We start from the raw sequence: 56,083 nt of genomic DNA, 5'->3' as shown, positions 1-56,083 counted from the left end.
CTGGTTGAGGGTGCCGGTCTTGAGCATGACATGCTGCTGGAAGGTCGCCGAGCCACGACGCAGGAAACGCATCACGCCGTTGGCCGGCGACTGAAGGGCTGCGACGAAGCTGGGGAAGAGCGCCGGCCGGCGATACATGCTCTCCAGCAGGGTGGTGATGCCCGCCGCCGAGGTGCGGTTCTCCGGGGTCAGGCCGCTGCCGCTGCGCAGTGTCACGGGGCCGTGATCGGGAAGCCCGGCCACGAAGGCCTCCAGCGCCTCGCCGGCCTGTTCAAGGCCGGCTTGAGGGAGTTCCACCAGGTTCAACGCCAGTTGGTCGGCCATGAAGTTGTTGGAGTGATTGAGGGTCCGCAGCAGCAGCTCTTGCAGCGGCTCGCTCTCCACGTAGGCCAGGGTACGGGCCTCGGCCGGCGGCTGGGAGGCGGCCACGCCGACACCGTCACTCACGCCAATGCCGGCCTGCTCCAGCATCGCCCGCAGGGTGGCGGCGCTCTGGCGCGCCGGGTCGGAACTGGCCCGGTAGATGGTGCGGGGTCGGGCATTGGTGGAGATCTGCCCGCTCACCACCATGGCATCGCCGCTGTCGCGAAGCACGCGCTCGGCATTGAGCCGGGTGCCACTGTCATCGGGCTTGGTCTCGACGCTGTTTTCGATCCCGACGATCGGCATCTGGCTATCGCAGTTGGTGATGCGGGCGGGCTCGCCGGCCATGGCGGCGGGGGCCACGCTGACGCACCAGCTGCCGTGGTTCACCCCCGCCGAAGAGAGCAGTGCACTGTAGGCATTGGCCACCCGGGAACGGGCCTCACAGCGGTCCGTGGTGATGCACTCCACTGGGCCATAGCGCCACTGGCTGACCATCAGGCGTCCCTCGACCCGGCGTACGCCGGCCTGGTACAGCCGCTGCGTAAGCCGCCACAGGTCCTCGCTGGTCAGCATCGGGTCGCCTCCGCCGTCGAGCACCAGGTCGCCATGCAGCACCCCGTCCGCATCGGGCTCGGCCAGGCTCACCAAGCGGGTGGTGAACCTGTACTGAGGCCCCCAACGCTCAAGCGTCGCTGCCGCCACGTAGATCTTGGACACCGAAGCCGGCGACAGCTGGCGATCGGGCTCGAGGGTGCCCAGTGTCTCGCCGCTATTCAGCAGACGCGCCTCGGCACCGATCAGAAAGCCCTTGTCGGCCAATTCAGCCAGGCGCGTGAAGCCGCTCGCCTGGGCAAACAAGGGCAGCAGCGTCAGCAGGACACAGAGCAGCGAGTGACGGTGCATGGCACCTCCAGGAAGCATAAAAAACCCTCAGCTTAATGGGACGAAATGGAAGAGAACACCTGGATCACCACCACGCCGCCAACGATCATGGCGAGGCCCAGCAGTGCCGGAAGGTCTGGCTTCTCGCCGTAGACCAGGATACCCACCAGGGTAACCAGCACGATGCCGAGCCCCGCCCAGAAGGCGTAGGCGATGCCCACCGGCATGCTGCGCAGCACCAGGGCGAGCAGGTAGAAGGCCAGGCCATAGCCGACCACCACCGTGACGCTGGGCCACAGCCGGGTGAAACCTACCGAGGCCTTCAGCGCGCTGGTGGCGATCACTTCGGCAACGATGGCCAGGGCCAGGAACAGGTACACCATTACTCATCCGCCCCTACGTCAGGCAGGGCGTCGCCGGGCACCAATCCGGGATCGTGGGGGAGCTCGACCATCAATCGCCAGAGCGCCTGCCCGCTGGCATGGTACTTCTGCTCGAAGGGTGTCAGGCAGGCCTCATCCGGCACGAAGGGCTCCGCCGCGGCCGCCACTCCAGTGGCCTGGGTCACCGCCAGGGCGAACTCCTCCACATAGAGCCGCCAGTTGGAACGCAGCTCCAATCGGCCGCCCAGCGCCAGAATCACCGGCAGCACAGGGTGGCCCTGCCAGCGCATCTTCAAGTGGGCGGCCTTGGGATAGGGGTTGGGATAGAGCAGGTAGTGACGCACCGGTCGCCAGCCTTCGGCCAGGGCCAGGCGCCAGAAATCGACCAGGTCGGCACGCACCAGCAGGGCATTGTCCGGCAGCCGGCCGTGGTCGCGCGAGAGGCGGTCGGCGCTGCGATCGACGCCGATCACCGCGGCGGCCGGATACTGCTCGGCAAGGCGGCGGGTCGAGAGCCCCACGCCGCATCCGGCATCCAGGATCAACGGCACCCCACCAAGGGTATCCAGCCACTCCCGGGTCCAGGCGAAGGCCTCGAGGGTGTGCGCGGCGACTGGCTTGCGCAGTGGGTTCGCCAGAGCCCGCACCACGCGTCGGGCCAGGTCCTGATGGGGACCAGTCTGGCGGCTGACGATGGATCGCGAACGGGCAGTCATGGCAGCGGGCTCGGCGGAAACGGAGAGGGCAGGCATTCTACCAGCCTCACGCCCCTTGCGCAGGGGCGCCCGCATGACGCCACCACGGGCCGGGTGCTATGATCCATGGTCAGACAGCCACTAATTAATGCAGCCCCGATATCAACCGCACAACGAGGAACCCGGCTTGCCACACTTACCGGTGATCGTCGGCATGGGCGGCGTAAATCCCGCCGGCCGAACCTCGGGCCACCAGGCGTTTCGCCGTACCGTGCTTGACGCCCTGCCCGACGACGACCAGGACCGCACCCTGCTGGGCCTGGCGGCGATGATGCGCCTGGCCGACTGCCAGGAAGAGGGTGATTGGCATGACGCCGAGGGCCGGCCGCTGGACGCCGCCGTGATCGTCGAACAGACCCGTCAACAGGTGCTCGACCACACCCTGATCCGGCGCATCGAGGATCCCCGCTTCAACGAGGATGGCCTGCCGGCCAACCGCAAGGCGAGCCTCGCCCTGGACACGCCGCTGACCTTCCGCATCCGTCGCCGCCAGCTGCCCGACGACCTGCCCCCCACCTGGCAGGTCCGGGAGCTGGACCGCCAGAGCGTCGAGGTCACCGTTCCCGCCGGCAACATGGAGGTGATGCTGCCCGAGACGCGCCCGGCCCAGGTGCGCGCCGCCGGCCAGCTGCCCATGGGGTTCGACCCCAACCGGTTCTATCGCAGCGTGCACCATCCGCGCGGGCTCTCCATGACCGTCTTCGCCGCAAGCGATTGCCTGGGCGACAGCGGCCTCGAATGGGACGAACTGCGCGACCGTCTGGACCCCGACGAGGTCGCCGTCTATGCCGGCAACTCCATCGGCCAGCTCGACGACGAGGGCTGGGGTGGCCTGCTGAAGAGCTTCGTCTCCGGCAAGCGCGCCACCTCCAAGCAGATGCCGCTGGGCTACGGTCAGATGCCCGCCGACTTCATCAATGCCTATGTACTGGGCAGCGTGGGCGGCACCGGGGCGGCCCTGGGCGCCTGCGCCAGCTTTCTCTACAACCTGCGCCTGGGCGTGGACGACATCCGTGCCGGCCGCCGCAGGGTCGTGCTGGTGGGTACCGCCGATGCCCCGATCACGCCCGAGGTCATCGAGGGCTTCCGCACCATGGGAGCGCTAGCCGATGACGACGGCCTAAAGGCCCTGGATGCCCTGGAGCTGCTCACCGACGCCGACTACCAGCGTGCCTGCCGTCCCTTCGCCCGCAACTGTGGTTTCACCATGGGCGAATCCAGCCAGTTCATCATGCTGATGGACGACGCCTTGGCGCTGGAGACCGGTGCCGAGATCCTTGGCAGCGTGCCGGGCGTCTTCGTCAATGCCGATGGCTGGAAGCGTTCGATCTCCGCCCCCGGAATCGGCAACTACATCTCCCTGGCAAAGGCGGTTGCGCTGGTGCGCGACATGCTCGGCGATAAGGCACTGCGCGAGCGCACCTTCCTCCACGCCCATGGCACCAGCACGCCCAAGAACCGCATCACCGAATCTCATGTCTTCGACCAGGTGGCTCGGGCCAACGACATCACGTCGTGGCCGTTGGTGGCAGTGAAGGCCTACGTCGGTCACTCCCAGGGCAGTGCCGCCGGCGATCAATTAACCAGCGCCCTGGGCAGCTTCGCCCATGGGCTGCTACCGGGCATCTTCACCCTCGATGCAGTGGCAGACGATGTCCATGCCGAGCGCTTGAGACTGTTCCGCGATCCGCTGCCCTTCGTCGCGGATGCCGCCTTCATCAACGCCAAGGGCTTCGGTGGCAACAACGCCACGGGCGTGGTGCTCTCCCCGGCGGTGACCGAGCGACTGTTGGTGCAGCGCCATGGCGAAACCGCCGTGGCCGCCTGGCAGACACGCCGCGAGGCCACCCGGAGGGCCGCCGAGACCTATCATCGAGCCGCCGACCGTGGCCACTTCGAGGCTCGCTACCGCTTCGGCGAAGGTGTGCTGGAAGGACCCGAGCTCGATGTCGGCCGGGACGCCATCCGCATTCCCGGCTATGCCAGGGAGGTATCGCTGGCCGTGGACAACCCCTTCGGAAGACTCGACGAAGGAGAAGCATGATGAATACCGCCGTCTATCCCGGCACCTTCGACCCCGTCACCAACGGCCATCTCGACCTGATCGAGCGCGCCGCCCGGCTATTCGACAAGGTGGTGGTAGCCATTGCCACGAGTCCCGGCAAGGGGCCTGCCCTGGACATCGACACCCGCATCGCGTTGACCCGGGAGGTCGTGGCCGATATCGGCAATGTCGAGGTGGTCGGCTTCTCGGGGCTGATGACCGATTTCATGATCCAGCAGAAGGCACGCGTGCTGCTGCGCGGGCTGAGGGCGGTATCCGACTTCGAGTACGAGCTGCAGCTGGCCAACATGAACCGCGCGCAGATGCCGGAGCTGGAAACGGTCTTCCTGACCCCTGAGGTCGAGAACTCCTACATTTCCTCGACCCTGGTGCGTGAAATCGCCAAGCTTGGCGGCGATGTCTCGAAGCATGTGCATCCCAGGGTCGCCGAGATGCTGAAGAGCCATTACAATACCTGACCAGGAAACTCGGGATTAGTCTGCTCCCGGGACCACTTTCCGGCCAGCGACACCCGTGAGGTACCCCATGGCCCTGATGATCACCGACGAGTGCATCAACTGCGACGTCTGCGAACCAGAATGCCCCAACGGCGCCATCTCGCCGGGGGAAGAGATCTATGTCATCGACCCCGGCCTGTGCACCGAGTGCGTGGGTCACTACGATGAGCCACAGTGCCAGCAGGTCTGCCCGGTGGACTGCATTCCGCTGGACCCGACGCACAAGGAAAGCCGTGACGAGCTGATGGAGAAGTACCAGCTGATCACCGCGGCCTGAACCGCGCTCGACGCCGGCACCAGCAACGGCGCCCCTCATCAATGAGCGGGGCGCCATTTTCTGAAACCGACCTGAATGGCCCAGACATCTGATCGAAGGATTGGCTGTCGCCGATAGCCGGCTTTGCCCTACAGCTCGTCAGCGCGACGGCTCACCGTGCACCCCAGGCAGCGTCGGAAAGCCGCCTCGGCCGGCGTCTTGATTTGTTCTGAATAGTCATAGTCAGGACAACAACGGAGGAGACGAGGACTTCGAGATCGACCTCTTCTCCGCCAGCCTGGACTACCGCTTCTAGATCCTGGGGCATGCTCTCCAGCGGCCCCGCCAACCGGCGGGGCCGTTGCGTTTCCATGAGGGACACGCCAGCCTGCCCCGTTTCACCGCCAAGGACCCGCCGCGATGTCGTTCATGACCGCCTCCCGCGAAGGGACGCAACAGCGCATCCTCTCGCTGGCCTGGCCGATCATCCTTTCCAACATCACCGTGCCACTGCTCGGGCTGGTAGATACCGCCGTGGTCGGCCACCTGCCCGACTCGCGCTATCTCGCCGGGGTGACCCTGGGGGCGACACTGTTCAGCTTCCTCTACTGGGGCTTCGGCTTCCTGCGTATGGGCACCACCGGCCTCACCTCCCAGGCGGTGGGTCGCGAGGCGGACGGGGAAGTACGCAACCTGCTTGGCCAGTCGCTGCTGCTCGCCCTGGTGATCGGCCTGGGCTTGATTCTCGCCGGCGGCCCGCTGGTGACGCTGGGGCTATGGCTGCTCGACGGCAGCGAGGCGGCCACTCAGCTTGCCGCGGAGTACGCCCGCATCCGCCTGCTCTCGGCGCCGGCGGTGCTGGCCAACTACGCCATCCTCGGCTGGTTCCTCGGCCAGCAGAACTCGCGGGTGACGCTGGCCATCCTGGTGCTGACCAACGGCGTCAACATCGCCCTCGACCTGCTGTTCGTGTTGGGGCTAGGGATGACCAGCGACGGCGTGGCCTGGGCCACGGTGCTCGCGGACTACACGGCACTGGTTTTCGGTCTCTGGCTGGTGTCGCGCCAGCTCAGGTGGATTTCGGGGCGCTTCCTGCGTGAACGGCTGCTGCGCCTGGCCGCCTATGGCGAGCTTTTCCGGGTCAACGCCAACCTCTTCGTGCGCACTCTCGGCCTATTATTCGCCATGGCCTTTTTCACTTCCCGTGGCGCCGCCCAGGGCGATACCGTGCTGGCGGCCAATGCCGTACTGCTGCAGTTCATCATGCTGACCAGCTATGCTCTGGACGGCTTCGCCCATGCCGCCGAGGCGCTGGCCGGACGCGCCGTGGGCCGCCAGCGCTTCGACGAATTCGGCCAGATCGTCGCAAGCGCCGCCCGGTTCTCGCTGATCACGGCGGGGCTGGCCGCGCTGGCCTTCGCCCTGGGAGGCGAGCGGCTGATCGCACTGCTCACCGGCCTGCCGGAGGTGCGGGCTACCGCCGGGGACTACCTGCCGTGGATGGTCGTCATGCCACTGGTGGCGGTATGGAGCTACCTGTTCGACGGCGTCTTCATCGGGGCCACGGCGATCCGCGAGATGCGCAACAGCATTTATGCGGGGCTCGCGGTCTACCTGCCACTCTGGTGGTTGACCACACCCTTGGGCAACCATGGCCTGTGGCTGGCCTTCCTGGGCTTCGCCGTGGTGCGCTCGGGCGTGCTGGCGGCCTACTATCGGCACCATCGCCGTACCCGCTGGCGCCACTCCGCCTTAGCCGACGACTTTGACGACGTTTCCGGTGCCGGGTAGCGCAACCCTCTGAGGTTGCGCTATTTTCTTCCAGGAACGCCAAATTCGACAACAGGAGAAGGGAACCCCATGCTCAAGGCGCTATCGAGACCGGCCGTCAAGCTGGTCGAACGCTACCTGCCTGACCCTTACATCTTCGTGCTACTGCTGACGATCATTGCCGCCGCCGCGGCCATCGCGGTGGAGCGCCAGTCCCCGCTGGCGGTGATGCGTTTCTGGGGTGATGGCTTCTGGGGCCTGCTGACCTTCTCGATGCAGATGCTGCTGGTGCTGGTTACCGGCTATATGCTGGCCAGCTCCCCACCCGTCAAGCGCCTGCTGCAGAAGCTCGCCGGCCTGGCGAAGAACGCCGGCAGCGCCATCATCCTGGTCACCCTGGTGTCGCTGGTCGCCAGCTGGATCAACTGGGGCTTCGGTCTGGTGGTGGGAGCCTTGTTCGCAAAGGAGCTGGCTCGCCTGGTGCGCGTCGACTACCGCTTGCTGGTGGCCAGCGCCTATTCCGGCTTCATCGTCTGGCACGGTGGCCTGGCCGGTTCGATTCCGCTGACCATCGCCACCGACGGCCATTTCACCGCCGAGCAGATCGGCGTGATCGGTACCGGTGAAACCATCTTCTCTCTGTTCAACCTGGCCATCGTAGCTTGCCTGTTCATCTCCGTGCCGCTGGTCAACCGGCTGATGCTCCCCGACGAGAAAGACAGCGTCTATATCGACCCCTCATTGCTAGGTGACGATGAGGAAAGGCGCGTGCGCATCACCCGTCCCGCCGAGCGCCTGGAAAACAGCACGACCCTGGCCTGGCTGGTGGGCATCCCGGGGGTGCTCTTCCTGCTCGACCACTTCGTCTTCCGCGGCGGCGGCCTGAACCTCAACGTGGTCAACTTCCTGTTCCTGTCACTGGCCATCGTGCTGCACCGCACGCCGCGCAGCCTGCTCGAGAGCCTGCATGAAGCAATCAAGGGCGGCGCCGGCATCGTCATCCAGTTCCCCTTCTATGCCGGTATCATGGCGATCATGGTGCAGTCAGGCCTGGCCGAGAGCATGTCGGAAACGCTCATCTCCTTTGCCACCGAGACCACCCTGCCCTTCTGGTCCTTTATCAGCGCCGGCATCGTCAACATCTTCGTGCCCTCCGGTGGTGGCCAGTGGGCCGTGCAAGCCCCGGTGATGCTGCCTGCCGCCGAGGCCCTGGGTGTGGACATTCCCCGTGTGGCCATGGCCGTGGCCTGGGGTGACGCCTGGACCAACCTGCTGCAGCCCTTCTGGGCCCTGCCAGTGCTAGGTATCGCCGGCCTCAAGGCCAAGGACATCATGGGCTTCTGCCTGATCCAGCTGTTCATCACAGGCATCATCATTGCGGTGGGCCTGACCTGGTTCTGATCTCGCGGCCCCACATCGCGGCATCGAACGCCTTGCCTACCCTCACGGGGGCAAGGCGTTATGCTGTAGGAAACTTCAAGGGAGCATGAAGATGGATGACCAACCGCTGAGCGGCCAACACGAGCTATCGATGACCGTGCTGATGACCCCGGACATGGCCAATTTCAGTGGCAAGGTGCATGGCGGCGCCATCCTCAAGAAGCTCGACGAGGTGGCCTATGCCTGTGCCAGCCGCTATGCCGGCCATTACGTGGTGACGCTGTCCGTCGACCAGGTGCTGTTCAAGCAGCCGATCCATGTCGGCGAGCTGGTCACCTTCCTGGCCTGCGTCAACCATGTGGGCAGCTCTTCCATGGAAGTCGGCATCAAGGTGGTGGCCGAGGACATCCGCCAGAAGATGATCCGCCATACCAACAGCTGCTACCTGACCATGGTGGCCGTGGACGGCAACGGCAAGCCGGCGCGGGTGCCACCGCTGAAGCTGGAGACCAGGATCCAGAAACTGCGTTTCGAGAAGGCGGCCCTTCGCAAGAAGCTACGCAAGCAGGCCGAGGAAGAAGAACGTCGAACCCAGGCCGAGCACGGGGACCCCTGAGAAGAGGAGGGCGTCAACCACACTCAAGGGCGGTGATCCGGCCCCGTTCGTCAAGATGCACATTGAGGCGCTCGGCGCGGTAATCGAGGGTATGGGCCTCGCCGGGACGCATCACGCGCAGAGCCTCGGCTCCGCTTTCTTCACTCAGGGTCGCTCCCATCGCCGCATCGAATTCCCATCCCACCCGGTCCTGGAGCCGTGAGGCACCGCAGGCGTCATCGCCTTCGCTGACGCGAGGGGGCTCGGGCGCTGGGTCACGGAGAACCGCGGACTCGTTCGTGGCAGTGCAGGCAGTCATCAACATCAGGCCGACGGCGGTCAGCCAGGGCTTCCAGACGCTAAACATAGGAATCTTTTTCAGGCTATTGAGTGGGCGTCTCATCGAACAGCTGCAAGAACGAGCATGCCAGAAGGCATGCCCGTGTCAGACTCAACCGGTCAATTCAGCGCGATGACCGGGAACTCAGCTGGAGGCATCCTGCACGGCTTCGCCACCGCGCTCGATGTCTTCACCGGCACCGCGGATAGTATTGCAGCCGCTGAGCAGGGACAGGGTGAAAAGCGAAACCAATATAAGCGAAATCGTCCGTTTCATGATGGCGTCCTCGTTGCCGTTTTGCCGTTCCGGTGTGGAACACAAATATCACCTTTTTAATCTAGCAGGTTCTGCGAAAGTGCCCAACCATTCACCCCAGCAGCAGGCGCAGGATGATCGCCAGTATCACCGCAATGGTCAGCCACTTGACGACGAAGGCCCCGCGCGGGCTCATGTTGACCTTCACCGCCAGCCAGGCCCCCAGCATGCTGCCTGCCGCCAGCATCAGGCCATAGCTCCAGCGTACCTGATCGTTGGCCAGGAAGATGGCAAGGGCAGGAAGGGTATAAATCAGTACGATCAGCACCTTGAAGACGTTCACCTGAGCCAGGTCGATCTTCAGCATGCGATAGAGCACGACGATGAAGAGGATGCCCACCCCGACCTGGATGAAACCGCCGTAGAGGCCAATCGCGAACATCGCCATATAAACCGCCGGCGTGAGGCGCTCCGGAGTCAGCGCGCGGGTATCCAGGCGCGGCTGGGGAAGCAGCATCAGCACCGCCGAGCACGCCATCACCGTAATCAGGATCGCCTCGAAGATTGCATCCCCGGTCTGCAGGGCCAACCAGGCACCGAGCAGCGAACCCGCCACCGCCGGCACCGAGAGCCGCAGCGAGAGACCCACGTAGCGAGCACCAACACGGAAGAAGCTGGTCACCGCAGAGATGCTCTGCAGGACAATCGAGACCCGGTTGGTGCCATTGGCCGCCTGTGGCGGCAACCCCAGAAACATCAGCAGCGGTAGGGTCAGCATCGACCCCCCCGCGGAGAGCACGTTGATGAAGCCGGCCAGGGTCCCGATGGCCAGCAGGGCAAGCGCCTCGAGCAGCGTCATGACAGCGTCCGTTGTTTGCGGGTCAGAGGTAAGCCGCCCAGCATACCGGGGCAGACCTGCGGGGGGAATCTGCCCCGATAACAGATGGGTGTGCCATGATAGCGGACACAGGGACAGCCGACGCGAAAGGAGACCCGCGATGCCGGATTTCGAACCCGATGCCCGACTGGTAGATGACAGCTACCCGGTCACCGAACTGCCATTGTGCCAACTGCGACTGATGGACGACGCCCGCTTCCCCTGGCTGGTGCTGATACCGCGCCGCCTCGAGGTCAGCGAGGTGTTCCAGCTCGACGCTTCGGCGCAACAGCAGCTGTGGCGAGAGGCCACCACGATCGGCAAGGCCATGCTCGACGCTCTGGGCGGCGACAAGCTCAACATTGCCAGCCTCGGCAATGTCGTCGCCCAGTTGCATGTGCATGTCGTCGTACGGCGTCACGAGGACGCCGCCTGGCCGGCGCCGGTCTGGGGCCATGGTCAGGCCGAGGCCTACGACCTGGACCGCCTGGCCGACATGCGCGCCCGCATCCTGGCCCAGGTGGAAAGGCTGGAACTGACGTCTCCCCCGGGTTAGCCGCCGAATGGGGGAGGCGCCGCATCCGGCGCTGCCGTCGCGCTGCGAGGCGGCGGCTCTCCCAGCAGCGTGCTGCTGCTGGGAGAGCCGACACCGGTGAGAGTCAGGCAAATCCCCAACGCCAGTATGGCCAGTCCACCCGTCAGTGAGCCCCAACCCAACAGCCTCGCGAACCCATAGGAAGTGATCCGGGAAGCGAGTCGCCGCTCCGCCCACCCTCGTGCGAATACACTGGCCAGTGCCAGGGTCGAGACGGTCAGCGCAGTGCCCAGCGACATCACTACCACCGCCGCCACCCCGACCATGAAGTTGCCGAGCAGGGTAGCCGCTCCCAACAACAGCACGGCACCGCTGCAGGGGCGGATACCGATGGCCACCACCGTAGCCAGCGCCGTGCGCCAGTCCTCTGTGCGCTGAGGATCCACAAGGTGTCCCCCGCAGCAATCGTGAGCCTGATCGTGGGCGTGAAGATGGTGATGGGTATGCGCCTTGCCGGAAGCGGTTTCCGCCACGGCCGCGCTGGCGCGCAGCTGGCGGATGGCCCGCAGGCAGAGCCAGGCACCGAGCAGCGCCACCATGATAAAGCTCGCCTGCTCGACCCAGGCCACACTGCCCATGGCCTGACGGGTCAACCATCCCAGGCCATGCACCAGCAGCACCACCAGACTGATGGCCACCAGCCCCTGCAGCAGGGAGGCGGCACAGGAGAGCGCCAGCGCTCGTCGCCGTGCCCCTCCGTGGGAGACCAGGTAGGTGGTCAACACCGCCTTGCCATGGCCGGGGCCCGCGGCATGGAAGACGCCATAGCCGAAGCTGATGCCCAGCAGGGTCGTCCAGGTGGCCGGCGAGGGTGTTCCGGAGAGCCCCGTGATGGCCATGGTCAGAGCACGATGGAAGTCGCGTTGCCAGGCCATCAGCTGCAGGCTGATCCCTTGAAGACCGCCCTGAAAGACCAACTGCCAGACCAGCAAGGCAGTCAGCAGACCAGCAGCGAGCCACGCCAACCGAGTGAGTGTCAGCGGCATACCACCTCCCCGGTCTCGGCGAAGTGGCGTCCCAATCCCGTCTCTGCCGTGTCATCGACATCCAGCATGGCAGCCTCCAAGACTCGCTCGGGATCCGGCTCGGCTGCGAGGATGCGTGTCTCGCAAACGAGCTCGCCGCCCACCACCAGGGCGTCGTCGAGCGGTTCATTTCCATCCGCCTCGTGGACCACCTCGATATAGTAAGTGGGGTCGAACACCCTATAACTCAGGGTCTCTCCTTCAATGACCCTTGGTTCGGTGAGAGGCAGCAGGAAAACGAACTCAATCCGCCCGTCCCGTTCAAGAACGGTGTAGTTATCGACCTCACCGAGCCCGAGCCTCTCGTCCCCCAGCTGCAGTTCGGTAAAATAGCCCTGTGGCGACAGGTTGTCCCGTATCTCGCTGCCCAGCTGGTCGAGAGCGGCCTCCAGGCCGCCTCCGCCCTGTTCCCTTTCGAGCTCCTCGAGTACCACCAGGCTGTAGAAAGGGTCCAGGCGCCATGACTGCTGGAGCGCTTCCAACCGGCCTTGGTCATCGAGCACCAGGCGCATGCGCAGGTCGATCCAGCCGTGGGGGTGCGCCACGACCGGCAGCGGCAGAAGAGCACCCATGATGAGGGCGATCAGGAGAATCGGGCGCAGGAAACGGGCGGGTATCATGGATCGTCTTGTCATCATCATGGTGGGTCACCAGGGCGACAGGCTGAGCCGCGATTGCAGCTCGGTCAGCAGTGGGTCCAGCACGTTCGGCGGCAGTGGCCGTCCCCCGCGGGTGGCCGTGAAGCTGACCCGACTACCGCTCCCCTGGCCGGCCACGCGCAACGACACGCCGTAACCCGGCATCCGGCCCAGCACCGCCTCCAGGCGACCCAGGTCGCCGTCGGCATGGCGGATCACGTAGCCGCGCTCCATAAGCAGGCCCATGGCCTCTCGCAGGGTGGTTTCGGGCGTCGCCGCCAGGTGCAACTCGCGGGGCTCGGGCGGAGCCGGGGTGGCACAGCCGGCCAGCCAGGCGACCAGCAGGATGATAAGGGGGAGTCTCATCTCGGGGTCTCCCGGACCGATACGTCCTCGATGGCATCGCGCAGCTCTCGGCAGAAGGCGGCATCGCTGGCACTGCGTGATTCGCGCAGCTCGCCTCGCCAGTCGAAGAGGCGGATATCCCGGCTCACCTGCAGCTGCTGCTCACCCACCACCACCGAGACACGCTCGATGCGGGTCGCCTCCTCGGTCACCGGCCCGAAACCGACGCCGATGCCGAGCATCACCCCGGAGGCGACATGGCCACCGCTGCCGCCCAGCATGAAGCCGCCGAAGCGGGGCAGGCGCTCGAGGTCACGATCGGGATAGCGGGTCCTCCGGGCGCGCTCGGCACTGACCAGCCCCAGCGTCGAATCGGTGTGGCGCACCAGGAAGCCCTCCGCTTCGAGAGCCGTGACGGCCCGGGCCAGGCTATCGCCGGGTCTGACGGGCCAACGGCACTCGGCGGCCGGCGCAGTCTCTGCCACCGGCAGGGTCGTCGGTGTCACCTGGCAACCGGCCAGCACCACCGGCAGCAGCAACAGCAGCCATGCACGCATCGGAGAATCTCCGCGAAGGGTCAAGGGCAGTCTACTCTGGAGGCCGGCGGGGATGAAGCGCCTTGAAGAAGGCGCCCGACACCCACATGTCATGGAGATCGGCTATGGTGGCCATCGAAACCATTGACTTATCCGCCGCCGGCAGACCACGTACCCTATCAGCATCGCGATCAAGGAGACATTGCATGAGCGACACCAATACCATCGGCCTGCACGAAGCCAGCGCCAGCCAGCTCGCCGAGAAGCTCAACGAGCTACTGGCCAACTACCAGATCTTCTATATGAACGTGCGCGGCTACCACTGGAACGTGAAGGGCCGCCAGTTCTTCCAGCTACACGAGAAGTTCGAGGAGTTCTACACCGATCTGCTGACCAAGGTCGACGAGGTCGCCGAGCGCATTCTGACACTGGGCCATCAACCGGTACACGCCTACAGCGATTATGTAAAAATTGCCAGAATCCAGGAAGACAAGAACGTCCATGACGGGGAAGCCTGCGTGCGGGGCGTACTCGAGGGCTACCAGACCCTGATCGAGCTGCAGCGCGAGCTGCTCTCCCTGGCCTCGGATGCCGACGACGAGGGCACCGCTGCCCAGGCCGGCGACTATATCCGCGAGCAGGAGAAGACCGTGTGGATGCTGGGCGCCTACCTCGGCTGATCACCAGCTGTACAGCACCGCTGCACACGAAGCCGCCCACCGGGGCGGCTTCGTCGTTCCTTTTCCGGTCGAAAGGATCCGTCGAAGAGGCCGATTCAGTCGGTCCATGACTTAGGCGCCATTCGTCGCCTTGTCCTCCGGCTCGTCTTCACCCCCGGCGGCGCGCACCAGCCCCGTCGACAACGGCTTCTTCATGCGCACCCCCAGGCGCTGCAGCTCGGTGGCCTGGGCGATCAGGCTGCCCTGTCCGCTGGAGAGCCGCGCCATGGCCCGGCGATGACTGTCGCCGGCTCGATCCAGGTGGCGGCCGACCTCCTCGAGACTCTCGACGAAGCCGGAGAACTTGGCTAGCAGCTTCTCGGCTCGCTCACCGATCAGGCGTGCGTTCTCGTTCTGGCGCTCCAGGCTCCACAGGCCTGCCACGGTACGCAGGCTGGCCAGCAGGGTGGTCGGAGTGACCACCACCACCTGACGGTCGAAGGCCTCCTGAAAGAGCGTGGGATCGCGCTCGAAGGCGGCGGCGAAGGCCGGCTCCACCGGCACGAAGAGGAACACGAAGTCCGGCGAATTGAGCCCCGGGAGCGCCGGGTAGTCCTTGCCCGAGAGGCTGGCGACATGGCCGCGCAGCGACTGCAGGTGGGCCTTCATGGCCGTCTCGCGCTCGACCTCGTCCTCTGCGTTGACCACCCGGGTCCAGGCCACCAGCGATACCTTGGCATCGACGATCAAGTGGCGGTCGTCGGGCAGGTAGATCACCGCATCCGGGCGCTGGCGCCCCTGATCCCCCTGCAACGAGACCTCACGGCGGTACTCGATATCCCGGCGCAGACCGCTGCGCTCCAGCACGGTCTCGAGCATCAGTTCGCCCCAGTGGCCCTGCGCTTTCTGGTCCCCCTTTAGGGCTCGAGCGAGGCCCGCGGCCTCCTCGCCGAGGCGGGCATTGAGCCCGGCGAGCTGTTCGAGTTGGGCCTTGAGGGAGCCACTGTCTCGACTCTGCTGGCCATGCAGCTCCTCGACCCGGCGTCGGAACTGGTCGACCTGCTCGCGGAAGGGTCGCAGCAGGGTCTCCAGGCTATCGCGACTCTGCACCGAGAAAGCCTGCTGTCGCTCCTCGAAGATGCGCCCGGCAAGCTGTTGGAACTCCTCCTTGAGACGCTCTCGGGCCTCTTCCAGCAGGGCCAGCTGCTCACGGTGACGCAGGGCCATCTGCTCGCGCTCGGTCTCCAGCCGGGCGGCATGCTCGCGCCGCTCGGACAGCCGGTCGCGTGTATCGGCCAGCTCAGCCTCCACGTTCGCCAGGCGTTCGCGACTGCCATCCAGCTGCGCATCGCTGTGGGCCAGCTCCTGCTCCAGCCGACGTACCTGGGCCTCGCTCTCGGTGCGCTCCCGCTCGCGGACGAGGAGTCGTGCTTCAGCGGCGACCAGGCGCCTGCGCCAGGACAGCCCCGCCCAGGCCATCACCAGCAGCAGCACCGTCAGCCCCCCGGCTACCCAGGCAGGTATTGCCTCCTGCAGCAGTTCAGTCATCTTGGCCACTCCCGAACCATGCACCATGGTGACAACCGCGGCGGGTGCGGACACGCCGCTAGCCTCTTGCCAGGTCCTCGACCAGGGCGCGCAGCAGGTCCCAGAACTCCGCCACGGAATCCAGCTCCACCCGCTCGTCGGGGGAGTGGGCGCCGCGGATCAGCGGGCCGAAGGAGATCATGTCCAGCTGGGGGTACTTGCCGCCGAGGATGCCGCACTCGAGGCCGGCGTGGATCACCTTGACCTCGGGGTCATTGCCCAACCGTTCGCGATGAAGGCGGCAGAAGCGCGCCAGCAGCGGGCTATCCGGGTTCGGCGTCCAGCCCGGATAGGCATTCTCGACCCGGGTGCGCGCCCCGATCAGCTCGAACAGCGCCCGGAAGCGGTCGGCAAGCTCCGCGGCGGCGGTATCGTGCAGCGAGCGCACCAGGGCGCAGAGGTGAAAGCGCCCCTCTTCCAGGCTGACCACGCCCAGATTGTTGGAGGTCTCCACTACACCCAGCACCGCGATGCTCATGCGCTCGACGCCGCAGGGCGCCACGTGCAGGGCACGCACCAGCAGCTGGCTGGCCTGCTCGGTCAGCGCCTCAACCGGCCTGGTATCCAATGGCGTAAGCGTCAGAATAAGCCCCTCGTCGACTCCGGCCAGTTCGGCGCGCAGCTCGTCCTCCAGTGCTGCTACCCGCTCCTGGGCGGTCGCCCGCTGGTCGTCCGGCAGCGCCAGGGTGGCGAAAGCCTCCCGCGGCAGGGCATTGCGCAGGGTGCCGCCACGGTAGTCGACCAAACGCGCGCCGAAGGGCTCCAGCGCCCGCAGTGCCCGCACCAGCAACCGATTGGCGTTGCCGCGCCCCTTGTGGATATCGATGCCCGAATGCCCGCCGGAGAGTCCGGTCAGCGACAGCCGCAGCGCCTGCTCTTCCTGCACCAGGGGTGACCTGGGCAACTGCGCCTCGACGATGACGTCGGCCCCGCCGGCGCAGCCGATATAGACCTGGCCGCGATCCTCGGAATCCAGATTGAGCAGCAGGCGTCCCTCGAGCCAGCCTTCGGCCAGGTTGAGGGCCCCGCCCATGGAGGACTCCTCCTCCAGGGTGAAGAGCGCTTCCAGCGGACCGTGCACCAGAGTCTCGTCCTCGAGAAGCGCCAGCGCCGCTGCCACCCCGAGGCCGTTATCGGCGCCCAGGGTGGTATGGCGGGCATGGAGCCAGCCGTCGTCGCCTATCCGAGTCTCGATGGGATCTTGAGTGAAGTCGTGGGGATGGTCGGCATTGGCCTGAGCCACCATGTCCAGGTGGCCCTGCAGGATCACCCCCGGCGCCGACTCGAAACCGGAAGTGGCGGCCTTGCGGATGCGCAGGTTACCGAAGGCGTCGCGGTCATGGGCCAGCCCCAGGCCGTCGGCCCAGCCCTCAAGGATCGCTACCAGGGTGGCCTCGTGGCCGGAAGGGCGCGGCGTATTGCATAAGGTGCGAAAGTGTCGCCACAGGGGACGGGGGGAGAGCTGCTCGAGATGTGCATTCATGGCGGTTCTGTCTCGCGATTGACCCGGAAACTCTACCGGCCGGTCTCGCCCGAGGAAACCCCACGCTCGGTGCCGAGAAGGCCTGCCACGACCTCACGCAGCCAGGCCATCACGCCTCGCTTTCCCGATACGCCAAGGCGCGTCACTAGCCAGGCCGCCTCTCGCCCCTGGAAGGCCCAGGCGGCAAGCAGCGCCAGCGCCTCGTCCTGGCGGCCCGCCAGACTCGCCTCACCCGCACGACACCTCACCAGCGCCTGAATCGCCGGGCGAGCCAAGGCGGGCTGGCGATGACCAAAGGCCACGTCACCGAGGTCGCGGCGATCCTCATCGGCAAGGGGCGCGGCAGGTACCTCGGCGAGCAGGGCCACCACTACCGCCGGCTCCAGCTCGGACAGCTCGAAGGCCAGCAGTCCTGGCAGTTGACGGTGGAAACGTATCAGTAAGCGCTCGGCGAGCCGCTCTCCCCTCGGGCCAGTGGGCCGCACCACCATCAGCGCATGCTCGCCGGTGGCCGTCTCCCGAGTCAGCCCCAGTCGAACCGCCCGAAAGCCTGCTGCCTGCCAGAAAGACTGCAGCCCTGCCTCGGCGCCGAAGCTCGCCCCCAGCAGGTCGACGCCATCGTGACGGGCGCGAGCAACCTCGGCCTCGATCAGCCGCCGTCCCATCCCGTGGCGGCGCTGCTCGACCGGCACGGCGATGCGCAACACCCGCCGCAGATGGGCAGTCAGCGCCTCGCGCTCACCGGCGTGGGCGGCCAGAGACTGGGCCAGCAGATGGCCCCGCGGGCGCCGCTTGCCCCGCGCCACCTGCTCAGCGAGGTCAGCCTCGAAGCCTCCCTCGTCGCCGCTCACCACGACACCCTGCAGAGCCGGTCCGGCCTCGAGGTCGGTAAGCGCAACGCCCGGACCATCCAGCAGGTGACGCAGGTCGGCAGGCGTGGTTCGGTAGTGGGCCTGAACCAGCAGGCCGAAAAGCGCGCGCAGCCGCGGCTCGTCACGGGACAAAGCATCGCGGTCCAGGCGTCGAAGGGTCGGCTCTCCTCCGGCGTCAACGCAGGCCGTGGGCTCGGCATCCAGCATCAACAGGCGCGAGGTCAGGGCCTCCAGCGGGTCGCCCACGGCCCAGCGGATCGGTTCAGCCAGGTGGCACTCCCGCCAGTCGGGGGTCTGGCGCGCGAGCCGCTCGCGGAAGCGTAGCGCGAAACCACGCCCGGACCCCTCGTAGCCATGGATGGTGGTGGCAAAGGCGATGCGCGGAAACACCTCTAGCCACTGACCCAGCAGCGGCGCGGGGATCGCCGCCGCCTCGTCGACCAGCAGTAGCCGGCCGGGCCCGCCGACCTCGCCCTGCTCGGCCAGTGCATCGGGGGGCAGGAAAGCAACCCGCCCTTCTCCCGTCTCGAAGACATTGCCGCGCCGCTTTCCCGCGGGGCAAAGGGCCGCCAGGCGCTCGAAGAGCCCTGCCACGGCCGAAGGGCGGGGTGCCGTAACCAGGATCTCCATTTCCCCCGCCGCCAGCAGGCGCGCGCAGGCGATGCCCAGCGCCGCCGTCTTGCCGCGCCCGCGATCGGCGGTCAGCACCAGGGGCCGCCGGCGACGTAGCCGAGTAAGCCTTGCCACCGCCTCGGCCTGGTCGCGGCTCAGGCAGTCCGGGTCCTCGGTGCTAGGTGCCCTCTCTGGTGGCGGCATTTCGGGCAGGGACAGACCCAGCGGCACCTCCCCCGCCGTCCAGCGGATCACGCGCGCGTCGGCACGCAGCAGCCGAGCAAGCCGGGCCAGATAGCGAGCGCTGAGCTGCTCGGCTCGCCAGGGGTGCTCGGCCAGACGTCGGTAGTCGGCATCAGGGCGCGTGCCCCAGTCAGGCGGGGTCATCAGCACCAGCAGGCCACCGGCCCGCAATGTGCCGGACAGCGCACCGAAGGCCTCGGGATCGAAACCGCTCGCTGCGGAAACAGCATCGAGCACCACCAGGTCCTGTTCGCCACCCAGGCGCGTGCGAGCCTTCGAGGCCGGCAACCAGTTCGATGTTTCGATGCCCTCGCCAGGCTCGGCGGCGACCCACAGCGGCAACGACCAGGCATCTGCCTGCCACAGGGCCAGGGCCTCCCGACGGCAGGCATCGGAGGTACCGCTCAACCAGACCAGACCACGCCAGCGGTGTTGGCCCAGCCGGTGCCGGATATCCTGCAGGGAAGCGAAACGGTCGCGGGTCATTAAAGGCTCCTTCAGGATTTCAACTTTGGTCTAAGGGTGCGCGACCTTTCAACGCTGCCAGTCGTTCAGGCAGTGCAATTCGGATGCCATACAATCGTTTTATCTTGTTGATTAAAAAGAACTTATCCATTATTTTTCGAGGGCCGGGCAAGCCCTGGCCAGGAAGCCTGGGCGGCTACGAGCTCAGTCGAGTATGTCCGCTGCCTCATGCTAGCTTGTTTGCTGTTGCCGAGTTGCGCGGATGGTCAGACCCGCCCGTAGTGCAGGCGGCTACTCACCAGCACCCACGGCCGACTTCCATCGACTTCTCGACAAGTAGAACAACCCACGAAGGGAGCACCTCAATGAAGAAAATGACCAAATTCGCCCTCACCGGGCTGGCAGCGGGCGTTGCCCTCGCTGCCATGAGTTCGACCGCCCAGGCCCAGGAACAGTGGACCATGACCACCACCTGGCCGGACAACCTGGACCTGATCCAGATCGACCGCCACTGGGCAGAGCTGGTCAACAAGCTCGCCGGTGACGAGGTGCAGATCAACTTCCGTGCCGGCGGCACCCTGATGCCCGGCACCGAGGTCTTCGATGCCACCCAGACCGGCAGCATCGAGGCTGCCGGCGACTGGCCCGGCTACTGGGCGGGCTATAGCTCGGCCTTCTCGCCTCTGGCCACCACCACCAGCCTGTTCAACGGCGTCGACTACCTGAACTGGATCAACCAGTGGGGCGGCTTCGAGCTCTATCAGGAAGTCTACGGCCAGTACAACATGGTCTACCTGCCCTACGGCATCACGAACAACGAGTCCGGCTTCCGCGGCAATACGCCCATCGAGAGCATTGCCGACCTGGACGGCAAGCGCCTGCGTCTCTCCGGCCGAGACCAGGGACGCGTGCTCGAGCAGCTCGGTGGCTCCCAGGTCACCCTGGCCGGTGGCGAGATCTATCAGGCCATCGAGCGTGGCGTGGTCGACGGTGCCGAGTTCTCCACCCCGGGCGTGGATTACAAGGCCGGCTTCTCCGAAGTCGCCGACTACTGGTCCGTGCCGGGCTGGCACCAGTCCGCCAGCGTGTTCGGTGTGATGATCAACCAGGATGCCTGGGATGCTCTCTCCGAGGAGGCCCAGGAAAAACTGAAGATCGCGGCACAGGCCACCATGGCCTGGTCGCTGGCCTGGTCAGAGCGCGAGTCCACCGAGGGCACGGTGAAATTCCTCGAGGACGGCACCGAGATCAACCAGCTCTCCGAGGAGGATCTGGCCGAGATTCAGGAAATCACCAACCAGGTGATCGTCCAGGGCGCCTGCGAGGACCCGATGCACGCCAAGGTCTACCACTCCATGATCAGCTACCTGGAGCATTACGCCAACTGGCGGGATATTTCCGTTCCCTACAACATGAGCCGCGTCACCGACAACCTGCCTTCACTGGAAGAGATCGAAGCCTGCATGTAAGGCTTCGCCAGGGCCCTCCTCCCGGGAGGGCCTGCCGGCTGGCCAGCGGCTGATCGTCGCCGGCCGGCTTGACGTCATGTTCCCACTGATTCACGAGATCCCCGCTCATGAACGCCATTGCCAAGGCCATCGATGCCCTCAACGAGGCCTTCGGTCGTCTGATCGCCCCGCTGCTCGCCGTTATCACGCTGATCGTGATCTACGACATCGCCATGCGCTTCTTCATCGGCCGCCCCAGTGACTGGGCCTTCGATGTCACCAAGATGCTGTTCGGCGTCCACTTCATGCTGATGGCCGCCTACGGGCTGCGCCACCACGCCCACGTGGAGGTCGACGTCCTCAAGCGGTTGCTCTCGCGCCGCAAGCAGGCCGCCCTCGAAATCCTGGGCTACCTGGTCTTCTTCGTACCCTTCATCTGGATGCTGCTGACCCTGGGCTGGGACTTCTTCCAGCGCTCCTTCAGCCGCGGCGAAACCACTTACGGCATGGTTGCCGTCCCCGTCTACCCGGTGAAGGCGGTAATCGTCATCGCCGCCTTCCTGATCTTGCTGCAGGCCGTTGCCATCGTCATCCGGGCCATCCAGCAACTGCGCGAGGAGGAGGCCAAATGAGTGCCGAAATGCTCACCCTGTTCATGTTCGGCGGGCTGCTGGTCGGCCTGTTCATGGGCCATCCGCTGGCCTTCGTGCTGGGCGGTATGGCCGTTCTCGGGGCCTGGCTCGGCCCGGGTGCCAATACGCTGGGTATCCTGATCAACAACATCTACGGCAACGCCATGGACAACTACGTCCTGGTAGCCATCCCGCTGTTCATCCTGATGGCACGTTTTCTCAACGACTCGGGCGTCACCGAGAAGATGTTCGACACCATGCGCCTGCTGCTGGCCAACCTGCGCGGTGGCCTGGCACTGACCGTGGTGGTGGTCTCGGTGCTGCTGGCTGCCACCACCGGCATCGTCGGCGCTTCGATCGCGGTGATGGGCATGATCGCCCTGGTGCCGATGCTCAAGTACGGCTACAACAAGGAACTCAGCACCGGGGTGATCATGGCCAGCGGCTGCCTGGGCATCCTGATCCCGCCGAGCATCATGCTGATCCTGATGGCCAGCTACTCGCCGGTCTCGGTGGGCGCGCTGTTCGCCGGCGCCCTGGTGCCGGGCCTGATGCTCGGTGTGATGTATGCCCTCTATGTGCTGATCATCTGCCACGTCAAACCCTCATACGGCCCGAAAGTGCCGGCGGCAGAGCGCGCCGAGACAAGCACTGGTGAACTGCTGATGATGCTGGCCAAGTACGTGCTGCCGCCCATGTCGCTGATCCTCGGCGTGCTGGGCTCGCTGTTCACCGGCATCGCCACCGCCACCGAAGCTTCGGCGATCGGCGTGACCATCGCCTTCCTGCTGTTTCTGATCTTCGGCGACCGAAGGATCACCACCTGCTACCACACACTGATCGAAGCCAGCAAGACCACCACCATGGTGATGCTGGTGCTGGTCGGCGCCACCGCCTTTACCGGTGTCTTCTCCATCGGAGGCGGCATGCAGGTGATCCATGAGGTCGTCATGGCGATGCCGGGCGGGACGACCGGGGCGCTGATCCTGATGCTCTTCCTGGTGTTCATCTTGGGCATGTTCCTGGACTGGACAGGCATCGTGCTGCTGAGCTTCCCGATCATGCTGCCGATTGTCGAGAACATGGGCATCGACGTACTGTGGTTCGTGGTGATGGTCGCCGTGGTGCTGCAGACCTCCTTCCTCACCCCGCCCTTCGGCTATGCGCTCTTCTACCTCAAGGGGGTGGCACCACCTGGCGTTGAAATCGTCGACCTCTACAAGGCGGTGATTCCCTTCGTCGCCATTATCGTGCTGGCCTGCCTGCTGATGGCGTTCTTCCCATCGCTGATCCTTGGCCTGCCATCGATGCTGCTGGGGTAGTAAACGCGTAGCACCTGCCGCGGCAACACCAGGCGCCCGCCGCTCATCCAGCGGCGGGCGTCTTGCATCGGGACTTGACATGGATCACCGCCGACCGGCTGCAGAGCCTGACGGCAACTGATACCATTTGCAGCCGTTACGGCCTCGCATTCGCGTGTCCGAAACTCTGCCTTCGCAAGGAGTCCTCGCTTGTCACGATCCGCCCACAGCGGGCTGTCCGCCCTGTCGCGTCGACTCTCGCATCGCTTCACCCCCTGGACATTGCTGATCCTCGCCGTGGCCCTTGTCGTGGCAGTGCCGGTGCTGGCCGTACTGGCGCATATCGTCATGCCCACCGGTGGCGTGTGGCAGCACCTCGCCAGCACGGTACTGCCACGCTACCTGAGCAACACCCTGTTTCTGGTGGTCACGGTGGGCATCGGCACCCTGGTGATCGGTACCGGGACAGCCTGGTTGGTGGTGATGTGTCGCTTCCCGGGCAAGCGGCTCTTCGAGTGGGCCCTGCTGTTGCCGTTGGCCGTGCCCACCTATGTGATCGCCTATGCCTACACCGACTTCCTACAGGTTGCCGGGCCCCTGCAGTCCTGGCTGCGAGAGCTGTTCGGCTGGAGCTACGGCGACTACTACTTCCCCAGCGTCCGCTCCCTGGGTGGCGCGGCCACGCTGATCACCCTGGTGCTCTATCCGTACGTCTACCTGCTGGCGCGCGCCGCCTTTCTCGAGCAGTCGGTGTGCGTGCTGGACGTGGGGCGTACCCTGGGGCGCGGTCCGTGGCGGCTGTTTGCCAGCGTGGCGGTGCCGCTGGCGCGCCCGGCCATAGTCGGCGGCGTCTCGCTGGTATTGATGGAGACCCTCAACGAGTTCGGGGCAGTGCAGTTCTTCGGTGTCGACACCTTCACCACCGGCATCTATCGCACCTGGTTCGGTCTCGGCGAACCGGTCGCAGCTGCCCAGTTGGCGGCCTGCCTGTTGGCGTTCGTAATTGCTCTGGTGCTGATCGAGCGCGCCTCGCGCGGCAAGCGCCGCTACTTCCACACCACCAGCCGCTACCAGCAACTTCCCGAATACCCGCTGCATGGCTGGCGCGCCGCTGGTGCCTCCATGGCCTGCGCCCTGCCGGTAGTGATCGGCTTTTTGATCCCCAGCGCCATTCTCGGCCAGCTCGCCATCCAGCAGGGCGACACTCTGCTAGGGACGCGCTTTCTCGACTTCGCCTGGAACAGCCTGGCACTCGCCGCCATCGCGGCCGTGATCGCGGTAGGCCTGGCGGTGATACTGAGTTACGGCGTGCGCATCGATGACCGCCCCGTGACCCGACTCGCCACGCGAATAGCCGCTATGGGCTATGCCATTCCGGGCTCGGTCGTCGCGGTGGGCATCCTGATCCCCTTCGCCTGGCTGGATAACGCCGTCAATAGCTGGTTGCACGAACACTACGGGGTGATCATCGGGCTGATCTTCAGCGGCTCGGCGTTCATACTCGTCTACGCCTATGTCGTGCGCTTTTTGGCGGTCTCGTTCAACGCCGTGGAAGCCAGCCTAGGCAAGGTGACACCGACCATGGACGCCGCCTCGCGGACGCTGGGTCAGACGGCCGGCGGCACCCTGCGACGCGTTCACACGCCGATGATGCGCGGCAGCCTGCTCGCGGCAGGCATTCTGGTGTTCGTGGACGTCATGAAGGAGCTGCCGGCCACCATTATCCTGCGCCCCTTCAATTTCGACACCCTGGCGGTACGGGCCCATAACCTGGCCTCGGACGAGCGCCTCGCCGAGGCGTCCACGGCCTCATTGGCTATCGTGGCTGTGGGCATAGTCCCGGTGATCCTGCTCAGCATCGCCATGCGCCGCTCCCGGCCCGGCTCCGACAGCGCTTGAGGGAAAGACGAACACCTGGGACAGATCGAGGTGGATATCCACCGGCTGACCCTCGGCGGGCAGAAAGACCCCCGGCACGCGGGCGTGAAGGTGAGCCTCACGGCCATCCTCGCCGTGGGCGCAGATGTGCAGCAGGCTGCTGCGTCCCAGCAGCTTGGCCATGATCACGTGGCTGTAGCGGTGTTGCACAGGGGGAGCATCACGCTCGGTAATGCGCAGCGCCTCGGGACGGATCATCACCCGGGCCTGGCTCCCCTCGGCCAGCCAGCCGGCCTCCACCGGCCCCACCGGGGTCTGCACGCGGCCATGGCGCACCTCGCCGGACAGTTCGTTCACCTCGCCGAAGAAAGACACCACGAAAGGATCGCAAGGCGCGCAGTAGAGCTCGCGAGGCGTGCCCGTCTGCACGATGCGCCCGTCACGCATCAAGGCGATGCGGTCGGCCATGAACATGGCCTCTTCCGGGTCGTGGGTTACCAGCAAGGTGGCGGCCCCCACCTTCTTCAGCACGTGCAGGGTGTCATCGCGAATCCGGTCGCGCAGGCGTGCATCGAGACTCGAGAAGGGCTCGTCGAGCAGCATCAGCTGCGGCGCGGGCGCCAGCGCCCGCGCCAGGGCCACGCGCTGCTGCTGGCCACCGGAGAGCATGTGCGGGTAGACATCGGCGTAGCTTGCCATGCCCAGCTGCTCGAGCAGCGCCAGCGCGCGTCGGCGCCGCTGCCGGGGGGGCTCGCTCTTGAGGCCGAAGGTAACGTTCTCTAGTACCGAGAGGTGCGGAAAGAGGGCCGAATCCTGGAACGCCAGCCCCACGTTGCGCTTCTCCGGCGGCACGTGGCGCCCGCGCGGCACGGCAATCTCGCCGCCGTTGAGGGTCACGCGCCCGCGCTGCAGGACCTCGAGCCCCGCGGCGATACGCAGTAGCGTCGTCTTGCCGCAGCCGGAGGGCCCGAGCAGGCACACCACCTCGCTGGGCGCCACGCTCAGGTCGATACCCTTTACCACCTCGAGCTTGCCGAAGGCATGGTGGACATCCTGCATCGACAGCACCTGACCGGTGCAAGGTGAGGAGTGTTCGACGTGCGCTGGGTTGTGTTTGCGAGTCATAGGATCACGGCGGTTGGGTCGGAATGTAAACAGTGCCGCCTAGCATACCTGAGATAGCCGGTAAACACGTTTGAAATTTATTCGCATTCCCTTTCTTTTTCTTTATTTCCCGATTATGGCTGACTGATCAATTACCTATATGCTCAAGATCAACAGAAGGAGGGCTTGACGGCTCGAGAAAGACAGTCTTCAATAAAAAGGGTAAAAATGCAACGTATTATCATTCACTAAGGATCGTACACGAGGTTTCCGATGATCAAGCACGCGCGTCTCGCTCTCCCGCTCGCTGTCGCCATGGCCGGCTCTGCCATGGCTACCAGTGCTGCCGCCGAGGAGATCAACCTCTACTCCGCCCGCCACTACGACTCCGATGAACAAATCTATAAAGCGTTCACCGAAGAGACCGGCATCGAAGTCAACTTGCTGGAGGGCGACTCCGATCAGCTCATCGAGCGCATCAAGCGCGAAGGTGTGGCCAGCCCCGCCGATGTGATGATGACCGTGGACGCCGGCCGCCTGTGGCGTGCCGAGCAGGAAGGCATCTTCCAGGGCATTGAATCCGAGGTATTGGCCGAGCGCCTTCCCGACGCCATGCGTCATCCGGAGGGCAAATGGTTCGGTTTCAGTCAGCGTGCCCGCGTCATCTTCTACAACCGGGACAACTTCGATCCCAGCGAGATCGATACCTACGAAGACCTGGCCAGTCTTGAATTTGACGACAGCATCTGCATTCGCTCGTCAAACAACATCTACAACCAGTCGCTGCTAGCCTCGCTGATCGAACACCATGGCGAGGAAGAGGCCGAAGCATGGGCGCAAGGCGTGGTCAACAACATGGCACGCGACCCGGAAGGCGGTGACACCGACCAAATCCGCGGCGTGGCCAGCGGCGTTTGCGACCTCGCCGTAGCCAACCACTACTACTACGTTCGTCTGCTCAAGTCCGAGGACAACGCGGATCGCGAGGCGGCCCGCAAGGTCGGCATTCTCTTCCCCAACCAGGATGGCCGCGGCACCCACGTCAACGTCGGTGGCGCTGGCGTCGTCGACGGCGCTCCCAACCCGGAAAATGCCGTCCGTTTCCTGGAGTTCCTCGCCTCCGACGAGGCCCAGGAGATCTTCGCATCCGGCAACAACGAGTTCCCGGTGGTCGAGGGCATCAAGAAGGATCCGATCCTCGAGTCCTGGGGCAACTTCAACAAGGACGATGTCAACATCAGCGTCCTGGGTGAGAACAATCCGGAAGCCGTGCGGATCTTCGATCGCGTCGGCTGGCGGTAAGCCTTCAGGCCAGCCCTCCGGACGAAAACGCCACCGCAGCCGCGGTGGCGTTTTCATGGTCAGTGCGCCTCGTCCCAGTTCGCCCCACTCTCGGCCTCGACGGTAAGCGCCACATCCAGCTGGGCGGCCCCTTCCATGCGTCCCTTCACCTCCTCGATGAAGGCCTCGACCTGGCCTTTCTTGACCTCGAAGACCAGCTCGTCGTGGACCTGCATCACCATCACCGCATCGAAGTCCTCGCCCGAGAGCCAGGCATCGACGTCGATCATCGCCCGCTTGATGATGTCCGCCGCGGTACCCTGCATGGGAGCGTTGATGGCGGTGCGCTCGGCCCCCTGGCGGCGGGCCCGGTTCTGCGAATGGATCTCCGGCAGGTAAAGACGCCGGCCGAAGACCGTCTCCACATAGCCATCCTCCGCTGCCTGGGCACGGATGCGTTCCATGTAGCGAGCCACGCCGGGGTAGCGGTCAAAGTAGCGGTCGATGTAGGTCTGCGCCTGGCCGCGCTCGATGTGCAGCTGCCGACCCAGGCCCCAGGCACTCATGCCGTAGATCAGCCCGAAGTTGATGGCCTTGGCGCTGCGCCGCTGGTCGGACGAGACCTTGGACAGCGCCACCCCGAACACCTCGGCGGCAGTGGCGGCGTGGATGTCGCGGCCCTCTGAGAAGGCCTCGAGCAGCCCCTTGTCGCCGGAGAGGTGGGCCATGATGCGCAGCTCGATCTGCGAGTAGTCAGCAGCGACGATCCGGTAGCCTGGCCGGGCGATAAAGGCCTGGCGGATCTTGCGCCCCTCCTCGGTGCGAATGGGGATGTTCTGCAGGTTGGGATCCGATGACGACAGCCGGCCGGTGGCGGTGACCGCCTGGTGGTAGCTGGTGTGCAGCCGCCCGGTGGCCTTGTTGACCAGCCGTGGCAGCTTGTCGGTGTAGGTGGACTTGAGCTTGGCGAGTCCGCGGTGCTCCATGATCACCTTGGGCAGCGGGTAGTCCAGCGCCAGCTCCTCGAGCACCGCCTCCGCGGTAGAGGGCGCCCCCTTGGGGGTCTTCTTGATCACCGGGATCTTCTGCTCCTCGAAGAGGATCTGGCCGAGCTGCTTGGGGGAGCCGAGGTTGAACTCGCGACCAGCAAGCTCGAAGGCCCTGGCCTCCAGCTCGCGGATGCGCGCCTCGAGCTCGCGGCTCTGGGTGTGAAGCCGCTCGGGGTCCAGCGCCACCCCGGTGCGCTCCATGCGCGACAGCACCGATATCAGCGGCAGTTCGATCTCCTCGAGCACCTCGGCGAGCCGACCTTCGGCCTCGACGCGGGGACGCAGCTCCTGGTGCAGGCGCAGGGTGATGTCGACATCCTCGCAGGCGTAGGGAGCAGCCTGCTCCAGGGCCACCTGATTAAAGGTGAGCTGCTTGGCGCCCTTGCCAGCGATCTCTTCGAAGGAGATGGTTTTCTCACCCAGATACTTCAGGGCCAGGGAATCCATGTCGTGGCGGGTCGCCGTGGAGTCGAGCACATAGGACTCCAGCATGGTGTCCTCCAGGGGCCCGACCACCTCGATGCCGTAGTTGGCCAGCACCGAGATGTCATACTTGAGGTTCTGGCCAACCTTGGTTCGATCATCGCCCTCCCAGAGGGGACGCAAGGCCTCAAGCACCTCCTCGCGGTCGAGCTGCTCGGGAGCGTCGAGATAGTCATGGGCCAGCGGAATATAGGCCGCCTCGCCCGCTTCCAGCGACAGCCCCACACCGACCACCTGTGCCTTCATGTAGTTCAGACTGGTGGTCTCCAGGTCGAAGCAGAAAGTGTCACTCGCCGTGAGTCGTTCGAGCCAGGTGTCGAGATCGGCCTGGGTGAAGATGACATGGTCCTCACGGTCGGCGGGGCTGCCCGAGCTTGTCGCCCCGCCGTCCTCGACCGACACCGGTGTACCGCCTGCGTCGTCGACCCCTTCGTCCTTGCCCTCGAGCAGCTCGGCGAGCCACTGCTTGAACTCCAGGCGACGATAGAGCTCGAGCAGCGCCTCGCGGTCGGGATGTGCGATGTCCAGGTCATCGAGCCCTACCTGCAGCTCACAGTCAGTCTTGATGGTGGCCAGTTGGTACGAAAGGAAGGCCTGGTCGCGGTGCTCCTCGAGCTTCTTGGGCAACGTCTTGGCGCCGCGGAAGCCCAGCTCCTTGATCTTCTCCAGATCGTCATAGAGGGTCTCGAGCCCACCGTCCATACCCTGCAGCAGGCCCAGTGCGGTCTTCTCGCCGACCCCCGGCACGCCGGGAATGTTGTCGACCTTGTCGCCCATCAGGGCCAGGAAGTCGATGATCAGCTCTGGGGGAAGCCCGAACTTCTCCTTCACGCCGTCGACGTCCAGCGTCTCGTCCTTCATGGTATTGACGAGGGTGATGTGCTCGTTGACCAGTTGGGCCATGTCCTTGTCGCCGGTGGAAATCACCGCATCGCGGCCGGCTTCGGTAGCCTGGTGAGCCAGTGTGCCGATGACGTCGTCGGCCTCCACCCCCTCGATGCACAGCAACGGCAGGCCCAGCGCCTCCACGCAATCGTGTAGCGGCTGCACCTGGGAGCGCAGGTCATCGGGCATCGGTGGCCGGTGGGCCTTGTACTGCTCGAAAAGCTCGTCGCGGAAAGTCTTGCCCGGGGCGTCGAAGACCACCGCCATGGGGCTGTCGGGATAGTCCTTGATCAGCCGCTTGAGCATGTTGAGCACACCCTTGATCGCGCCGGTGGGCTGGCCGTCGGAGGTGGTCAGCGGCGGCAGGGCGTGGAAGGCGCGGTACAGGTAGGAGGAACCGTCGACGAGAACGATGGGCGTATCGGCCATGTAGGGTATCCATTGAAGCGTGGCGTAAGGTGATCCTGATCATCCATGATACGCATTGCCGCCACCTTTTGCCGTGGACGGTAGGTCGGGCGGCTACAAGCCCCTACACTGTAGGTAACCCCGCTTCCCCCCCGTGCGGCCATGGAGGTCATCATGAAGAAAATCCGGAGATACTCGATCAGCGCCCTGCTGCTGGCGCTCGCCCTGGCCGTGGTCAACGTTGGCGGCGCACTGGCACAGTCCTCCGCCGACCTCGAGCCGGATATCACCATCCGTCAGGAGGAGGAGCGCACCATCCGCGAGTACCGCGTCAACGGCGAGCTTTATGCCATCGAGATCCGCCCCTCCTCCGGTCCCTCCTACTTTCTCGTCGACCACGACGGCGACGGCGACTTCGAGCGCCGGGAGGGCGACCGCATCGCCGTTCCCCAGTGGATCTTGAAGACCTTCTAAACCTGCTGCCACCTCCTTACGACTCCCGGCTCCGGCAGGGCCTCTGCCGCGGCAGAGGCGCGTGCATCGGTGTGCCAAATCGCTACAATAGGCGGCTTGGCATTTCCCGGGCGAGAGACACATGGCCGTATTCACACCGCTTACCGAACCTCAGGTCGTCGAGTTCCTCAGCCGCTTCGATGCCGGCTCACTGGTCTCACTCGAGGGAGTACCCGCCGGCACCGAGAACACCACCTTCTTCGTCACCACCGACAGACGCGAGCTGGTGCTGACCCTGTTCGAGCAGGGCGAACACGAGGAACTGCCGTTCTTCGTCGAGCTGCTCGACTACCTGGACGAACACCGCCTACCGGTGCCGGGGCCGCTGCACGACCGTGACGGCATCGCCTTGCACACCCTGGCCGGCAAGCCGGCACTGCTGTTTCCCAAATTGCCGGGCAAGTCTCCCCTCGACCCGAACCTGGCGCAGTGCCGTGAGCTCGGCGACACCCTCGGACGCATGCACGTAGTCTCCCGGCACTTTCCGGGCCATCGACCCAACCCGCGGGACCTGCATTGGCTGCTGCCCATGCACCACAAGGTGCTGGTCTATCTCTCACCGCAGGACCAGGCACTGATGAAGGACGAGGTGGAAATCTACCAGGAGTTATTCGGCAACGCTCCCGACTTACCCCAGGGCGCGATTCACGGTGATCTCTTTCGGGACAACACCCTCTTCCATGGCGACCGCCTGGGTGGGCTGATCGACTTCTACAACGGCTGTACCGGTGACCTGCTGTTTGACCTGGCCATCGTCATCAACGACTGGGCCAGCGGACCCGACGGCCGCCTGGATGCCGCGCGCCACGATGCCATCCTCGCGGCCTATCTCGCGCGCCGCCCGCTGACGGCTGCCGAGCACAATGCCTGGCCGATGATGCTGCGCCTGACCGCGCTGCGCTACTGGCTCTCAAGGCTGCTGGTGATCTACGTGGACCCGCCGGCCCACGATCTAACTCCGCATGACCCCGAACAGTTCCGTACCATTCTCAAGGCGCGCCTGGAACACGGCGCCCTGCCGCTGCCCGAGGTGAGCGAATGAGCCAGCCCAAGAGCAGTGCCGCTGTCCCGGCACAGCGTGCGCGACGCACCTGGAACATCGATCAGTGGGGCAGTGGCTACTTCGACGTCAACAATACCGGCCACGCCCTGGTGCGCCCGCTGGGCAGCGAGGCCGAGGGCCCGGCCCTGCCACTGAACGACCTGGTGGCCGAACTACGCGAGGCCGGGCTGCGCTTGCCGGTTCTGGTGCGCTTCACCGACATCCTCCACGACCGGGTCGAACAGCTGTGTGCCGCCTTCGATACCGCCATGCAGGAGGAGGACTTCTGTGGCGGTTACACCGCCGTCTACCCGATCAAGGTCAATCAGCAACGTCGAGTGGTAGAAGAGATACTCGGCACCCAGGAGCGCGGCCACGGCCGGGTGGGACTCGAGGCCGGCAGCAAGCCGGAGCTGCTCGCCGTATTGGCACTCTCCGGCGATGGTCCCTCGCTGATCGTCTGCAACGGCTACAAGGATCGCGAATACGTCCGCCTGGCGCTGATGGGCGAAAAGCTCGGTCATCGGGTCTACCTGGTGGTGGAGAAGCTCTCGGAGCTGCCGTTGATCCTCGAGGAAGCCGAACGCATTGGCGTCACGCCCCGCATCGGCCTGCGCGCCCGCCTGGCCACGGTGGGGCGCGGCCGCTGGCAGAACACCGGTGGTGAGAAATCCAAGTTCGGCCTGACCGCGAGCCAGGTTCTCGCCGTGGTGGACCAGCTGAGCGAGGCCGATGCCCTGGCCAGCCTGCAGCTGGTTCATTTCCACCTGGGCTCGCAGATCGCCAATATTCGCGACATCCAGCGCGGCCTGCGCGAATGTGCGCGCTTCTACCAGAGCCTGGTGGAACTCGGCGCCCCGGTCGACACCGTGGACGTGGGAGGCGGCCTGGGCGTCGACTACGAGGGCACCCGCTCGCGAAGCTTCTGCTCCGCCAACTACTCCATGCTGGAATACGCGCGTAACGTGGTATACGCCTTCCGCCTGGCCTGTCAGGAGCTCGATCTGCCCCAGCCCCACCTGATCAGCGAGTCGGGCCGAGCACTCACCGCTCACCATGCGGTGCTGATCACCAACGTGATCGGTGAGGAGCGCATCGGCGACGAGGCGCCCCCGCGCCGGGTCGCGGGCGACCCACAGGTGGATGAGCTGTGGCGCGTCCATGACCTGCTGCACGAGCAGGCCGAGCCGCGCGGCCTGGTGGAGGGCTGGCACGACCTGGTACAGGCCATGGGCGAACTCCATGAGCGCTTCGTGATGGGTCTCACCGACATCACCGCCCGGGCCGAGGGTGAAGGCGTCTACTTCGCCGCCTGCGCCCGGTTACGAGCGCGGCTCGATACGCGTAATCGTGCCCACCGCGAGATCGACGACGAACTGGCCGAGAAGCTCGCCGACAAGCTCTTTGTCAATTTCTCGCTCTTTCAGTCGGTGCCCGACGTCTGGGGGATCCAGCAGATTTTCCCGGTACTACCGCTGACCGGCCTCGACCGCGAGCCGGTACGTCGCGGCGTCATCCAGGATATCACCTGCGACTCGGACGGGCGCATCGATGGCTATGTGGATGGCCAGGGCGTGGAGACCACTCTGCCGCTGCCGGAATGGCAGGAAGGTGACGAAAAACTGATCGGCTTCTTCATGGTGGGCGCCTATCAGGAGATTCTCGGCGATCTGCACAACCTGTTCGGCGACACCGACTCGGCGGATGCCGCCCTGGATAGCAACGGCCGCTGGTCGATCAGCCAGATCCAGCAGGGAGACCGAGTTTCCGACGTGCTCGGCTACGTCAACTTCGACGTCGCCGCCCTTCGCGAGCGGCTGGCCGAACAGCTCGCACGCAGCGGCCTGGAGCAGGCTGAACAGCAGGCCTTCCTCGACGACCTATCGGATGGCCTGGACGGCTATACCTATCTGGAGTGAGCACGCTAGATGTTTGGCGCGAAGGAGCGCCAGGGACCGATCGAAGAGGGGGTTCACAGCACCCCCTCGAAGGTCTGTCGCCGGACAAGCACCTAGCGCCACAGCTAGGAGTGGTGCCACTACTCCACCACGCGGGTGGTGACCTCCAGCCCGCCGGTGAGGGTGAAGTGCAGCGTCGTGCCACGCTCCAGCGGCCCCACGCCGGCCGGGGTGCCGGTGAGCACCACATCCCCCGGTTGCAGAGTGAAATGGCGGCTCATCTCCGCCACCAGGGTCGCCACCGGGAAGAGCATGTCCGCCCCTTCACCGTGCTGGCGTGACTCACCGTCCACTTTCAGGGAGAAGGAGATACCACTCCAGTTGGGCACCTGCGAAAGCGGCAGGAAAGAAGAAATCGGGCAGGCACCATCAAAAGCCTTGGCGATCTCCCAGGGATGCCCCTTCTCCTTGAGTCGCGACTGGACGTCACGCAGGGTCAGATCCAGGGCCAGTCCGATGCCAACGATACCCCGCTCGGCCTCGTCTGCCGTGACGTGGGAGAGCTCCTCACCGATCAGCAGCGCCAGCTCCGTCTCGTAATGCACCTCACCCCGTGAGAAGGGCGCATCGACCGGCTGCTCCAGCGTTACGGCAGCAGTTGACGGCTTGATGAACAGCAAAGGCTCGCTGGGCACCGGGTTGTCCAGCTCCCGGGCATGGTCGGCATAGTTGCGGCCGACGCAGACGATCTTGCCCAGGGGCTCGGGGAACGGCTGGCCATCGGTGAAACGGGGCACGAAGCGCATGGCGGTTGTTCTCCTTCCGGTGATCGCCGCCGCGACCAGGCGACAGGATTACCAGTCTACTCCAGCGACAACATGGATCCAGCATGCCGGCGTGGCTAATCACTCACGCTAGCGCCCTGGCGAAGAGGACTCGTGATGCCAGATGGTGAAGCCTGCAATTGATTAAAGGGACAACCAAAAAAAGCCACCTCGACGGGTGGCCTCTTTGTGCTGCAACTCATTGCATTCTGGACGTCTGGCCGAGAACTTCCCGATACTTGATTGGTGCCGGCAGCAGGAGTCGAACCCGCGACCTACTGATTACAAGTCAGTTGCTCTACCAACTGAGCTATGCCGGCTCGGGAACCGACTCGAGTTACAGAATCGGAAACAGGGTTGGCGTGGCTGGGGTACCAGGATTCGAACCTGGGAATGCCGATACCAAAAACCGGTGCCTTACCACTTGGCTATACCCCAGCAGATTGGTGGCCAGAGACGGAATCGAACCGCCGACACGGGGATTTTCAATCCCCTGCTCTACCGACTGAGCTATCTGGCCGCTGCCAACGGTGCGTATTAAACCCCAGCGGGCCGTTTCCGTCAACCCCTTCCGTTTCAGAAAGATGGCCGGGGATCGGCGACACGCGGGGGCTACTCGCCCCGGGGTACATAGCCCTCGGCCTGGTCGGTCTCGCGATTGTCGAGGAAGCGCTCCATCTGCTCCATCAGGTACTCCCGCGAGGCGGCGTCGAGCATGTTGAGGTGCTTCTCGTTGATCAGGCGGGTCTGCAGCGCCTGCCACTCCTCCCAGGCCTGTCGGGAGACGCTGGCCTGGATCTCCTGGCCCTTCTTGCCGGGCAGCGGCGGGAACGGCAGGGCGTCCATTTCCTTCTGGTACTTGCGGCAGAAGACGGTCTGGCTCATCGGGGTCTCTCCTCGTGCGGGGGTCAGGGCCCGGCGGCGGTGGTCAGCGCGAAGGGCATCAGCGACGCCAGCAGCGCCTTGACCGGTGCCGCCAGGCCGATACTGGCGGGCTCAGTGGGATCGTACCAGCAGCGCGCCTCGCCCACCGAGTCCAGCCGGTCGATGCGCGCCGGCTGCGGGGTGATCTCGAGGCGGAAGTGGCTGAAGACATGAATGAAGGGCGTCCAGGCGGGCTCGAGCTCGCTGCCCGGTGCCCGGGCGTCCAGCCAGGCCTGCAGCGCCTCGCCATCGTCGAACTGGGGCAGGCCCCAGAGCCCGCCCCACAGGCCGCTGGAAGGACGCTTTTCGAGCAGCACGCGCCCCTCACCGTCCTGCAGGAGCAGCATCACGGTGGTGCGCGTGGGCAGGGCCTTCCTCGGCTTGGACTCGGGGAAGCGTTTCTCCTCGCCGCGGGCGTGGGCCACGCAGACCGCCTCGAAGGGGCAGCGACCACAGTCGGGGCTGCCGCGCCGGCAGAGGGTCGCGCCCAGGTCCATCATCGCCTGAGTGAAGTCAACCAGACGCTCATCGGGCGTGTAATGCTCGGCCAGAACCCACAGCCGGCGTTCCACTGCCGGCCGTCCCGGCCAGCCCTCCACGGCGTGCAGTCGCGTGAGGACCCGCTTGACGTTGCCGTCGAGGATCACCGCTCGCCGCCCGGTGCTCTGAGCGATGATCGCTCCGGCCGTGGAGCGCCCGATGCCGGGCAGGGCTATCATCTCATAGAGACTGTGGACGGGAATTTCCCCCCCATGCTCATCGATCACCACCCGGGCAGCCTTATGAAGGTTTCGCCCCCGGGCGTAGTAACCAAGCCCGGTCCAAAGGTGCAGCACCTCATCCTGATCGGCCGCCGCCAGTGACGCCACGTCGGGAAAGCGCGCCATGAAACGCTCGAAATAGGGGATCACCGTGGCCACCTGGGTCTGTTGCAGCATGATCTCCGAGACCCAGATTCGGTAGGAGCTACGCTGCTGCTGCCAGGGCAGATCATGGCGGCCGTGCTCGTCGAACCAGGCGAGCAGTCGCTGCTGGAAGCGCTCCGGCGGCAGAATGGCTGGCGGCATGTCCGTCATGGGGCTCTCACTGCGCGCAAAAAAGCGCCGACTGGGGAGGTCGGCGCAGGGACTGGTCGTACGTGTTGCTCAATCGAATAGACCCTTCAGGGCGTCGCGAAGTTCCTTTCCGGCTTCCACACCGATGCGTTCGTCGATCTTTCCTGCGGCACCCTCGAGGCGCTTCTCAACCTCTTCGCCGGCACGCTGCGATAGTTCGTTGCGCAGCAACTCGGCCAGGGTGTCCTGGAAGGCCTGGCGGTCGAAGCGGCACCAATCGGCACTGTTGCCGCCCAGTTGCCCCTCGCAGCGCACCGGCAGCGGCACCCGCTCGAGGCGAGGGTTTACCTCGCAGGGGGCATTCTCGACATCGACCAGGCGCAGCGCGGCACGCAGATCGAACTGCTCGCTGACCAGGTCCAGTTCGCCCTTGCCACCCACCTCCATGCCAGGCAGCGTGACCAGCAGATCGTCGCTCCTGGCGGCACCTTCGTTCAGCCGCAGGGTGGCACGGATGTGCTCGAAGCGAGTCTCGTCGCGCCATTCTCGATTGAGCTCTTCGCCCTCCAGAGCGGCGACCGTGGTGCAAAGTTCCCGGGAGATGTTGACGCCAGGAATCGCACCCTCTTCGATGCGGGTAGAAAGCTCACCGCCCAGGTGGCGTCTGAGATCCATCAGGGTATTGCCACGGGTGGCAAGCTCACCCTCACTGCTGAAGCGGCCGCTCAGGGGCGCGGGCTCATTGCCGAGGGCCTCGAGCAGCGACTCCAGGCGCACCCGCTCGACCTTGGGCGATAGCTGCCAGCGGGCAGGCGTCTCGCGCAGGTCGAGAGCACCATTGGCGGCCAGCCGGCCATCGTGGAAGCGTGACTCGAAAGCGACCAGGCGATGGCGCCCATCGCGCCCTTCGAGAGTCAGGTCGACGTCAAAGAAATCCATCCCCGCCAGGCGCATCTCACCCAGGGCTAGATGGGCATCGAGGGTGAGCGCAGACAACCACTGTGCCGGCAACAAGGCATCCGACTCGGCGGCATGGACTCGGCGGATGGCGAGCAGGCTCCACAGCGAGGCGGTGTCGTCTTCCACCCCCGGCGGCGGTAGATAGCCGTCCACGTCGAGCTTGTCACCCTGCAGGTCGGCGGCGAGCTGTTCACCATCGTATTGTCCCGCCAGGCGGCCGGTGAAGGTGCTACCATCCAGCACCAAAGTCAGGCCGGGGAACTCGAAGCGCTCGAGATCGCCGCTGACGGGGCTGGTCAGTGCCACGTCGGAGAGCGCCTCGCCATCGGCCATGGTCGGCATCATGTCGAGCCGCGCCAGCCAGGGCCGCAGCGACAGCGGCGCCATGCGCAGCTGGCCAGTGTAAACCGGTGCCTCGGTGAGGTTGCGGAGGTTGAGGTTGCCGCTGAGCGTCAGAGCGTCGGGGCCGGTGAGCGCCATGTCACGGAGGTGGGCGCTCTGCTCGTCGAGGTCGGCGTCCAGGGTGAAGGCGAGCGACAGCGGCAGTACCTTTTCGCCCAGGCGCGGATGTTTCAGACTGGCGTCGAGCTTCCCTTCGTTCAACTGGAGGCTGCCTTCACCGACGTTCACCACCAGCTCGGCGCCCTTGAGATTGACCTCCTGCTCGCCGTCGATTCCATGGAAGCGGTTGACCGTCGCCAGGCTCAGCCCCTCCAGCATGTGACGGCCCTCTGCGAGGCCTAGATCCACCCGGCCCTCCATGGAGATTTCACTGATCAGACGCGGCTCACGCTCCTGCTCCTGCCAGTCTAGGCCCTCGTGGGCCCTCAGCCGGAAGGAGGATGCGATCGGGAAGGCCCGCCCGGGATTGACGTTGGTGCCGCTGACCTGAAGGTTCTCGAGGAGCAGCTCGCGGTCGCTCAGGGCATCGCGGAAGCGCACCTCACCGTCCTGGACCTGCACGCTGGCGACGTTGAGCGCTACGGAGAGGCCTGTGTCGGGGTTGGGCCCTGCGCTTGCCGGAGCCAGGGCGGCCTCGGCCTCTTCGCTACTCTCACTCAGCCTCTCGAGCAGTACCTCCCAGTTGCCCTCACCCTGAGCGTCGCGCTGCAGGTCGAGGTAAAGGCCCTCGAGGGTCAGGCCGTCGATGGCGATCTCGCCGCGCAGCAGCGGCGTGAAGGCGAGACTTACCTCGGCGTGGGAGAAGGCGGCAAAGGGCGTCGAGTCATCTGCCTGATCCGGCAGGCGGGCCTCTGCCTTCTCCACGCCCACCCCCAGGCGGGGGTAGAAGGACCAGGAGAGGGGACCATCCAGGCTCAATTCCAGCCCGCTGTATTCGCGCACCACCTCGACCAGCCGCGGCTTGAGGTCATTGGGATCGAAGAAGGTGGTGACATATACCACGGCGCCGACCATCACCAGGCCGAGCACGCCGATCGCGGCGAGCAGGGTTCGCAGCAGACGTCTCATCGCTGGCCTCCCCGTAGTGGCAGGTCGAGCTCGAAGTAATCACCATCCTTCGTGAGCCGATAGCCGAGACGGGTGAGCAGCATCTGGTCGGCCACCGGCAACTGGGATGAAGCGGCATAGAGGCGACGACCTTCGCCATAGGCAACCTCACTGACCAACGCCAACAACCGTGACCCGACGCCACGACGTCGGGTCGTCTTGCGCACGCAGAGATTCGACAACCACCAGGCGTGCTGATCGGGGATAACTGCGACAGCCCCCAGCAGACGATCGTTGAAGCGAGCGCAGCAGAACAGATGGCCACTCGCGAGGTGGTCACGAATGAAATCATCGACGGCCACCGGCAGGCGCTCGGCAGGAGCGTCGGCATAGATGCGCGCGAGGTCGAGGCGTACCTGGGCATCCGCTTCCCAGGCGGCCTGATCGACCTGTTGCAGGGTCACCGGCATGCGGGATTCTCCTTGAGCCGGGGCGGCGAGGTCGCCGCCACTGTAATGACCCGCATTGTAGCGGATGGGGCGGGCGATTCACTATAATGGCAGGCTCGCAGCGCCAGCACAGCATCCGGCGCCCAAATGCCTTGCCGGCTGGTGACTACCACCGGCCCCTCTCACACGCGCCCCGGCGCTGGAGATCCGACATGTCCGAGCGTATCGCCACGGTCACCCGCAACACCCGAGAAACCCAGATCACGGTGACCATCAATCTCGACGGCGAGGGACGCCTGGCCTGCGAGACCGGCGTGCCCTTCCTCGACCACATGCTCGATCAGGTGGCACGCCACGGCCTGATAGACATCGACATCGATGCGCAGGGCGACCTGCACATCGATGACCACCATACCGTCGAGGACCTCGGCATCACCCTGGGTCAGGCTTTTCACCAGGCCATCGGCGACAAGCGCGGCATCTATCGCTACGGCCATGCCTACGTGCCCCTCGACGAGGCTCTGTCGCGGGTGGTGGTGGATTTCTCGGGCCGCCCTGGTCTGTTCATGGGCGTCGAGTTCACCCGTGCCAGCATCGGTCGCCTGGATACCCAGCTGTTCTGGGAGTTCTTCCAGGGCTTCGTCAATCATGCCCGGGTGACCCTGCACATCGACAATCTCAAGGGCTTCAACGCCCACCACCAGGCGGAAACCATCTTCAAGGCCTTCGGCCGCGCACTGCGCATGGCCGTGGCGCCGGACCCGCGCATGGCCGGCCAGATGCCGTCCACCAAGGGCAGCCTGTAGGGCCGCCGAACGATCACACGAGGAGCGCTCCATGACCATTGCCGTCATCGACTACGGGATGGGCAACCTGCATTCCGTCGCCAAGGCACTGGAACACGTCACCCACGAGAACGTGATCGTGACGCGGGACCCCCGTCGCATCCGCGGCGCCACCCGCCTGGTGCTGCCCGGCCAGGGCGCCATCCGCGACTGCATGGGCGAGCTCGAAAAGACCGAGCTGCGCGGCCTTGTCGAGGAACTGCTCGCCAGCCAGTCCAAGCCGCTGCTAGGCATCTGCGTCGGCCAGCAGATGCTTCTCGACCACAGCGACGAGAACGGCGGCATTGGTTGTCTGGGCTTCCTGCGCGGTGAGGTGAGGAAGTTCCCCACCAACATGCGCGATGACAGGGATAACCGGCTCAAGGTGCCTCACATGGGCTGGAACCTGGTGCACCAGCACCACGACCACCCCCTGTGGACGGGCATCGACCAGGACGAGCACTTCTACTTCGTGCATAGCTACTATGTCGACGCCACCGACGACGCCACGGTTTTCGGCACCACCGAATACGGCCGCTTGACTGCCCATGTGGCCATCGGCCGGGATGCCACCTTCGCCGTACAGTTCCATCCGGAGAAGAGCTCCCGGGCCGGCCTCAAGCTGCTGGAAAACTTCGTTCAATGGACACCCTGAGGGGCGCTACTCTTCTACAGGTGCCCGACGCCGCGCCAACCAAGGACACTGACATGCTGGTAATTCCCGCCATCGATCTCAAGGACGGCAAATGCGTGCGCCTCAAGCAGGGGCGCATGGACGACGCCACCACCTACGGCGACGACCCGGTGGCCATGGCTGCCCGCTGGGTCGAGGCCGGCGCCCGGCGCCTGCACCTGGTCGACCTCAACGGCGCCTTTGAGGGTATGCCGGTCAACGGCGAGGCAGTCACCGCCATCGCCCGCGCCTGGCCCGACCTGCCGATCCAGATCGGCGGCGGCATCCGCAGCGCCAAGACCATCGAGCACTACCTCGAAGCCGGGGTCTCCTACGTGATCATCGGCACCAAGGCGGTCAAGGAACCGGACTTCGTCGGCGAGATGTGTCGAGCCTTTCCCGGACACGTGATCGTCGGCCTGGACGCCCGGGATGGCTTCGTGGCCACCGATGGCTGGGCCGAAGTCTCGACGCTCAAGGTCACCGACCTGGCGAAGCGCTTCGCCGACGATGGCGTCTCCAGCATCGTCTACACCGACATTGCCCGCGACGGCATGATGTCCGGCGTCAATGTCGAGGCCACCGCGGCCCTGGCCCGCGAGGGCGGCCTGCCGGTGATTGCCTCCGGCGGGGTGACCAACCTCGAGGACCTTCGTGCGCTGATCATGGCCGGCGAACCCGGCATCCTGGGCGCCATCACCGGGAGGGCCATCTACGAAGGCAGCCTCGACGTGACAGAGGGCCAGCGACTCTGTGACGAACTCAGCCACAAGGGGAGGAACTGATTCATGGGACTCGCCAAACGCATCATTCCTTGCCTGGACGTCGACGCCGGCCGTGTGGTCAAGGGCGTCAATTTCATCGGCATCCGCGATGCCGGTGACCCGGTAGAGATCGCTCAGCGCTACAACCAACAGGGCGCCGACGAGATCACCTTCCTCGACATCACGGCGAGCCACGAGGACCGCGACACCACGGTTGAGATGGTCGAGCGCATCGCCGGCGAAGTGTTCATCCCGCTCACTGTGGGCGGCGGCATCCGCAGCTGCGACGACATCCGCACCATGCTCAACGCCGGTGCCGACAAGGTCTCCATCAACACCGCCGCGGTGACCAACCCCGACTTCGTATACGAGGCCTCTGAACGCTTCGGCAGCCAGTGCATCGTGGTGGCCATCGACGCCAAGAAGGTCTCCGAGGAAGGCGAGCCGGACCGCTGGGAGATCTTTACTCATGGCGGACGCCGCCCCACCGGACTGGATGCCGTGGAGTGGGCGAAGAAGATGGTGGCCTACGGCGCCGGCGAACTGTTACTGACGAGCATGGACCGCGACGGCACCAAGATCGGCTTCGACATCGGCGTAACCCACGCCATCAGCGAGGCGGTGAGCGTGCCGGTAATCGCCTCCGGCGGAGTCGGCACCCTCGCCCACCTGGTCGAAGGCGTCATCAAGGGCGGCGCAGATGCGGTGCTGGCGGCCAGCATCTTCCACTTCGGCGAGTACACCATTCCCGAGGCCAAGCGCTACATGGCCGAACGGGGCATCGAGATGCGGCTCTAGTCCCGAGCCAGCACCGCCGCCTCAGTCAGCGGAAAGCCCCAGGTTGCTGACGCCATCGTTGCGCCCCAACCGGCGCAGCGACCTGAGAGCCTCGCGATCCAATGGCCCCTCCTCAACGGCCTCGAGCACGGCGTCCTGGAAGTCATTCTCGTCCGCCATCAGCGGGTGGCCGCGTACCAGCTCGCCCAGCCGCGCGGCGTCCTCCTCGCCCTCGGTGAGCTCAATATAGGCGCGCACTCCGCTGCGTGAGCTCCTGCTGACCTCCAGCACCGCCTCAGGGGCCTCGCCGCGCAGAGTGTCGAGCAGTGCCGAAAGGGCCACCACCGCCTCCAGGGCGCGCCGCGCCCCGAAGCTGTCGTCCTCAGCGGGGGGCTCCAGCTCGGCGAGCTTCTCGGCCTGGCGGTCGAAGTCGATGCGCGCCTCCTTCACTGCCAGGTGCTCCCAGACCAGATCAAGGATCACCCTCATGCCATGCGAGTCGCCCTGTCCTGTAGCCTCGGCGTAGAGGCGATAGTTGGGCAGCAGGCGCTCGCATAGCGCCGCCATGAAGGCCCGCTGGCGTCGCGGGTCAAGCTGCTGCAGGCGCTGAAAGAAACCGCTCATGGATTCTCCTTGGGATTGGGGGTGTCTCAGGGCCAGAGTCGATCTTTCGCTACACGTCCACGGGAATCGAACAGCACGCCCTCGGCGGCCAGACGCTCGCGCTGCTCGGTGGCGCCAGGGTGATCGGCCAGCTTGCGGGAGGCGGTGATGACCCGGAACCAGGGCAGCTCGTGGCCGGCGGGCAGGTCGCGCAAGGCTCTGGCCACCAGGCGCGGCGTGGCGCCGTCGGTCATCGCGGCGATGCGCCCGTAGGTGGTCACCCGGCCGGACGGGATCTCGGCGAGGATGGTCAGTATCTGTTCCCGCAGCTCCGGCTTCATGTACCCTTGCGCTCCGTCCCGTCCGTCACTCGGCATTCCCATCAAGGCGAGGCCCGCATGCACGTTCACCTTCTCCAGCACAGCCCCCACCAGGGACCGGCCCGTATCGCCGACTGGCTCGCCAGCATGGGCCACAGCCACACCATCTTCCACCTTCATGCGGGGGAGCTACCGCCGCGACTGGCCGATGGCGATGCGCTGATCGTGCTCGACGGCCCCGAGGGCCGCATCGATAACGACCGATATCCCTGGCTCAAGGGCGAGCGCAAGCTGGTCCAACGGGCCCTGGACGGCAACAAGCCGCTGTTGGGCATCGGCTTCGGTGCCCGGCTGATCGCCGAGGCGCTGGGAGCGGCGGTGGGTCGCGGCACCGTGGCCGAAACCGGCTGGCACCGTGTGGACCTCGCCCCGCTGAGCCCCGTCGATCTGCCCGAGACCTTCGAGGCCTTCATGTGGCACCGCGAGGTCTTCGCGCTGCCCGACTATGCCCTGGCGCTGGGCCGCAGTGAGGCCAGCCCGCTGCAGGGCTTCACCTGGGACGACGGCCGAGTGGTGGCCCTGCTCTGTCACCTGGAAGCGACCGCCGCCAGCGTCCGCGCGCTGCTCGACCATCAGTTTCCACCCGAAGGCAGCGAGACCAGCCCCCATGCCCAGGAGCGAGCGGCAATGCTCGACGACCCGAGGCGTTTCGATCGGCTGGCCCCGCTGCTCGACCGCCTGCTCAGCCAGTGGCTGTCCGGCAAGGCCGCGGCATGACGGTTCAGGCCGGCTGCATCTGCGGCCGGCCATGCCGCTGCGCCTCCGCCGACCACTCCCTGGCGACCTGCAGGCAGCTCTCCCAGTCGCCCACGTGGAAAAAGTGACGCTCGGGGTGCTTCTCCAGCTGGTGGCGATAGAGCGGGTCATAGTATTCGGTCAGCAGCGGGGCCAGCCAGGCCTCGTGGGCCTGGCGGTTACCCCGCTCATGCTCACGAAAGGCGAGCGCCTGGAGACGCTGCAGGCGGGCCAGGCGCTCACTCCCCAGGCGCTTGCGCAGCCGGCCTAGTGCGGTAGTGAGTTGCTTGCGCATCAGCGCCCAGCCCAGCCAGTCGCCGAACTGCCGGCGGTGGACCTCCCAGAGGTCATCGATATAGTCCTTGCGGATCTGCGCCAGCCGCCAGTCCAGCGGCATCTCGATGCGGATACGAGGCGCCGGCACCATGCCCTCCCAGAAACGCAGCGGGATATTGGCGGCGCCGATGCGTCGCGACTCGTCCTCCAGCACCACGGGCCCGGGCAGCGCTAGCAAACGCTGCCCCATCGCATGCTCGAAGTCGATCTGACTGGGCCCCGGCAACGGATGGCGGCCGAAGGCCGAGCCCTTGTGGCGGGCGCATCCTTCGAGGTCGAGGCCGTTGTCCAGCGCCAGGATCAGCGGCGTCTTGGCACAGCCGGTGAGGCCGCCCACCACCAGCAGCGGTTGGTCGGCAGCGGCGTCGATGTGCGCGCAGAGGGCCTGTCGCATCGCCTTCCAGCCGCCACGGATGCGAGGGCGCGGGGTGCCGGCCTCCGCCAGCCACTGCTGGACGACCTGGGAGCGCAGTCCACCGCGAAAGCAGTAGATGATGGCATCGGGATGCGCTGCAAGGAGGCGCTGCCAGGCGGCAATCCGCGCCGCCTTGATGCCGCCGCTGACCAGCCGCTCGCCCAGGGCGATGGCCGCATCCTGGCCATGCGCCTTGTAGGCGATCCCCACGAGATGGCGCTCCTCGTCGTCCATCAGCGGCAGATTGACCGCGCCGGGCAACGCACCCTGGGCGAACTCCATCGGCGCCCGTACATCGATCAACACGCGTCCTTCCTGCAGCAGCGCGAGGTCAGGCTCGACCAGCGGAAGATTCATCCACGCACCTCGATCAACGCGGGTCCGCTGGCCTTGACGACCTCGCCGAAGGGCACCAGCTCGATGCCGTGCTGGCGACCGATGCGCTCCACATCATCCTCCCAGGAGGGGTGCACCGAGAGCAGCAGGCCACCGGAGGTTTGTGGATCGCAGAGCCACTGCCAGTGGGCCTCGTCCATCTGCGGCAGGCTCGCACCCAGTGCCTCACGGTTGCGCTGAGTGCCGCCAGGTACCGCACCTTGGCGGCGATAGGCTTCGGCCTCGGCGAGCCGCGGCAGGCGACGGAAGTTGACCCGGGCGGCCACGTCACTGGCCGCACAGATCTCGGCGAGATGGCCAGCCAGGCCGAAGCCGGTGACATCGGTCATGGCATGCACGCCCTTGATCTTGGCAAGCTCCATGCCGATAGCATTGGATTTGAGCATGGTCTCCCGAGCCAGACCCTGATGGCCGGGCTCGATCAGGCCCTGTTTTTCGGCCGTGGTCAGCAGACCCACCCCCAATGGCTTGGTGAGGAACAGCAAGTCACCGGGCTTTGCGCCTTTGTTGAGCTTGAGGTGTTCGAGATCAACGAGACCGTTGACCGCCAGGCCGAAGATCGGCTCTGGAGCATCGATGGAGTGCCCACCGGCAAGGGCCACCCCAAGCTCGCGACATACTGCCTGAGCGCCGCTCACGACATCGCCTGCAATGTCCGGCCCCAGCTTGTCCAGGGGCCACCCCAGGATACTCAATGCCAGAATTGGCTTACCGCCCATGGCATAAACGTCACTGATGGCATTGATTGCCGCAATGCGGCCGAAATCGAAGGGATCATCGACGATGGGCATGAAGAAGTCGGTGGTAGCGATCATGCCGCGACCGTCGCCGAGGTCATAGACGGCGGCATCCTCGCGCCCCTGATTGCCGACGATCAACTGCGGGTGGCGGGCCCCGGGGCCCGCCTTGGCGAGGATGCTGTCGAGCACGTCGGGAGCGATCTTGCAACCGCAGCCGGCGCCGTGGCTGTATTGGGTCAGGCGGATGGCACTCATCTCGTTCTCCTTGGCATTCACTACCCGCATTCTACATCAGTGCGAAGGGCCTAGAGGGCGTCCAGGGCCTCTGCAAGTTTGTCCACGGCGATCACCTCCATGCCTTCGGGTGAGTGCTTGGGAGCATTGCCGCGGGGCACGATGGCCCGCTGAAAGCCGTGCTTGGCCGCCTCGACGATGCGCTCCTGACCACTGGGCACCGGGCGAATCTCGCCGGAAAGCCCCACCTCGCCGAACACCACCAGTTCGCGAGGAAGCGGCCGGTTCTGCAGGCTCGAAACCACCGCCAGCAGTACCGCGAGGTCGGCGCTGGTCTCCAGCACCTTGACCCCGCCGACCACATTGAGAAAGACGTCCTGGTCCCGGGTGAACAGCCCGCCATGGCGATGCAGCACCGCCAGCAGCATGGCCAGGCGGTTCTGGTCCAGGCCCACGGCGACGCGGCGCGGGTTGCCCAGTGCCGACTCATCGAGCAGCGCCTGGACCTCCACGAGTATCGGCCGAGTGCCCTCCCAGACCACCATCACCAGGCTGCCGGCACTTTGCTCCTCGTTGCGCGAGAGGAAGATGGCGCTGGGGTTCTTCACCTCCTTGAGACCGTGCTCGAGCATGGCGAACACGCCGAGCTCGTTGACCGCGCCGAAGCGGTTCTTCTGGCCACGCAGGGTACGAAAGCGCGAGTCCGCTCCGCCCTCGAGCAACAGTGAGGCATCGATCATGTGTTCCAGCACCTTGGGGCCGGCAAGAGTACCATCCTTGGTGACGTGCCCCACCAGTAGCAACACGGTATTGCTTTGCTTGGCGAAACGGGTCAAGGCCGCGGCGGACTCCCGCACCTGAGCTACACCACCGGGTGCCGACGCAATATCCTCAAGATGCATGGTCTGGATGGAGTCGATGATCAGGATATCGGGCCGCTCGCGCTCGGCCACGGCGAGGATGGTCTCGATACTGGTCTCGGCCAGCATCTTGAGGCCCTGCACCGGCAGTTGCAGGCGATGGGCGCGCATCGCCACCTGGGATAGCGACTCCTCACCGGTGACGTAGATCACTTGGCGAGACTGGGCCAGCTTGCAGGCGGTCTGCAGCAGCAACGTCGACTTGCCGGCCCCGGGATTACCGCCCAGCAGGACGGCCGATCCCGGCACCAGACCGCCGCCCAGCACACGGTCGAACTCGGCGAAGGTAGAAGAGAGCCTCGGCACCTCGCTGAGGTCGACACTGCTCAGATCGACTACCTCACGGGAGAGGTCACCGGCATAGCCACTGCGGAGGGTTGTCGAGGCGGCGCCCGTGGAGCCACCGGGCCGCGCCGCCGAGAGACGAACCTCACTCAGCGTGTTCCACTCCTGGCAACTGCTGCACTGCCCCTGCCACTTGCGATACTCGGCACCACACTCGGTGCAGACGAAAGCGCTCTTCGCTTTGGCCATGCGGTACTCTCTCCCACGATCAAGATCTCTACCACGATCAAGGCCATCGTTGCGTTTGCCACGTACCTTGTGCCGGTGACATACCCGCAACGACAAGGGGCGACCCTGAGGGCCGCCCCGCTGCTGCGTCATCAGATGCTTACAGACGCTTGAGCTGCAGCATCTCGCTGTTCTGGAAGCGACGCAGGTTGGGATCGACCAGTTCGAGGGTCTGCTCATCTACGCGCAAGAAGTAGTAAGTCTGCCCTTCACCATCTGGGGTCAGCTCGTAGACGGTGGCGGAAGGATCCTGCTCTGTGCCCTGGAGAACTTCCCAGTTACCCGCATAATTCTCGTCAGGGGGATTCTGGGGATGCCCTCGGTAGGACGCCTCGAGGTCGAAGGTACGCTCTTCGGTCGCGCCCTGCTCTTCGCCGTTCAGGGTCACGTTCAAGTCGATACCGTCGCAGTTGCGGCACGGCAAGGTTCCCTGGTACGAGGCCGTGGTCGCTTCCATCCCGGGCGTGGCGGGCTGGTCGGTGGGTCCGGCGGCACAACCGGCCAACAGTGCGGCCAGTGCAGTGCCGGCCAGCAATGTCCTGATTTGCATTTGCGTCCTCCTAACCAATGAACATGACGCCGTGATGCACGGCAGCCTGAGGACAGCATAACCTCTCACGTCCTCAGCGGACAGCCTCACCACCATGGGTCAGGCCAGCGGATAGACATGGGTGAAGATCAATGCCAGCACCAGCGGCATGACCACCAGGCTTCCCAGGTTGCCGATCAGCACCAGCGAGGCCACCTTGTGGGGCTCCTGACGATACTGCTCTGCCACAAGATAGTTCAACACGGCTGGCGGCAGGGCAGCAAACACCCAGAGGGCCGCGGCCTGCAGGCCAGAAAGGTCGAGCCACCAGATCAGCGGCAATGCGAGCACCAGGCCCGAAAGAGGACAGAGCGCCGCACCGAGCAGTCCCATCTTCCAGTCGCCGAAGTCGATATCCAGCATTCGCACACCCAGGGCGAATAGCATCAGCGGAATGCATACCCCACCCAGCATGTGCAGCGCCTCCAGAAACCACCCCGGCAAGGGCACACCGCCCAGATTGATGGCAAGGCCTGCCAGGCTCGCCAACACGATGGGCATGCGTAACAGCCGCCACAGAGGCGTATGGGGACTGAGCATGTAGAGCCCCACCGAGAAGTGCAGAAGCATCTCGACAATGAACAGCACCACCGCCGCCGGCAGGGCTTTCTCGCCGAAGGCAAGCACGAGCAATGGGATTCCCATGTTGCCGGAGTTGTTGAACATCATCGGGGGCAGGAAAGTCTTGGTCTCGAGCTTCAGCCACTTCGCCACCGGCCACAGCACGAGCCCTGAACCCAGCACCACCACGGCCCCCGCCAGCGCCAGGCTAGCGTAATCCGCCAGGGGCGCCTGGCGGTCGGCAAGCACGGCAAACACCAGCATGGGCACGAAGAGCTCCATGTTGAGGGTGTTCAGGCCGCGGATGTCCGGCGTGCGGAAACGACCGTATAGGGTCCCGCAACCGGCAATCAGGAAGACGGGCAGAAGAGTGGCGAGAATTTGGCCGGTCATTGCGGGAAATCCATAGGCAGCGAATTATCGATAGCGACTCCGAGACTAGCATGGGCGCGGCTTGCGCGGTCACGCGGCTCGGGTCACCATGACCAAAGTCCAACCCTCGAGCGAGTGACCATGAGCAAGTTCTGGAGCCCTGCCGTTCGCGACCTGACCCCGTATGTCCCGGGCGAACAGCCACGCGAGCGTCTGATCAAGCTGAATACCAACGAGAATCCCTACCCGCCAGCTCCCGGCGTCGAAGCTGCCCTGCGTGATTTCCCCGCCGATCACCTGCGGCGCTATCCGGACCCGCAGTCCAACGCGCTGCGTGAGGCTCTGGCCGCGGAGCTCGGAGTCACGGCCGATCAGGTATTCGTCGGCAACGGTTCCGACGAGGTCCTGGCCATGGCCTTTCAGGCGTTCTTTCGCCAGGAGCGGCCGTTGGAAATGCCGACCATTTCCTACAGTTTCTATCCGGTCTATTGCCGGCTTTATGGGATCGAACGCCGTACCCATGCCCTCGACGCTGAGTGGCGCGTCGACCTCGAGGCCTTCGGCCAGTCTGCGGGGGGCGTGATTTTTGCCAACCCCAACGCTCCCACCGGGCATGGCCATGACCGCGAGGCCATCGCCGGACTTCTCGAACGGGTCACTGACTCGGTGGTGCTGGTCGACGAGGCCTATGTCGACTTCGGCGGTGAGAGCGCCGTGCCACTGATCGAACGCTTCCCCAATCTGCTGGTCACCGGCACCTTCTCGAAATCGCGAAGCCTGGCCGGTCTTAGACTCGGCTATGCGGTGGGCTCTCGCGAACTGATCGAAGGGCTCGAGCGGATCAAGGATTCCTTCAACTCCTACCCGGTCGATAGCCTGGCCAGCGCCCTGGGCATCGCCTCCCTGGCAGACCGTGGGTACTTCGATGCCTGTCGCGAGGCGGTGATCACCACACGCGAGCGTACACGGGATAGACTCGAGACCCTTGGCTTTGAAGCCCTTCCCTCGCAGACCAACTTCGTGCTGGTCAGCCACCCGGACTTCGATGCCGCCCAGCTCTTCGTTGGCCTGCGCGAGCGCGGCATACTGGTACGTCATTTCAATACCGACGTACTACGCGACCACCTGCGGATCTCCATCGGTACAGATGACGAGATGGACAGCCTTATCGAGGCGCTCGAGAGCCTGTGCCGCTAGAACCTTCCATGCTCAATCGACGCGACACAATGCCCCTTTCCATGGGGCAGCCCTATCGTCGCCATTTTCCTATCGCCAGCTATAAAAAAACCCCGAGCTCTTTGAACTGCCCCCCATAACGACGAAACCCCGAGCTCTTTCGAACACGGGGTTTTTCGGGATAGGTGCCTGACGATGACCTACTCTCGCATGGGGAGACCCCACACTACCATCGGCGCTGAGCGGTTTCACTGCTGAGTTCGGCAAGGGATCAGGTGGTTCCCGCACGCTATGGTCGTCAGGCGAAAAGCGGTGAATCATGCTGAGCTGATACGTTTCGTCGTATCCGGCTGTCGGTCGCCATCGGCAGACCGCTTGGGTGTTATATGGTCAAGCCTCACGGGCCATTAGTACCGGTTAGCTCAACGCCTTGCAGCGCTTCCACACCCGGCCTATCAACCAGCTGGTCTCGCTGGGCCCTTCAGGAGGCTCAAGGCCTCGGGGATGTCTCATCTTGAAGGGGGCTTCCCGCTTAGATGCTTTCAGCGGTTATCCGTCCGCACATAGCTACCCGGCAATGCCACTGGCGTGACAACCGGAACACCAGAGGTGCGTCCACTCCGGTCCTCTCGTACTAGGAGCAGCCCTTCTCAAACATCCAACGCCCACGGCAGATAGGGACCGAACTGTCTCACGACGTTCTAAACCCAGCTCGCGTACCACTTTAAATGGCGAACAGCCATACCCTTGGGACCGACTTCAGCCCCAGGATGTGATGAGCCGACATCGAGGTGCCAAACACCGCCGTCGATGTGAACTCTTGGGCGGTATCAGCCTGTTATCCCCGGAGTACCTTTTATCCGTTGAGCGATGGCCCTTCCATACAGAACCACCGGATCACTAGAACCTACTTTCGTACCTGCTCGACGTGTCTGTCTCGCAGTTAAGCACCCTTATGCTCTTGCACTCAATGCACGATTTCCAACCGTGCTGAGGGTACCTTCGTGCTCCTCCGTTACGCTTTGGAGGAGACCGCCCCAGTCAAACTACCCACCACACACGGTCCTCGATCCGGATCACGGATCTGAGTTAGAACGCCAATGATGCCAGGCTGGTATTTCAAGGTTGGCTCCACCCGAACTGGCGTCCGGGTTTCCAAGCCTCCCAGCTATCCTACACAAGCAACATCAGCGTCCAGTGTGAAGCTATAGTAAAGGTTCACGGGGTCTTTCCGTCTAGCCGCGGGTACACAGCATCTTCACTGCGATTTCAATTTCACTGAGTCTCGGGTGGAGACAGCGTGGCCATCATTACGCCATTCGTGCAGGTCGGAACTTACCCGACAAGGAATTTCGCTACCTTAGGACCGTTATAGTTACGGCCGCCGTTTACCGGGGCTTCGATCAGGAGCTTCGCTTGCGCTAACACCATCACTTAACCTTCCGGCACCGGGCAGGCGTCACACCCTATACGTCCGCTTGCGCGTTTGCAGAGTGCTGTGTTTTTAATAAACAGTTGCAGCCACCTGGTATCTTCGACCGGTTCAGGCTCGGGGCGCGAGGCCCATCACCCTACGCCGGCGTGCCTTCTCCCGAAGTTACGGCACCATTTTGCCTAGTTCCTTCACCCGAGTTCTCTCAAGCGCCTGGGTATTCTCTACCTGACCACCTGTGTCGGTTTGGGGTACGGTCCCACTGTATCTGAAGCTTAGAGGCTTTTCCTGGAAGCGTGGCATCGATGACTTCCAGCCCGTGGGCTGTTCGTTTCGTCTCTCGGCCTTAGGGAACCGGATTTGCCTGATTCCCCAGCCTACTGACTTTCACCAGGACTACCAACGCCTGGCTCACCTAGCCTTCTTCGTCCCCCCATCGCAATACAGTGAGGTACGGGAATATTGACCCGTTTCCCATCGACTACGCCTTTCGGCCTCGCCTTAGGGGCCGACTCACTCTGCTCCGATTAGCGTCGAACAGAAACCCTTGGTCTTCCGGCGGGGGCGTTTTTCACGCCCCTTGTCGTTACTCATGTCAGCATTCGCACTCGTGATACCTCCAGCAGACCTCTCGATCCACCTTCATCGGCGTACACGACGCTCCTCTACCGCTCATCCAGAGGATGAACCCGTAGCTTCGGTACCTGGTTTGAGCCCCGTTACATCTTCCGCGCAGGCCGACTCGACTAGTGAGCTATTACGCTTTCTTTAAAGGATGGCTGCTTCTAAGCCAACCTCCTAGCTGTCTGAGCCTTCCCACATCGTTTCCCACTTAACCAGATTTCGGGACCTTAGCTGACGGTCTGGGTTGTTTCCCTTTTCACAACGGACGTTAGCACCCGCTGTGTGTCTCCCACGCGTCACTCACCGGTATTCGGAGTTTGCCTCGGGTTGGTAAGTCGGGATGACCCCCTAGCCGAAACAGTGCTCTACCCCCGGCGGTGCTACGTGAGGCGCTACCTAAATAGCTTTCGAGGAGAACCAGCTATCTCCGGGCTTGATTAGCCTTTCACTCCGATCCACAAGTCATCCAAATCTTTTTCAACAGATCCTGGTTCGGTCCTCCAGTTGATGTTACTCAACCTTCAACCTGCTCATGGATAGATCGCCCGGTTTCGGGTCTATTTCCAGCGACTGGTCGCCCAGTTAAGACTCGCTTTCGCTACGCCTCCCCTAATCGGTTAAGCTCGCCACTGAAAATAAGTCGCTGACCCATTATACAAAAGGTACGCGGTCACATGACGTGCATGCTCCCACTGCTTGTACGCATACGGTTTCAGGATCTATTTCACTCCCCTCTCCGGGGTTCTTTTCGCCTTTCCCTCACGGTACTGGTTCACTATCGGTCAGCCAGGAGTATTTAGCCTTGGAGGATGGTCCCCCGTCTTCAGTCAAGGTTTCTCGTGCCCCGACCTACTCGATTTCACAGGATCAGATTTTCGGCTACGGGACTATCACCCTGTTTCGTTGAGCTTCCCAGCTCATTCGCCTAATCAGTCACCTGCTTAAGGGCTGCTCCCCGTTCGCTCGCCGCTACTGGGGGAATCTCGGTTGATTTCTTTTCCTCGGGGTACTGAGATGTTTCAGTTCCCCCGGTTCGCCTCCTGACACCTATGGATTCAGTGCAGGATACCCACGTTACCGTGGGTGGGTTTCCCCATTCAGACATGCCCGGGTCACAGGTTGTTTGCCACCTCGCCGAGCCTTATCGCAGGCTTCCACGTCTTTCATCGCCTCTGGCTGCCTAGGCATCCACCGTATGCGCTTCATCGCTTGACCATATAACCCCAAGAGGTCTGGTCCGCGATGACGATCGACAATTGCCGGATACGCTTGAAACGTATCTCGTGTCTCTTCCTCTCGGAAGAAACTTGTCAGCATGATTCACATTGTTAAAGAGCATTTAAAGCTGGAAGCTTTAAGCTGGAAGCTGTAAGCAATACCTGCCTGACGGCAGATAACGTTTTCAGCGCCTAGCTTAAGGCTTACGCTTAACAGTCGACTGTTGTGGGGTTGGCTTTTTCTTACAGCTTACGGCTTATCGCTTACAGCTGAAGTGTGGTGGAGCCAAGCGGGATCGAACCGCTGACCTCCTGCGTGCAAGGCAGGCGCTCTCCCAGCTGAGCTATGCGCTCCCAAAGTAAGATGGTGGAGTCTGAGGCAGACTTGAACTGCTGACCTCACTGCTTACAAGGCAGGCGCTCTAACCAACTGAGCTACAGACCCAGCACCGTATTAACCGCCAAGCCTGTTGCAGTTCGGTCGGCCGACCTCACCCTCCTTTCCATTTAAGGTCAGGGGGTGCGCTCTAACCAACTGAGCTACAGACCCAAACAGTCTTTGCTCGTTCGATCAGGTAATTCATTGTGGACACTTGCCGGGTGCCGGGACGGGTCGTTTAAGGAGGTGATCCAGCCGCAGGTTCCCCTACGGCTACCTTGTTACGACTTCACCCCAGTCATGAACCACACCGTGGTGATCGCTCTCCCGAAGGTTAAGCTAACCACTTCTGGTGCAGTCCACTCCCATGGTGTGACGGGCGGTGTGTACAAGGCCCGGGAACGTATTCACCGTGACATTCTGATTCACGATTACTAGCGATTCCGACTTCACGGAGTCGAGTTGCAGACTCCGATCCGGACTGAGACCGGCTTTTCGGGATTCGCTCCACCTCGCGGCTTCGCATCCCTTTGTACCGGCCATTGTAGCACGTGTGTAGCCCTACCCGTAAGGGCCATGATGACTTGACGTCGTCCCCACCTTCCTCCGGTTTGTCACCGGCAGTCTCCCTAGAGTTCCCGACCGAATCGCTGGCAAATAGGGACAAGGGTTGCGCTCGTTACGGGACTTAACCCAACATTTCACAACACGAGCTGACGACAGCCATGCAGCACCTGTCACTCGGCTCCCGAAGGCACACCCGCATCTCTGCAGGCTTCCGAGGATGTCAAGGGTAGGTAAGGTTCTTCGCGTTGCATCGAATTAAACCACATGCTCCACCGCTTGTGCGGGCCCCCGTCAATTCATTTGAGTTTTAACCTTGCGGCCGTACTCCCCAGGCGGTCGACTTATCGCGTTAACTGCGCCACAAAGGTCTCTAGGACCCCAACGGCTAGTCGACATCGTTTACGGCGTGGACTACCAGGGTATCTAATCCTGTTTGCTACCCACGCTTTCGCACCTCAGCGTCAGTGTCAGTCCAGAAGGCCGCCTTCGCCACTGGTATTCCTCCCGATCTCTACGCATTTCACCGCTACACCGGGAATTCTACCTTCCTCTCCTGCACTCTAGCCTGACAGTTCCGGATGCCGTTCCCAGGTTGAGCCCGGGGCTTTCACAACCGGCTTATCACGCCGCCTACGCGCGCTTTACGCCCAGTAATTCCGATTAACGCTCGCACCCTCCGTATTACCGCGGCTGCTGGCACGGAGTTAGCCGGTGCTTCTTCTGTGAGTGATGTCCTCCCTTGGGGGTATTGGCCCCAAGGCGTTCTTCCTCACTGAAAGTGCTTTACAACCCGAAAGCCTTCTTCACACACGCGGCATGGCTGGATCAGGCTTGCGCCCATTGTCCAATATTCCCCACTGCTGCCTCCCGTAGGAGTTCGGGCCGTGTCTCAGTCCCGATGTGGCTGATCATCCTCTCAGACCAGCTACGGATCGTCGCCTTGGTGAGCCGTTACCTCACCAACTAGCTAATCCGACATAGGCTCATCCGATAGCGCAAGGTCCGAAGAGCCCCTGCTTTCTCCCGTAGGACGTATGCGGTATTAGCCTGGGTTTCCCCAGGTTATCCCCCACTACCGGGCAGATTCCTATGCATTACTCACCCGTCCGCCGCTCGACGCCTGGAGCAAGCTCCATCGTTTCCGCTCGACTTGCATGTGTTAGGCCTGCCGCCAGCGTTCAATCTGAGCCATGATCAAACTCTTCAGTTTAAAATCATAAGTGCCTTAAGAGCACCAAACTTGGCTCAAGGGTCAAACGTTCTCAATTCGGATCCGAGGATCCTTGACGAGTCGCTTGCCTTGAATGTTTCAGTGACTGGTCACCGACATCCCGACAAGCGCCCACATGAATTACCTGATCGATTGTTAAAGAGCGTCTCCGGGCTCTCATGAAGCGCGGAGGTCTCGCTGTTGCCGTCGTGCTCGGCCGCATCAATGGACGCGGCGGCCTCGTCGGCGCCCTGCGAGGAAGGCGTATTCTACGTGATCGGCTGTCGGTGTCAACCCTGTAAGCGTTCCGAAGAACGGTTCCAGGTGAGCGACGTGCCATCGAGATGGCAGCCGATAGAGCCCCTGGCGGGCCTCTGTAACGAGTGACGCATTCTACCGAATTCGGCGTTTCCGTCAAGCAGGAATTTCGACATCCAGCCCGAAAAACCCATACAGAAACAACAACTTCTGCCACTTATCACCGCCGGCAACGTTGCCCGTCGCCGGCAGCGGATGCGTACT

At 64.3% G+C, this 56,083-nt stretch carries 49 protein-coding genes, 5 tRNA genes and 3 rRNA genes (1 of these 57 cut by a window edge); 22 read left to right on the top strand and 35 right to left on the bottom strand.

Annotated elements, in window-relative coordinates; genetic code table 11:
• The 3 genes in view from dacB to trmB are tightly spaced (at most 32 nt apart) and all read right to left on the bottom strand, a layout consistent with a single transcriptional unit that may run on beyond the window.
• Window positions 1-1,269: the 5' portion of a D-alanyl-D-alanine carboxypeptidase/D-alanyl-D-alanine-endopeptidase gene (dacB, locus tag U5L98_RS04585; protein ID WP_322557163.1), read on the bottom strand. The gene continues 165 nt to the left of window position 1, outside the view; 1,269 of the gene's 1,434 nt are visible here — the first part of the coding sequence; its start codon is at window positions 1,267-1,269; its stop codon lies beyond the left edge, outside the window.
• A 32-nt stretch (window positions 1,270-1,301) separates the two neighbouring features.
• Entirely contained in the window at window positions 1,302-1,631 is a 330-nt protein-coding gene (locus U5L98_RS04580; RefSeq protein WP_322557162.1) for a DMT family transporter, read from the bottom strand.
• Entirely contained in the window at window positions 1,631-2,347 is a 717-nt protein-coding gene (gene trmB, locus U5L98_RS04575) for a tRNA (guanine(46)-N(7))-methyltransferase TrmB (RefSeq protein ID WP_322557161.1), read from the bottom strand. The genes U5L98_RS04580 and trmB overlap by 1 nt, the downstream gene beginning before the upstream one ends.
• Window positions 2,348-2,540: 193 nt before the next feature.
• Between trmB and U5L98_RS04570 the strand changes: the two genes are divergently transcribed.
• From U5L98_RS04570 to U5L98_RS04545, 6 genes are all read left to right on the top strand, one after another.
• Window positions 2,541-4,430: a beta-ketoacyl synthase gene (locus tag U5L98_RS04570; RefSeq protein ID WP_322557170.1), complete on the top strand. Its 1,890-nt coding sequence runs from the start codon at window positions 2,541-2,543 to the stop codon at window positions 4,428-4,430.
• On the top strand, window positions 4,430-4,909 hold the full coding sequence (coaD, locus tag U5L98_RS04565) for a pantetheine-phosphate adenylyltransferase (RefSeq protein WP_322557169.1): 480 nt from the start codon (window positions 4,430-4,432) through the stop codon (window positions 4,907-4,909). Before U5L98_RS04570 ends, coaD begins: the two co-directional genes overlap by 1 nt.
• Window positions 4,910-4,976: 67 nt before the next feature.
• A complete protein-coding gene (locus tag U5L98_RS04560; protein WP_322557160.1) occupies window positions 4,977-5,225 on the top strand; it encodes a YfhL family 4Fe-4S dicluster ferredoxin in 249 nt (82 codons plus the stop codon).
• Between the two features lie 408 nt (window positions 5,226-5,633).
• On the top strand, window positions 5,634-6,995 hold the full coding sequence (locus U5L98_RS04555) for an MATE family efflux transporter (protein WP_322557168.1): 1,362 nt from the start codon (window positions 5,634-5,636) through the stop codon (window positions 6,993-6,995).
• Between the two features lie 69 nt (window positions 6,996-7,064).
• A complete protein-coding gene (locus tag U5L98_RS04550; protein ID WP_322557159.1) occupies window positions 7,065-8,375 on the top strand; it encodes a short-chain fatty acid transporter in 1,311 nt (436 codons plus the stop codon).
• A gap of 91 nt (window positions 8,376-8,466) precedes the next feature.
• Window positions 8,467-8,970: an acyl-CoA thioesterase gene (locus U5L98_RS04545; RefSeq protein WP_322557158.1), complete on the top strand. Its 504-nt coding sequence runs from the start codon at window positions 8,467-8,469 to the stop codon at window positions 8,968-8,970.
• 13 nt (window positions 8,971-8,983) lie between these two features.
• Here U5L98_RS04545 and U5L98_RS04540 read toward each other — a convergent pair whose 3' ends face one another.
• The 3 genes from U5L98_RS04540 to U5L98_RS04530 form a co-directional block, all read right to left on the bottom strand.
• Complete coding sequence (locus U5L98_RS04540) at window positions 8,984-9,316, bottom strand: I78 family peptidase inhibitor (protein ID WP_322557157.1); 333 nt, start codon at window positions 9,314-9,316, stop codon at window positions 8,984-8,986.
• 117 nt (window positions 9,317-9,433) lie between these two features.
• Entirely contained in the window at window positions 9,434-9,565 is a 132-nt protein-coding gene (locus tag U5L98_RS04535; protein ID WP_322557156.1) for an entericidin A/B family lipoprotein, read from the bottom strand.
• 91 nt (window positions 9,566-9,656) lie between these two features.
• Window positions 9,657-10,403 carry a sulfite exporter TauE/SafE family protein gene (locus U5L98_RS04530; protein ID WP_322557155.1) on the bottom strand — a complete coding sequence of 249 codons (747 nt, stop codon included), beginning with the start codon at window positions 10,401-10,403 and terminating at the stop codon, window positions 9,657-9,659.
• Between the two features lie 139 nt (window positions 10,404-10,542).
• Here U5L98_RS04530 and U5L98_RS04525 point away from each other — a divergent pair, with 139 nt between their 5' ends.
• The gene (locus U5L98_RS04525) at window positions 10,543-10,977 is read left to right on the top strand and encodes an HIT family protein (RefSeq protein ID WP_322557154.1); all 435 of its coding nucleotides are present in this window, start codon (window positions 10,543-10,545) and stop codon (window positions 10,975-10,977) included.
• On the opposite strand, the gene U5L98_RS04520 is transcribed toward U5L98_RS04525, so the two are convergent.
• Genes U5L98_RS04520 through U5L98_RS04505 form a run of 4 tightly spaced genes read right to left on the bottom strand, consistent with a single transcriptional unit; the run spans window position 10,974 to window position 13,581 of the window.
• Entirely contained in the window at window positions 10,974-12,002 is a 1,029-nt protein-coding gene (locus tag U5L98_RS04520; RefSeq protein ID WP_322557153.1) for a sodium:proton antiporter, read from the bottom strand. The two genes, U5L98_RS04525 and U5L98_RS04520, sit on opposite strands and share 4 nt — an antisense overlap.
• A complete protein-coding gene (locus U5L98_RS04515; RefSeq protein WP_322557152.1) occupies window positions 11,993-12,661 on the bottom strand; it encodes a DUF1007 family protein in 669 nt (222 codons plus the stop codon). The genes U5L98_RS04520 and U5L98_RS04515 overlap by 10 nt, the downstream gene beginning before the upstream one ends.
• Window positions 12,662-12,688: 27 nt before the next feature.
• Window positions 12,689-13,045 (bottom strand): hypothetical protein, encoded by a 357-nt coding sequence (locus U5L98_RS04510; RefSeq protein WP_322557151.1) that lies wholly within the window; start codon window positions 13,043-13,045, stop codon window positions 12,689-12,691.
• Window positions 13,042-13,581: a hypothetical protein gene (locus U5L98_RS04505; protein WP_322557150.1), complete on the bottom strand. Its 540-nt coding sequence runs from the start codon at window positions 13,579-13,581 to the stop codon at window positions 13,042-13,044. The genes U5L98_RS04510 and U5L98_RS04505 overlap by 4 nt, the downstream gene beginning before the upstream one ends.
• Window positions 13,582-13,766: 185 nt before the next feature.
• Here U5L98_RS04505 and U5L98_RS04500 point away from each other — a divergent pair, with 185 nt between their 5' ends.
• Window positions 13,767-14,240 (top strand): Dps family protein, encoded by a 474-nt coding sequence (locus U5L98_RS04500; RefSeq protein ID WP_322557149.1) that lies wholly within the window; start codon window positions 13,767-13,769, stop codon window positions 14,238-14,240.
• A 111-nt stretch (window positions 14,241-14,351) separates the two neighbouring features.
• Here U5L98_RS04500 and rmuC read toward each other — a convergent pair whose 3' ends face one another.
• Genes rmuC through U5L98_RS04485 form a run of 3 tightly spaced genes read right to left on the bottom strand, consistent with a single transcriptional unit; the run spans window position 14,352 to window position 19,502 of the window.
• Entirely contained in the window at window positions 14,352-15,767 is a 1,416-nt protein-coding gene (rmuC, locus tag U5L98_RS04495; RefSeq protein ID WP_322557148.1) for a DNA recombination protein RmuC, read from the bottom strand.
• Window positions 15,768-15,825: 58 nt separating this feature from the next.
• A complete protein-coding gene (locus U5L98_RS04490; RefSeq protein WP_322557147.1) occupies window positions 15,826-17,289 on the bottom strand; it encodes an aminoacyl-histidine dipeptidase in 1,464 nt (487 codons plus the stop codon).
• A 32-nt stretch (window positions 17,290-17,321) separates the two neighbouring features.
• The gene (locus U5L98_RS04485; protein WP_322557146.1) at window positions 17,322-19,502 is read right to left on the bottom strand and encodes a tRNA(Met) cytidine acetyltransferase TmcA; all 2,181 of its coding nucleotides are present in this window, start codon (window positions 19,500-19,502) and stop codon (window positions 17,322-17,324) included.
• Between the two features lie 344 nt (window positions 19,503-19,846).
• On the opposite strand from U5L98_RS04485, the gene dctP reads away from it, so the two are divergent.
• From dctP to U5L98_RS04465, 4 genes are all read left to right on the top strand, one after another.
• Window positions 19,847-20,950, top strand: coding sequence for a TRAP transporter substrate-binding protein DctP (dctP, locus tag U5L98_RS04480; protein WP_322557145.1), 1,104 nt, complete (start codon window positions 19,847-19,849; stop codon window positions 20,948-20,950).
• Window positions 20,951-21,057: 107 nt separating this feature from the next.
• Window positions 21,058-21,561: a TRAP transporter small permease subunit gene (locus U5L98_RS04475; protein WP_322557144.1), complete on the top strand. Its 504-nt coding sequence runs from the start codon at window positions 21,058-21,060 to the stop codon at window positions 21,559-21,561.
• Window positions 21,558-22,883, top strand: a complete 1,326-nt coding sequence (locus tag U5L98_RS04470) for a TRAP transporter large permease subunit (protein ID WP_322557143.1) — start codon at window positions 21,558-21,560, stop codon at window positions 22,881-22,883. The genes U5L98_RS04475 and U5L98_RS04470 overlap by 4 nt, the downstream gene beginning before the upstream one ends.
• A gap of 222 nt (window positions 22,884-23,105) precedes the next feature.
• On the top strand, window positions 23,106-24,761 hold the full coding sequence (locus U5L98_RS04465; RefSeq protein WP_416208172.1) for an ABC transporter permease: 1,656 nt from the start codon (window positions 23,106-23,108) through the stop codon (window positions 24,759-24,761).
• On the opposite strand, the gene U5L98_RS04460 is transcribed toward U5L98_RS04465, so the two are convergent.
• Window positions 24,672-25,799 (bottom strand): ABC transporter ATP-binding protein, encoded by a 1,128-nt coding sequence (locus U5L98_RS04460; RefSeq protein ID WP_322557141.1) that lies wholly within the window; start codon window positions 25,797-25,799, stop codon window positions 24,672-24,674. The two genes, U5L98_RS04465 and U5L98_RS04460, sit on opposite strands and share 90 nt — an antisense overlap.
• A 318-nt stretch (window positions 25,800-26,117) precedes the next feature.
• Between U5L98_RS04460 and U5L98_RS04455 the strand changes: the two genes are divergently transcribed.
• A complete protein-coding gene (locus tag U5L98_RS04455; protein ID WP_322557140.1) occupies window positions 26,118-27,146 on the top strand; it encodes a Fe(3+) ABC transporter substrate-binding protein in 1,029 nt (342 codons plus the stop codon).
• 59 nt (window positions 27,147-27,205) lie between these two features.
• Here U5L98_RS04455 and polA read toward each other — a convergent pair whose 3' ends face one another.
• Complete coding sequence (polA, locus tag U5L98_RS04450) at window positions 27,206-29,971, bottom strand: DNA polymerase I (protein WP_322557139.1); 2,766 nt, start codon at window positions 29,969-29,971, stop codon at window positions 27,206-27,208.
• A gap of 153 nt (window positions 29,972-30,124) precedes the next feature.
• Between polA and U5L98_RS04445 the strand changes: the two genes are divergently transcribed.
• The 3 genes from U5L98_RS04445 (at window position 30,125) to speA (ending at window position 33,424) form a co-directional block, all read left to right on the top strand.
• A complete protein-coding gene (locus U5L98_RS04445; RefSeq protein WP_322557138.1) occupies window positions 30,125-30,424 on the top strand; it encodes a DUF2782 domain-containing protein in 300 nt (99 codons plus the stop codon).
• Window positions 30,425-30,545: 121 nt separating this feature from the next.
• Complete coding sequence (locus tag U5L98_RS04440) at window positions 30,546-31,505, top strand: homoserine kinase (RefSeq protein ID WP_322557137.1); 960 nt, start codon at window positions 30,546-30,548, stop codon at window positions 31,503-31,505.
• Window positions 31,502-33,424 (top strand): biosynthetic arginine decarboxylase, encoded by a 1,923-nt coding sequence (speA, locus tag U5L98_RS04435; protein ID WP_322557136.1) that lies wholly within the window; start codon window positions 31,502-31,504, stop codon window positions 33,422-33,424. Before U5L98_RS04440 ends, speA begins: the two co-directional genes overlap by 4 nt.
• A gap of 119 nt (window positions 33,425-33,543) precedes the next feature.
• Here speA and U5L98_RS04430 read toward each other — a convergent pair whose 3' ends face one another.
• The 8 genes from U5L98_RS04430 to U5L98_RS04395 all read right to left on the bottom strand — a co-directional run bounded on the left by U5L98_RS04430 (window position 33,544) and on the right by U5L98_RS04395 (window position 39,085).
• Window positions 33,544-34,209 carry a fumarylacetoacetate hydrolase family protein gene (locus tag U5L98_RS04430; RefSeq protein ID WP_322557135.1) on the bottom strand — a complete coding sequence of 222 codons (666 nt, stop codon included), beginning with the start codon at window positions 34,207-34,209 and terminating at the stop codon, window positions 33,544-33,546.
• A 262-nt stretch (window positions 34,210-34,471) separates the two neighbouring features.
• Window positions 34,472-34,547 (bottom strand) — tRNA-Thr (locus U5L98_RS04425).
• Window positions 34,548-34,590: 43 nt separating this feature from the next.
• Window positions 34,591-34,665: transfer RNA gene (locus U5L98_RS04420), tRNA-Gln, on the bottom strand.
• Window positions 34,666-34,671: 6 nt separating this feature from the next.
• Window positions 34,672-34,747: transfer RNA gene (locus U5L98_RS04415), tRNA-Phe, on the bottom strand.
• 92 nt (window positions 34,748-34,839) lie between these two features.
• Window positions 34,840-35,112 (bottom strand): oxidative damage protection protein, encoded by a 273-nt coding sequence (locus U5L98_RS04410; RefSeq protein WP_250063664.1) that lies wholly within the window; start codon window positions 35,110-35,112, stop codon window positions 34,840-34,842.
• A 23-nt stretch (window positions 35,113-35,135) separates the two neighbouring features.
• Window positions 35,136-36,227 (bottom strand): A/G-specific adenine glycosylase, encoded by a 1,092-nt coding sequence (mutY, locus tag U5L98_RS04405; protein ID WP_322557134.1) that lies wholly within the window; start codon window positions 36,225-36,227, stop codon window positions 35,136-35,138.
• A gap of 69 nt (window positions 36,228-36,296) precedes the next feature.
• Window positions 36,297-38,636 carry an AsmA family protein gene (locus U5L98_RS04400; RefSeq protein ID WP_322557133.1) on the bottom strand — a complete coding sequence of 780 codons (2,340 nt, stop codon included), beginning with the start codon at window positions 38,634-38,636 and terminating at the stop codon, window positions 36,297-36,299.
• Window positions 38,633-39,085 (bottom strand): acetyl-CoA sensor PanZ family protein, encoded by a 453-nt coding sequence (locus U5L98_RS04395; protein ID WP_322557132.1) that lies wholly within the window; start codon window positions 39,083-39,085, stop codon window positions 38,633-38,635. The genes U5L98_RS04400 and U5L98_RS04395 overlap by 4 nt, the downstream gene beginning before the upstream one ends.
• 191 nt (window positions 39,086-39,276) lie before the next feature.
• On the opposite strand from U5L98_RS04395, the gene hisB reads away from it, so the two are divergent.
• From hisB to hisF, 4 genes are read left to right on the top strand one after another with little or no spacing between them, the layout of a single operon-like run.
• Window positions 39,277-39,870: an imidazoleglycerol-phosphate dehydratase HisB gene (hisB, locus tag U5L98_RS04390; RefSeq protein ID WP_322557131.1), complete on the top strand. Its 594-nt coding sequence runs from the start codon at window positions 39,277-39,279 to the stop codon at window positions 39,868-39,870.
• 31 nt (window positions 39,871-39,901) lie between these two features.
• Window positions 39,902-40,543 carry an imidazole glycerol phosphate synthase subunit HisH gene (gene hisH / locus U5L98_RS04385; RefSeq protein WP_322557130.1) on the top strand — a complete coding sequence of 214 codons (642 nt, stop codon included), beginning with the start codon at window positions 39,902-39,904 and terminating at the stop codon, window positions 40,541-40,543.
• Between the two features lie 53 nt (window positions 40,544-40,596).
• Window positions 40,597-41,346, top strand: a complete 750-nt coding sequence (gene hisA / locus U5L98_RS04380; RefSeq protein WP_322557129.1) for a 1-(5-phosphoribosyl)-5-[(5-phosphoribosylamino)methylideneamino]imidazole-4-carboxamide isomerase — start codon at window positions 40,597-40,599, stop codon at window positions 41,344-41,346.
• A gap of 3 nt (window positions 41,347-41,349) precedes the next feature.
• Window positions 41,350-42,123 (top strand): imidazole glycerol phosphate synthase subunit HisF, encoded by a 774-nt coding sequence (gene hisF / locus U5L98_RS04375; protein WP_322557128.1) that lies wholly within the window; start codon window positions 41,350-41,352, stop codon window positions 42,121-42,123.
• Between the two features lie 21 nt (window positions 42,124-42,144).
• Here the strand turns inward: hisF and U5L98_RS04370 are convergent, their stop codons facing one another.
• A complete protein-coding gene (locus U5L98_RS04370) occupies window positions 42,145-42,726 on the bottom strand; it encodes a YjaG family protein (protein ID WP_322557127.1) in 582 nt (193 codons plus the stop codon).
• Window positions 42,727-42,752: 26 nt separating this feature from the next.
• On the bottom strand, window positions 42,753-43,046 hold the full coding sequence (locus U5L98_RS04365; RefSeq protein ID WP_322557126.1) for an MGMT family protein: 294 nt from the start codon (window positions 43,044-43,046) through the stop codon (window positions 42,753-42,755).
• Window positions 43,047-43,103: 57 nt separating this feature from the next.
• Here U5L98_RS04365 and U5L98_RS04360 point away from each other — a divergent pair, with 57 nt between their 5' ends.
• Window positions 43,104-43,802: a type 1 glutamine amidotransferase gene (locus U5L98_RS04360; RefSeq protein ID WP_322557125.1), complete on the top strand. Its 699-nt coding sequence runs from the start codon at window positions 43,104-43,106 to the stop codon at window positions 43,800-43,802.
• A gap of 4 nt (window positions 43,803-43,806) precedes the next feature.
• Here the strand turns inward: U5L98_RS04360 and mnmH are convergent, their stop codons facing one another.
• The 5 genes from mnmH to U5L98_RS04335 all read right to left on the bottom strand — a co-directional run bounded on the left by mnmH (window position 43,807) and on the right by U5L98_RS04335 (window position 48,977).
• The gene (gene mnmH, locus U5L98_RS04355) at window positions 43,807-44,928 is read right to left on the bottom strand and encodes a tRNA 2-selenouridine(34) synthase MnmH (protein ID WP_322557124.1); all 1,122 of its coding nucleotides are present in this window, start codon (window positions 44,926-44,928) and stop codon (window positions 43,807-43,809) included.
• Window positions 44,925-45,962 (bottom strand): selenide, water dikinase SelD, encoded by a 1,038-nt coding sequence (gene selD / locus U5L98_RS04350; RefSeq protein ID WP_322557123.1) that lies wholly within the window; start codon window positions 45,960-45,962, stop codon window positions 44,925-44,927. The genes mnmH and selD overlap by 4 nt, the downstream gene beginning before the upstream one ends.
• Window positions 45,963-46,012: 50 nt before the next feature.
• The gene (gene radA / locus U5L98_RS04345; protein ID WP_322557122.1) at window positions 46,013-47,395 is read right to left on the bottom strand and encodes a DNA repair protein RadA; all 1,383 of its coding nucleotides are present in this window, start codon (window positions 47,393-47,395) and stop codon (window positions 46,013-46,015) included.
• Window positions 47,396-47,534: 139 nt separating this feature from the next.
• The gene (locus U5L98_RS04340) at window positions 47,535-47,984 is read right to left on the bottom strand and encodes a copper resistance protein NlpE N-terminal domain-containing protein (protein ID WP_322557121.1); all 450 of its coding nucleotides are present in this window, start codon (window positions 47,982-47,984) and stop codon (window positions 47,535-47,537) included.
• Between the two features lie 99 nt (window positions 47,985-48,083).
• Window positions 48,084-48,977, bottom strand: coding sequence for an AEC family transporter (locus tag U5L98_RS04335; protein WP_322557120.1), 894 nt, complete (start codon window positions 48,975-48,977; stop codon window positions 48,084-48,086).
• Between the two features lie 120 nt (window positions 48,978-49,097).
• Here U5L98_RS04335 and hisC point away from each other — a divergent pair, with 120 nt between their 5' ends.
• Window positions 49,098-50,153, top strand: coding sequence for a histidinol-phosphate transaminase (gene hisC / locus U5L98_RS04330; RefSeq protein WP_322557119.1), 1,056 nt, complete (start codon window positions 49,098-49,100; stop codon window positions 50,151-50,153).
• Window positions 50,154-50,319: 166 nt separating this feature from the next.
• Here the strand turns inward: hisC and rrf are convergent.
• From rrf to U5L98_RS04305, 5 genes are all read right to left on the bottom strand, one after another.
• A 5S ribosomal RNA gene (rrf, locus tag U5L98_RS04325) occupies window positions 50,320-50,435 on the bottom strand.
• Window positions 50,436-50,518: 83 nt separating this feature from the next.
• A 23S ribosomal RNA gene (locus U5L98_RS04320) occupies window positions 50,519-53,403 on the bottom strand.
• 280 nt (window positions 53,404-53,683) lie between these two features.
• Window positions 53,684-53,760: transfer RNA gene (locus tag U5L98_RS04315), tRNA-Ala, on the bottom strand.
• A 14-nt stretch (window positions 53,761-53,774) separates the two neighbouring features.
• Window positions 53,775-53,850: transfer RNA gene (locus U5L98_RS04310), tRNA-Thr, on the bottom strand.
• Between the two features lie 173 nt (window positions 53,851-54,023).
• A 16S ribosomal RNA gene (locus tag U5L98_RS04305) occupies window positions 54,024-55,561 on the bottom strand.
• Together the 16S, 23S and 5S rRNA genes with 2 tRNA genes alongside form the textbook arrangement of a ribosomal RNA operon.
• Window positions 55,562-56,083 lie beyond the last annotated feature (522 nt).

Source organism: Halomonas sp., assembly GCF_034520545.1.
In the GTDB taxonomy this organism is placed as follows: domain Bacteria; phylum Pseudomonadota; class Gammaproteobacteria; order Pseudomonadales; family Halomonadaceae; genus Halomonas.
Note: the sequence above shows the minus strand (reverse complement) of the source record. Positions and strands in the feature narration are given on the sequence as shown.

Coding starts and splice junctions, on each gene's coding strand:
- U5L98_RS04580 (WP_322557162.1), bottom strand. CDS start 1,631: ATGGTGTACCTGTTCCTGGCCCTGGCCATCGTTGCCGAAGTGATCGCC.
- trmB (WP_322557161.1), bottom strand. CDS start 2,347: ATGACTGCCCGTTCGCGATCCATCGTCAGCCGCCAGACTGGTCCCCAT.
- U5L98_RS04570 (WP_322557170.1), top strand. CDS start 2,541: ATGGGCGGCGTAAATCCCGCCGGCCGAACCTCGGGCCACCAGGCGTTT.
- coaD (WP_322557169.1), top strand. CDS start 4,430: ATGAATACCGCCGTCTATCCCGGCACCTTCGACCCCGTCACCAACGGC.
- U5L98_RS04560 (WP_322557160.1), top strand. CDS start 4,977: ATGGCCCTGATGATCACCGACGAGTGCATCAACTGCGACGTCTGCGAA.
- U5L98_RS04555 (WP_322557168.1), top strand. CDS start 5,634: ATGACCGCCTCCCGCGAAGGGACGCAACAGCGCATCCTCTCGCTGGCC.
- U5L98_RS04550 (WP_322557159.1), top strand. CDS start 7,065: ATGCTCAAGGCGCTATCGAGACCGGCCGTCAAGCTGGTCGAACGCTAC.
- U5L98_RS04545 (WP_322557158.1), top strand. CDS start 8,467: ATGGATGACCAACCGCTGAGCGGCCAACACGAGCTATCGATGACCGTG.
- U5L98_RS04540 (WP_322557157.1), bottom strand. CDS start 9,316: ATGTTTAGCGTCTGGAAGCCCTGGCTGACCGCCGTCGGCCTGATGTTG.
- U5L98_RS04535 (WP_322557156.1), bottom strand. CDS start 9,565: ATGAAACGGACGATTTCGCTTATATTGGTTTCGCTTTTCACCCTGTCC.
- U5L98_RS04530 (WP_322557155.1), bottom strand. CDS start 10,403: ATGACGCTGCTCGAGGCGCTTGCCCTGCTGGCCATCGGGACCCTGGCC.
- U5L98_RS04525 (WP_322557154.1), top strand. CDS start 10,543: ATGCCGGATTTCGAACCCGATGCCCGACTGGTAGATGACAGCTACCCG.
- U5L98_RS04520 (WP_322557153.1), bottom strand. CDS start 12,002: ATGCCGCTGACACTCACTCGGTTGGCGTGGCTCGCTGCTGGTCTGCTG.
- U5L98_RS04515 (WP_322557152.1), bottom strand. CDS start 12,661: ATGATACCCGCCCGTTTCCTGCGCCCGATTCTCCTGATCGCCCTCATC.
- U5L98_RS04510 (WP_322557151.1), bottom strand. CDS start 13,045: ATGAGACTCCCCCTTATCATCCTGCTGGTCGCCTGGCTGGCCGGCTGT.
- U5L98_RS04505 (WP_322557150.1), bottom strand. CDS start 13,581: ATGCGTGCATGGCTGCTGTTGCTGCTGCCGGTGGTGCTGGCCGGTTGC.
- U5L98_RS04500 (WP_322557149.1), top strand. CDS start 13,767: ATGAGCGACACCAATACCATCGGCCTGCACGAAGCCAGCGCCAGCCAG.
- rmuC (WP_322557148.1), bottom strand. CDS start 15,767: ATGACTGAACTGCTGCAGGAGGCAATACCTGCCTGGGTAGCCGGGGGG.
- U5L98_RS04490 (WP_322557147.1), bottom strand. CDS start 17,289: ATGAATGCACATCTCGAGCAGCTCTCCCCCCGTCCCCTGTGGCGACAC.
- U5L98_RS04485 (WP_322557146.1), bottom strand. CDS start 19,502: ATGACCCGCGACCGTTTCGCTTCCCTGCAGGATATCCGGCACCGGCTG.
- dctP (WP_322557145.1), top strand. CDS start 19,847: ATGAAGAAAATGACCAAATTCGCCCTCACCGGGCTGGCAGCGGGCGTT.
- U5L98_RS04475 (WP_322557144.1), top strand. CDS start 21,058: ATGAACGCCATTGCCAAGGCCATCGATGCCCTCAACGAGGCCTTCGGT.
- U5L98_RS04470 (WP_322557143.1), top strand. CDS start 21,558: ATGAGTGCCGAAATGCTCACCCTGTTCATGTTCGGCGGGCTGCTGGTC.
- U5L98_RS04460 (WP_322557141.1), bottom strand. CDS start 25,799: ATGCAGGATGTCCACCATGCCTTCGGCAAGCTCGAGGTGGTAAAGGGT.
- U5L98_RS04455 (WP_322557140.1), top strand. CDS start 26,118: ATGATCAAGCACGCGCGTCTCGCTCTCCCGCTCGCTGTCGCCATGGCC.
- polA (WP_322557139.1), bottom strand. CDS start 29,971: ATGGCCGATACGCCCATCGTTCTCGTCGACGGTTCCTCCTACCTGTAC.
- U5L98_RS04445 (WP_322557138.1), top strand. CDS start 30,125: ATGAAGAAAATCCGGAGATACTCGATCAGCGCCCTGCTGCTGGCGCTC.
- U5L98_RS04440 (WP_322557137.1), top strand. CDS start 30,546: ATGGCCGTATTCACACCGCTTACCGAACCTCAGGTCGTCGAGTTCCTC.
- speA (WP_322557136.1), top strand. CDS start 31,502: ATGAGCCAGCCCAAGAGCAGTGCCGCTGTCCCGGCACAGCGTGCGCGA.
- U5L98_RS04430 (WP_322557135.1), bottom strand. CDS start 34,209: ATGCGCTTCGTGCCCCGTTTCACCGATGGCCAGCCGTTCCCCGAGCCC.
- U5L98_RS04410 (WP_250063664.1), bottom strand. CDS start 35,112: ATGAGCCAGACCGTCTTCTGCCGCAAGTACCAGAAGGAAATGGACGCC.
- mutY (WP_322557134.1), bottom strand. CDS start 36,227: ATGACGGACATGCCGCCAGCCATTCTGCCGCCGGAGCGCTTCCAGCAG.
- U5L98_RS04400 (WP_322557133.1), bottom strand. CDS start 38,636: ATGAGACGTCTGCTGCGAACCCTGCTCGCCGCGATCGGCGTGCTCGGC.
- U5L98_RS04395 (WP_322557132.1), bottom strand. CDS start 39,085: ATGCCGGTGACCCTGCAACAGGTCGATCAGGCCGCCTGGGAAGCGGAT.
- hisB (WP_322557131.1), top strand. CDS start 39,277: ATGTCCGAGCGTATCGCCACGGTCACCCGCAACACCCGAGAAACCCAG.
- hisH (WP_322557130.1), top strand. CDS start 39,902: ATGACCATTGCCGTCATCGACTACGGGATGGGCAACCTGCATTCCGTC.
- hisA (WP_322557129.1), top strand. CDS start 40,597: ATGCTGGTAATTCCCGCCATCGATCTCAAGGACGGCAAATGCGTGCGC.
- hisF (WP_322557128.1), top strand. CDS start 41,350: ATGGGACTCGCCAAACGCATCATTCCTTGCCTGGACGTCGACGCCGGC.
- U5L98_RS04370 (WP_322557127.1), bottom strand. CDS start 42,726: ATGAGCGGTTTCTTTCAGCGCCTGCAGCAGCTTGACCCGCGACGCCAG.
- U5L98_RS04365 (WP_322557126.1), bottom strand. CDS start 43,046: ATGAAGCCGGAGCTGCGGGAACAGATACTGACCATCCTCGCCGAGATC.
- U5L98_RS04360 (WP_322557125.1), top strand. CDS start 43,104: ATGCACGTTCACCTTCTCCAGCACAGCCCCCACCAGGGACCGGCCCGT.
- mnmH (WP_322557124.1), bottom strand. CDS start 44,928: ATGAATCTTCCGCTGGTCGAGCCTGACCTCGCGCTGCTGCAGGAAGGA.
- selD (WP_322557123.1), bottom strand. CDS start 45,962: ATGAGTGCCATCCGCCTGACCCAATACAGCCACGGCGCCGGCTGCGGT.
- radA (WP_322557122.1), bottom strand. CDS start 47,395: ATGGCCAAAGCGAAGAGCGCTTTCGTCTGCACCGAGTGTGGTGCCGAG.
- U5L98_RS04340 (WP_322557121.1), bottom strand. CDS start 47,984: ATGCAAATCAGGACATTGCTGGCCGGCACTGCACTGGCCGCACTGTTG.
- U5L98_RS04335 (WP_322557120.1), bottom strand. CDS start 48,977: ATGACCGGCCAAATTCTCGCCACTCTTCTGCCCGTCTTCCTGATTGCC.
- hisC (WP_322557119.1), top strand. CDS start 49,098: ATGAGCAAGTTCTGGAGCCCTGCCGTTCGCGACCTGACCCCGTATGTC.